The 56,585-nt window shown below is 60.9% G+C and carries 53 protein-coding genes (2 of these 53 running past the window's edge); 19 read left to right on the plus strand and 34 right to left on the minus strand.

The window, feature by feature from the left end; all coding sequences use genetic code 11:
• Together lgt and QMK47_RS02230 are read right to left on the minus strand one after the other, a co-directional pair.
• A protein-coding gene (lgt, locus tag QMK47_RS02225; RefSeq protein ID WP_320389748.1) for a prolipoprotein diacylglyceryl transferase crosses the window boundary here: on the minus strand, positions 1-15 show its start. The gene continues 795 nt to the left of window position 1, outside the view; 15 of the gene's 810 nt are visible here — the first part of the coding sequence; it begins with the start codon at positions 13-15; its stop codon lies off the left edge, out of view.
• 68 nt (positions 16-83) lie between these two features.
• Positions 84-866, minus strand: a complete 783-nt coding sequence (locus QMK47_RS02230) for a sulfite exporter TauE/SafE family protein (protein WP_253470878.1) — start codon at positions 864-866, stop codon at positions 84-86.
• Between the two features lie 351 nt (positions 867-1,217).
• On the opposite strand from QMK47_RS02230, the gene QMK47_RS02235 reads away from it, so the two are divergent.
• A complete protein-coding gene (locus QMK47_RS02235) occupies positions 1,218-1,964 on the plus strand; it encodes an NRDE family protein (protein WP_258690168.1) in 747 nt (248 codons plus the stop codon).
• Positions 1,965-2,141: 177 nt separating this feature from the next.
• Here QMK47_RS02235 and ptsP read toward each other — a convergent pair whose 3' ends face one another.
• Positions 2,142-4,421 carry a phosphoenolpyruvate--protein phosphotransferase gene (ptsP, locus tag QMK47_RS02240; RefSeq protein WP_253470882.1) on the minus strand — a complete coding sequence of 760 codons (2,280 nt, stop codon included), beginning with the start codon at positions 4,419-4,421 and terminating at the stop codon, positions 2,142-2,144.
• A 22-nt stretch (positions 4,422-4,443) separates the two neighbouring features.
• Positions 4,444-4,923, minus strand: coding sequence for an RNA pyrophosphohydrolase (locus QMK47_RS02245; protein WP_003186867.1), 480 nt, complete (start codon positions 4,921-4,923; stop codon positions 4,444-4,446).
• Between the two features lie 143 nt (positions 4,924-5,066).
• Between QMK47_RS02245 and QMK47_RS02250 the strand changes: the two genes are divergently transcribed.
• Positions 5,067-5,723: an HAD family hydrolase gene (locus QMK47_RS02250; RefSeq protein ID WP_258690169.1), complete on the plus strand. Its 657-nt coding sequence runs from the start codon at positions 5,067-5,069 to the stop codon at positions 5,721-5,723.
• A gap of 104 nt (positions 5,724-5,827) precedes the next feature.
• Here the strand turns inward: QMK47_RS02250 and QMK47_RS02255 are convergent, their stop codons facing one another.
• Together QMK47_RS02255 and ilvA are read right to left on the minus strand one after the other, a co-directional pair.
• On the minus strand, positions 5,828-6,253 hold the full coding sequence (locus tag QMK47_RS02255) for a DUF2269 family protein (protein ID WP_214511009.1): 426 nt from the start codon (positions 6,251-6,253) through the stop codon (positions 5,828-5,830).
• Positions 6,254-6,298: 45 nt separating this feature from the next.
• Complete coding sequence (ilvA, locus tag QMK47_RS02260; RefSeq protein WP_214511008.1) at positions 6,299-7,813, minus strand: threonine ammonia-lyase, biosynthetic; 1,515 nt, start codon at positions 7,811-7,813, stop codon at positions 6,299-6,301.
• Between the two features lie 137 nt (positions 7,814-7,950).
• Here ilvA and rpiA point away from each other — a divergent pair, with 137 nt between their 5' ends.
• On the plus strand, positions 7,951-8,625 hold the full coding sequence (gene rpiA / locus QMK47_RS02265; RefSeq protein WP_320389749.1) for a ribose-5-phosphate isomerase RpiA: 675 nt from the start codon (positions 7,951-7,953) through the stop codon (positions 8,623-8,625).
• Between the two features lie 157 nt (positions 8,626-8,782).
• Here the strand turns inward: rpiA and QMK47_RS02270 are convergent, their stop codons facing one another.
• The 4 genes from QMK47_RS02270 to QMK47_RS02285 all read right to left on the minus strand — a co-directional run bounded on the left by QMK47_RS02270 (position 8,783) and on the right by QMK47_RS02285 (position 13,088).
• The gene (locus QMK47_RS02270) at positions 8,783-9,697 is read right to left on the minus strand and encodes an SdiA-regulated domain-containing protein (protein WP_320389750.1); all 915 of its coding nucleotides are present in this window, start codon (positions 9,695-9,697) and stop codon (positions 8,783-8,785) included.
• Between the two features lie 121 nt (positions 9,698-9,818).
• A complete protein-coding gene (locus QMK47_RS02275; RefSeq protein WP_320389751.1) occupies positions 9,819-10,751 on the minus strand; it encodes an SdiA-regulated domain-containing protein in 933 nt (310 codons plus the stop codon).
• Between the two features lie 234 nt (positions 10,752-10,985).
• Positions 10,986-11,651, minus strand: a complete 666-nt coding sequence (locus QMK47_RS02280; RefSeq protein WP_214511005.1) for a fumarylacetoacetate hydrolase family protein — start codon at positions 11,649-11,651, stop codon at positions 10,986-10,988.
• A 42-nt stretch (positions 11,652-11,693) separates the two neighbouring features.
• On the minus strand, positions 11,694-13,088 hold the full coding sequence (locus QMK47_RS02285; RefSeq protein ID WP_214511004.1) for an FAD-binding oxidoreductase: 1,395 nt from the start codon (positions 13,086-13,088) through the stop codon (positions 11,694-11,696).
• A 205-nt stretch (positions 13,089-13,293) separates the two neighbouring features.
• Between QMK47_RS02285 and serA the strand changes: the two genes are divergently transcribed.
• Positions 13,294-14,523, plus strand: a complete 1,230-nt coding sequence (gene serA / locus QMK47_RS02290; RefSeq protein ID WP_003186856.1) for a phosphoglycerate dehydrogenase — start codon at positions 13,294-13,296, stop codon at positions 14,521-14,523.
• A gap of 110 nt (positions 14,524-14,633) precedes the next feature.
• Here the strand turns inward: serA and QMK47_RS02295 are convergent, their stop codons facing one another.
• Positions 14,634-15,059: a DUF4399 domain-containing protein gene (locus tag QMK47_RS02295; RefSeq protein WP_253470892.1), complete on the minus strand. Its 426-nt coding sequence runs from the start codon at positions 15,057-15,059 to the stop codon at positions 14,634-14,636.
• 133 nt (positions 15,060-15,192) lie between these two features.
• Between QMK47_RS02295 and QMK47_RS02300 the strand changes: the two genes are divergently transcribed.
• Complete coding sequence (locus tag QMK47_RS02300) at positions 15,193-15,753, plus strand: transporter substrate-binding domain-containing protein (RefSeq protein WP_214511002.1); 561 nt, start codon at positions 15,193-15,195, stop codon at positions 15,751-15,753.
• 104 nt (positions 15,754-15,857) lie between these two features.
• Here QMK47_RS02300 and QMK47_RS02305 read toward each other — a convergent pair whose 3' ends face one another.
• From QMK47_RS02305 to QMK47_RS02360, 12 genes are all read right to left on the minus strand, one after another.
• Positions 15,858-16,484 (minus strand): class I SAM-dependent methyltransferase, encoded by a 627-nt coding sequence (locus QMK47_RS02305; protein WP_253470894.1) that lies wholly within the window; start codon positions 16,482-16,484, stop codon positions 15,858-15,860.
• Positions 16,485-16,686: 202 nt separating this feature from the next.
• Complete coding sequence (locus QMK47_RS02310; RefSeq protein ID WP_320389752.1) at positions 16,687-17,331, minus strand: methionine ABC transporter permease; 645 nt, start codon at positions 17,329-17,331, stop codon at positions 16,687-16,689.
• Positions 17,321-18,445, minus strand: coding sequence for a methionine ABC transporter ATP-binding protein (locus tag QMK47_RS02315; protein WP_320389753.1), 1,125 nt, complete (start codon positions 18,443-18,445; stop codon positions 17,321-17,323). Before QMK47_RS02315 ends, QMK47_RS02310 begins: the two co-directional genes overlap by 11 nt.
• A gap of 1 nt (position 18,446) precedes the next feature.
• The gene (locus tag QMK47_RS02320) at positions 18,447-19,256 is read right to left on the minus strand and encodes a MetQ/NlpA family ABC transporter substrate-binding protein (RefSeq protein WP_253470898.1); all 810 of its coding nucleotides are present in this window, start codon (positions 19,254-19,256) and stop codon (positions 18,447-18,449) included.
• Between the two features lie 182 nt (positions 19,257-19,438).
• Positions 19,439-20,797, minus strand: a complete 1,359-nt coding sequence (locus QMK47_RS02325; RefSeq protein ID WP_253470900.1) for an LLM class flavin-dependent oxidoreductase — start codon at positions 20,795-20,797, stop codon at positions 19,439-19,441.
• The gene (locus QMK47_RS02330; RefSeq protein WP_320389754.1) at positions 20,797-21,990 is read right to left on the minus strand and encodes an SfnB family sulfur acquisition oxidoreductase; all 1,194 of its coding nucleotides are present in this window, start codon (positions 21,988-21,990) and stop codon (positions 20,797-20,799) included. The genes QMK47_RS02325 and QMK47_RS02330 overlap by 1 nt, the downstream gene beginning before the upstream one ends.
• 23 nt (positions 21,991-22,013) lie before the next feature.
• A complete protein-coding gene (locus tag QMK47_RS02335; RefSeq protein WP_253470904.1) occupies positions 22,014-23,255 on the minus strand; it encodes an SfnB family sulfur acquisition oxidoreductase in 1,242 nt (413 codons plus the stop codon).
• A 408-nt stretch (positions 23,256-23,663) separates the two neighbouring features.
• Complete coding sequence (locus tag QMK47_RS02340) at positions 23,664-24,431, minus strand: hypothetical protein (RefSeq protein WP_320389755.1); 768 nt, start codon at positions 24,429-24,431, stop codon at positions 23,664-23,666.
• A gap of 513 nt (positions 24,432-24,944) precedes the next feature.
• Entirely contained in the window at positions 24,945-25,706 is a 762-nt protein-coding gene (gene tcyN / locus QMK47_RS02345; protein WP_253470908.1) for an L-cystine ABC transporter ATP-binding protein TcyN, read from the minus strand.
• Between the two features lie 3 nt (positions 25,707-25,709).
• Positions 25,710-26,375, minus strand: a complete 666-nt coding sequence (tcyL, locus tag QMK47_RS02350; protein WP_003196663.1) for a cystine ABC transporter permease — start codon at positions 26,373-26,375, stop codon at positions 25,710-25,712.
• Entirely contained in the window at positions 26,375-27,175 is an 801-nt protein-coding gene (gene tcyJ / locus QMK47_RS02355) for a cystine ABC transporter substrate-binding protein (RefSeq protein ID WP_258690174.1), read from the minus strand. The genes tcyL and tcyJ overlap by 1 nt, the downstream gene beginning before the upstream one ends.
• Before the next feature lie 301 nt (positions 27,176-27,476).
• Positions 27,477-28,475, minus strand: a complete 999-nt coding sequence (locus QMK47_RS02360) for a D-cysteine desulfhydrase (RefSeq protein ID WP_320390503.1) — start codon at positions 28,473-28,475, stop codon at positions 27,477-27,479.
• 506 nt (positions 28,476-28,981) lie between these two features.
• Here QMK47_RS02360 and betT point away from each other — a divergent pair.
• A complete protein-coding gene (gene betT, locus QMK47_RS02365; RefSeq protein ID WP_253478360.1) occupies positions 28,982-30,943 on the plus strand; it encodes a choline transporter BetT in 1,962 nt (653 codons plus the stop codon).
• Between the two features lie 166 nt (positions 30,944-31,109).
• On the opposite strand, the gene QMK47_RS02370 is transcribed toward betT, so the two are convergent.
• Positions 31,110-31,850: an SDR family oxidoreductase gene (locus QMK47_RS02370; RefSeq protein ID WP_003196671.1), complete on the minus strand. Its 741-nt coding sequence runs from the start codon at positions 31,848-31,850 to the stop codon at positions 31,110-31,112.
• Between the two features lie 116 nt (positions 31,851-31,966).
• On the opposite strand from QMK47_RS02370, the gene QMK47_RS02375 reads away from it, so the two are divergent.
• From QMK47_RS02375 to mgrA, 4 genes are all read left to right on the plus strand, one after another.
• The gene (locus QMK47_RS02375) at positions 31,967-32,857 is read left to right on the plus strand and encodes a LysR family transcriptional regulator (protein ID WP_320389756.1); all 891 of its coding nucleotides are present in this window, start codon (positions 31,967-31,969) and stop codon (positions 32,855-32,857) included.
• Positions 32,858-32,986: 129 nt separating this feature from the next.
• The gene (locus QMK47_RS02380) at positions 32,987-33,169 is read left to right on the plus strand and encodes a type II toxin-antitoxin system HicA family toxin (protein WP_320389757.1); all 183 of its coding nucleotides are present in this window, start codon (positions 32,987-32,989) and stop codon (positions 33,167-33,169) included.
• A 92-nt stretch (positions 33,170-33,261) separates the two neighbouring features.
• Positions 33,262-33,663, plus strand: a complete 402-nt coding sequence (locus tag QMK47_RS02385) for a type II toxin-antitoxin system HicB family antitoxin (protein WP_024619603.1) — start codon at positions 33,262-33,264, stop codon at positions 33,661-33,663.
• Positions 33,664-33,721: 58 nt separating this feature from the next.
• Positions 33,722-34,759 carry an L-glyceraldehyde 3-phosphate reductase gene (gene mgrA / locus QMK47_RS02390; protein WP_003196675.1) on the plus strand — a complete coding sequence of 346 codons (1,038 nt, stop codon included), beginning with the start codon at positions 33,722-33,724 and terminating at the stop codon, positions 34,757-34,759.
• A 227-nt stretch (positions 34,760-34,986) separates the two neighbouring features.
• Here mgrA and tauD read toward each other — a convergent pair whose 3' ends face one another.
• The 7 genes from tauD to QMK47_RS02425 all read right to left on the minus strand — a co-directional run bounded on the left by tauD (position 34,987) and on the right by QMK47_RS02425 (position 43,398).
• Positions 34,987-35,829, minus strand: a complete 843-nt coding sequence (tauD, locus tag QMK47_RS02395) for a taurine dioxygenase (protein ID WP_258690177.1) — start codon at positions 35,827-35,829, stop codon at positions 34,987-34,989.
• A 50-nt stretch (positions 35,830-35,879) separates the two neighbouring features.
• On the minus strand, positions 35,880-36,719 hold the full coding sequence (tauC, locus tag QMK47_RS02400) for a taurine ABC transporter permease TauC (protein ID WP_214510990.1): 840 nt from the start codon (positions 36,717-36,719) through the stop codon (positions 35,880-35,882).
• Positions 36,716-37,510 carry a taurine ABC transporter ATP-binding subunit gene (gene tauB, locus QMK47_RS02405; protein ID WP_253470918.1) on the minus strand — a complete coding sequence of 265 codons (795 nt, stop codon included), beginning with the start codon at positions 37,508-37,510 and terminating at the stop codon, positions 36,716-36,718. The genes tauC and tauB overlap by 4 nt, the downstream gene beginning before the upstream one ends.
• A gap of 21 nt (positions 37,511-37,531) precedes the next feature.
• Positions 37,532-38,509 carry a taurine ABC transporter substrate-binding protein gene (gene tauA, locus QMK47_RS02410; RefSeq protein WP_253470920.1) on the minus strand — a complete coding sequence of 326 codons (978 nt, stop codon included), beginning with the start codon at positions 38,507-38,509 and terminating at the stop codon, positions 37,532-37,534.
• Between the two features lie 326 nt (positions 38,510-38,835).
• The gene (gene gshA, locus QMK47_RS02415; protein ID WP_320389758.1) at positions 38,836-40,419 is read right to left on the minus strand and encodes a glutamate--cysteine ligase; all 1,584 of its coding nucleotides are present in this window, start codon (positions 40,417-40,419) and stop codon (positions 38,836-38,838) included.
• A gap of 271 nt (positions 40,420-40,690) precedes the next feature.
• Complete coding sequence (locus QMK47_RS02420) at positions 40,691-41,074, minus strand: PaaI family thioesterase (protein ID WP_253470924.1); 384 nt, start codon at positions 41,072-41,074, stop codon at positions 40,691-40,693.
• Positions 41,074-43,398, minus strand: coding sequence for a Tex family protein (locus QMK47_RS02425; protein WP_253470926.1), 2,325 nt, complete (start codon positions 43,396-43,398; stop codon positions 41,074-41,076). Before QMK47_RS02425 ends, QMK47_RS02420 begins: the two co-directional genes overlap by 1 nt.
• A 357-nt stretch (positions 43,399-43,755) precedes the next feature.
• On the opposite strand from QMK47_RS02425, the gene ompR reads away from it, so the two are divergent.
• The gene (gene ompR / locus QMK47_RS02430; protein ID WP_003196691.1) at positions 43,756-44,496 is read left to right on the plus strand and encodes a two-component system response regulator OmpR; all 741 of its coding nucleotides are present in this window, start codon (positions 43,756-43,758) and stop codon (positions 44,494-44,496) included.
• 114 nt (positions 44,497-44,610) lie between these two features.
• Positions 44,611-45,924, plus strand: coding sequence for an ATP-binding protein (locus QMK47_RS02435; RefSeq protein ID WP_018608795.1), 1,314 nt, complete (start codon positions 44,611-44,613; stop codon positions 45,922-45,924).
• 163 nt (positions 45,925-46,087) lie between these two features.
• On the opposite strand, the gene rimK is transcribed toward QMK47_RS02435, so the two are convergent.
• Together rimK and QMK47_RS02445 are read right to left on the minus strand one after the other, a co-directional pair.
• The gene (gene rimK / locus QMK47_RS02440; protein ID WP_003196697.1) at positions 46,088-46,993 is read right to left on the minus strand and encodes a 30S ribosomal protein S6--L-glutamate ligase; all 906 of its coding nucleotides are present in this window, start codon (positions 46,991-46,993) and stop codon (positions 46,088-46,090) included.
• Positions 46,990-47,454, minus strand: coding sequence for an ATP-dependent zinc protease (locus tag QMK47_RS02445; RefSeq protein WP_170845936.1), 465 nt, complete (start codon positions 47,452-47,454; stop codon positions 46,990-46,992). Before QMK47_RS02445 ends, rimK begins: the two co-directional genes overlap by 4 nt.
• 254 nt (positions 47,455-47,708) lie before the next feature.
• Between QMK47_RS02445 and QMK47_RS02450 the strand changes: the two genes are divergently transcribed.
• The 3 genes from QMK47_RS02450 to QMK47_RS02460 all read left to right on the plus strand — a co-directional run bounded on the left by QMK47_RS02450 (position 47,709) and on the right by QMK47_RS02460 (position 51,053).
• The gene (locus QMK47_RS02450; RefSeq protein ID WP_003196700.1) at positions 47,709-48,113 is read left to right on the plus strand and encodes an RNA-binding S4 domain-containing protein; all 405 of its coding nucleotides are present in this window, start codon (positions 47,709-47,711) and stop codon (positions 48,111-48,113) included.
• Between the two features lie 314 nt (positions 48,114-48,427).
• On the plus strand, positions 48,428-49,330 hold the full coding sequence (gene hslO, locus QMK47_RS02455) for an Hsp33 family molecular chaperone HslO (RefSeq protein ID WP_018608788.1): 903 nt from the start codon (positions 48,428-48,430) through the stop codon (positions 49,328-49,330).
• 178 nt (positions 49,331-49,508) lie between these two features.
• Complete coding sequence (locus QMK47_RS02460) at positions 49,509-51,053, plus strand: phosphoenolpyruvate carboxykinase (RefSeq protein WP_214510985.1); 1,545 nt, start codon at positions 49,509-49,511, stop codon at positions 51,051-51,053.
• A gap of 77 nt (positions 51,054-51,130) precedes the next feature.
• On the opposite strand, the gene QMK47_RS02465 is transcribed toward QMK47_RS02460, so the two are convergent.
• Positions 51,131-51,484: a DUF1493 family protein gene (locus tag QMK47_RS02465; RefSeq protein WP_253470928.1), complete on the minus strand. Its 354-nt coding sequence runs from the start codon at positions 51,482-51,484 to the stop codon at positions 51,131-51,133.
• Positions 51,485-51,672: 188 nt separating this feature from the next.
• Between QMK47_RS02465 and QMK47_RS02470 the strand changes: the two genes are divergently transcribed.
• The 4 genes from QMK47_RS02470 to QMK47_RS02485 form a co-directional block, all read left to right on the plus strand.
• Entirely contained in the window at positions 51,673-52,920 is a 1,248-nt protein-coding gene (locus tag QMK47_RS02470) for a colicin E3/pyocin S6 family cytotoxin (RefSeq protein WP_320389759.1), read from the plus strand.
• Between the two features lie 7 nt (positions 52,921-52,927).
• The gene (locus QMK47_RS02475) at positions 52,928-53,182 is read left to right on the plus strand and encodes a colicin E3-like toxin immunity protein (RefSeq protein WP_320389760.1); all 255 of its coding nucleotides are present in this window, start codon (positions 52,928-52,930) and stop codon (positions 53,180-53,182) included.
• A gap of 194 nt (positions 53,183-53,376) precedes the next feature.
• Positions 53,377-55,305, plus strand: coding sequence for a RecQ family ATP-dependent DNA helicase (locus QMK47_RS02480; RefSeq protein WP_320389761.1), 1,929 nt, complete (start codon positions 53,377-53,379; stop codon positions 55,303-55,305).
• Positions 55,306-55,412: 107 nt separating this feature from the next.
• Positions 55,413-56,585, plus strand: the 5' portion of a protein-coding gene (locus QMK47_RS02485; RefSeq protein ID WP_320389762.1) for a 3-hydroxyacyl-CoA dehydrogenase. It continues 54 nt past the right edge of the window; only the first 1,173 of its 1,227 coding nucleotides appear in the window; its start codon is at positions 55,413-55,415; the stop codon falls past the right edge of the window.

Here is a 56,585-nt window from a genome sequence, read left to right on the forward strand (position 1 = left end):
CGGGTAAGGCAGCATTGATATTCCTCGTAAACGTCAAAAATACCCGGGCGACGCTGCCACCTCGGGATTAAGCCAGGATTGCGTCAGAACAGGAAACTCAAGCCGACGCAGAATAGCAGGGCGGCGAACAGCCGCTTGAGCAAGCGCGGCGACAGGCGATGGGCCAGCCGCGCACCGAAGCGGGCGAAGACCATGCTGGTCAGGGCGATGCCCAGCAGCGCCGGCAAATACACAAAACCGAGACTATGGGCCGGCAGCAGCGGATCGTGCCAGCCCAGAATCATGAAACTTAAAGCACTGGCCAGGGCGATCGGCAAACCGCAGGCCGATGAGGTCGCCACCGCTTGCTGCATCGGCACGCTGCGCCAGGTCAGGAAGGGGACGGTCAACGAACCGCCGCCAATGCCGAAAATCGCCGAGGCCCAGCCGATCACCGTGCCTGCCAAGGTCAGTCCGACTTTGCCGGGCACCGTGCGGCTGGCCTTGGGCTTGAAGTCCAGGGCCAGTTGCACGGAGACGATCATGGCGAATACACCAATGATCTTTTGCAGGTGCGGGCCGGAAATCGCTTCGGCGGTGACGGCGCCGAAACCGGCACCGATCAGGATTCCAACGGTCATCCAGGCGAAAATCGGCCAGCGCACCGCGCCTTTGCGCTGGTGCTCACGCACGGCATTGACCGAGGTAAAGATGATCGATGCCAGCGAGGTGCCGACGGCCAGGTGCGTCAACACCTGCGGGTCGAAACCCTGCAGGGTGAAACTGAACACCAGCACCGGGACGATGATCATCCCGCCCCCCACGCCGAACAACCCGGCCAACACGCCGGCGCAGGCGCCGAGCAGCAGATAGAGCAAAAATTCCACCAGCGTCTCCCCGTCCATCCCTGAAATAAGAGCGGCATGGTAACGGATCGAGGGGCTTGGGCTCTACTGACGGCGATGGATGCATGATGGAGGTATGGGTAGAGTAGGTGCAACGCGTGGTTTTTGTGGCGAGGGAGCTTGCTCCCGTTGTAGGAGCTGTGTAGGAGCTGTCGAGTGCAACGAGGCTGCGATCTCTCCACTGGCAATTGAGTCGCAAGCGAAAGATCAAGATCAAAAGATCGCAGGCTTCGCCAGCTCCTACAGAGTCCAGCGGGAGCAAGCTCTCTCGCCACAAAAGCAGTGTTCGGCTTTATTCTTTCAATGGATTGGCATTGTTAACGGGACAACCTGATGTGCCTGATCGTATTTGCCTGGCGCCCCGGCCATGCCCGGCCGCTGATCGTGGCGGCCAACCGCGACGAGTTCTATGCCCGGCCGACCTTGCCCCTGGCCCAGTGGCCTGATGCGCCCCATGTGCATGCTGGTCGCGACCTGGAGGCTGGTGGCACCTGGCTTGGCATTGGCGCCGAAGGGCGCTTTGCGGCGCTGACCAACATCCGTGACCCGGGCCAGTTGCCGGCATTCAAGTCGCGCGGCGAACTGGTGGCGCGGTTCCTGACCGGCAATCTTTCGATTGCCGAGTATTTGAGCGAAATCGTGCCCCGCGCCAGCGAGTATGGCGGGTTCAACCTGCTGCTCGGCGATGGCGTCGAGCTGTGGCACCACAACGCCCGCGATGCCCAGCCGCAGCGGTTGGGCGAGGGGCTCTATGGCTTGTCGAACGCTGGGTTGAACACGCCATGGCCCAAGTTGCTCAAGGCCCGCGCGGCGCTGGGCGAGGTGCTGGACGATCCGCAGCCCGAGGCATTGCTTACGCTGCTGAACGACCCGCAACCTGCTCCGGTGGCTGAGCTGCCGGATACCGGGGTGGGCGTGGCGACCGAGATGCTGCTATCGAGTGTGTTCATCGCCAGCCCGGCCTACGGGACGCGGGCGAGTACGGCGCTGATTGTCCATGCCGATGGGACGCGGCAGATGGTCGAGCGCAGTTTCGGGCCGCATGGGGGGCATTTGGGGGAGGTGGCGCTGCACATTTGATTCAGCCCTGTAGGAGCTTGTAGGAGCTGTGTAGGAGCTGACGAGCGAAGCGAGGCTGCGATCTTTCCCCAGACACTTGAATCTCAAGCGAAAGATCAAAAGATCAAAAGATCGCAGGCTTCGCCAGCTCCTACAGAGCCCAGCGGAAGCAAGCTCCCTCGCCACAGGTGCTCGTGCCTAGAGAGTCTTGTTCGAAGCCGGATTGATCATCCGCGCCAACCCAAGGTTCTTCAGCGCCAGTTGCAAGGAGCTGTGGATCACTTGCGGGTTGTCGATGGTCATCACCTCCGCGAGCAATTCCTGGGCCTTGCTGAGGTTGATCTGGCGCAGCATCCATTTCACTTTCGGCAGGTTGGTGGCGTTCATCGACAAGCTGTCGAACCCCATCGCCATCAGCAGTACTGCGGCGGCCGGGTCGCCGGCCATTTCGCCGCAGATGCTCACCGGCTTGCCTTCGGCATGGGCGTCACGCACCACGTTCTGCAAGGCTTGTAGCACCGCCGGGTGCAGGTAGTCGTACAGATCCGCGACCCGCGGGTTGTTGCGGTCCACGGCCAGCAGGTACTGGGTCAGGTCGTTCGAGCCCACCGACAGGAAGTCCACCTGCCGTGCCAGTTCCTTGGTCTGGTACACCGCCGCCGGAATTTCGATCATCACGCCCACTGGCGGCATCGGTACATCGGTGCCTTCGTCGCGTACTTCGCCCCAAGCCCGGTGGATCAGGTGCAGGGCTTCTTCCAGTTCATGGGTGCCAGAAATCATCGGCAGCAGGATGCGCAGGTTGTTCAGGCCTTCGCTGGCCTTGAGCATGGCGCGGGCCTGGACCAGGAAGATTTCCGGGTGGTCGAGCGTCACGCGAATACCGCGCCAGCCGAGGAACGGGTTGTCTTCCTTGATCGGGAAGTAGGACAGGGATTTGTCGCCGCCAATGTCCAGGCTGCGCATGGTCACCGGTTGCGGGTGGAACGCGGCCAGTTGTTCGCGGTAGATCGCCAGCTGTTCCTTTTCGCTGGGGAAGCGCTGGTTGATCATGAACGGCACTTCGGTGCGGTACAGGCCCACACCCTCGGCGCCACGTTTCTGCGCCCGGGCCACGTCGGCCAGCAGGCCGGTGTTGACCCACAGTGGCATGCGGTGGCCGTCGAGCGTCACGCACGGCAGGTCCCGCAGCGCATCCAGGCCCAGGGACAGTTGCTTTTCTTCCTCGACCACATCGGCAAACTGCTTGCGCAGCACGTCGCTGGGGTTGGTGTAGACCTCGCCGTGGTAGCCGTCGACGATCATCTGGATGCCGTCGACCTTGGAGTACGGCAGGTCCACCAGGCCCATCACCGTCGGGATGCCCATGGCCCGGGCCAGGATCGCCACGTGGGAGTTGCCCGAACCCAATACCGAGACCAGCCCCGCCAGCTTGCCTTCGGGCACTTCGCCGAGCATGGCCGGGGTCAGCTCTTCACTGACCAGGATGGTGTTGTCGGGGTAGACCAGGGTCTGTTGGCGCTCTTGCTGCAAGTAGGCCAGCAACCGGCGGCCCAGGTCCTTGACGTCCGAGGCCCGCTCGCGCAGGTAGGCGTCGTCCATCAGTTCGAAACGGTTGACGTGGTCGGTCACCACCTGGCGCAGCGCGCCCTGGGCCCACTGACCGGTCTTGATGACGGTGGTCACTTCGCTGCCCAGGGAGGCATCGTCGAGCATCATCAGGTAAACGTCGAACAGCGCGCGCTCTTCAGGGCGCAGCTGCGTCGCCAGCTTGGCCGACAGGGCGCGCATGTCGGCGCGTACGCCTTCGATGGCGGTCTTGAACAAGCCCAGCTCGGCGTCGATATCGGCGATGGCCTTGTCCGGCACCACGTCCAGGTCGGCGGGCGGCAACATGACCACCGCCGTGCCCACCGCCGCGCCGGGTGAACCCGGTACGCCGACGAACTTGGCTTCCTGGATGCCCTTGCCCTGGCGACCCAGGCCGCTAATCGAGCCGGTGGCCTCGGCGTGGGCGATAACCCCGGCCAGTTGCGCGCTCATGGTCACGAGGAAGGCTTCTTCACCTTCGTCGAACTGGCGGCGCTCTTTTTGCTGGATGACCAACACGCCGACGACGCGGCGGTGGTGGATGATCGGTGCCCCGAGGAACGAGGCGTAGCGTTCTTCGCCGGTTTCGGCAAAGTAGCGGTAGCGCGGGTGATCCGCGGCGTTTTCGAGGTTCAGGGGTTCTTCGCGTGTGCCGACCAGACCGACCAGGCCTTCATTGGGGGCCATGCTGACTTTGCCGATGGAGCGCTTGTTCAAGCCCTCGGTGGCCATCAACACAAAACGATTGGTCTCGGGATCCAGCAGGTAGACCGAGCAGACCTGGCTGCCCATGGCCTCTTTGACACGCAATACAATAATCCCCAACGCCGCCTTGAGATCCTTGGCGGAGTTAACTTCCTGGACGATCTTGCGCAGCGTATTGAGCATGGCTCGGGGTCGAACTCCGTCGTCAGTCGCGCGTCAGCAGGCGCGGGGCAAGCTCTTTGAGAGCGCGTCGGTACACTTCGCGCTTGAATGTCACCACCTGGCCCAACGGATACCAATAGCTGACCCAGCGCCAGCCATCGAACTCCGGTTTACCGGTCAAATCCATCCGCACCCGCTGCTCGTTGGAGATCAGGCGCAGGAGAAACCATTTCTGCTTCTGGCCGATGCACAGCGGTTGGCTGTGCGTCCTGACCAGGCGTTGCGGCAAACGATAGCGCAACCAGCCGCGGGTGCAGGCGAGTATTTCGACATCTTCTCGCTCAAGCCCCACTTCTTCGTTCAACTCGCGGTACAAGGCCTCTTCCGGCGTCTCCTGGGGGTTGATCCCGCCCTGAGGAAACTGCCAGGCGTCTTGATTGATACGGCGAGCCCATAGCACCTGCCCTGCATCATTCGTAAGAATGATCCCCACATTGGGGCGGAAACCATCGGGGTCGATCACGGCAACAACCTCGCAAACGCATGTCGCCGCATTGTTCCACAAAGGTTGTGAAAGCAGCAACGAGCCCGCCTAGCTTATGTGCACTCTTGTGAAAAGTCCGTATTCTGGACGCCTTTCTTCAGATTTTTCAGCGAGTAACTGCAATGCGGCTGGCTTTATTCGACTTGGATAACACATTGCTGGGCGGCGACAGCGACCACGCGTGGGGCGATTACCTGTGCGAGCGCGGTTTCCTGGACGCTGTCACCTACAAGGCACGCAACGACGAGTTCTACCAGGATTACCTGGCCGGCAAGCTCGACAACGCCGAGTACCTGAATTTTTGCCTGGAAATCCTCGGCCGTACCGAAATGGACGTGCTGGCCCAGTGGCACCTGGACTACATGCGCGACTGCATCGAGCCTATCGTGTTGCCCCAGGCCGTCGAATTGCTGAAAAAACACCGTGACGCTGGCGACAAGCTGGTGATCATCACCGCCACCAACCGCTTTGTCACCGGGCCGATTGCCGAGCGCCTGGGCGTCGAGACCCTGATCGCCACCGAGTGCGAGATGATCGACGGGCGCTACAGCGGACGCAGCACGGATGTCCCGTGCTTTCGCGAGGGCAAGGTGACCCGGCTGAACCGTTGGCTGGAAGAGACCGGGCATTCGCTTGACGGCAGCTATTTCTACAGCGACTCGATGAATGACCTGGCGCTGCTGGAGGTGGTGACGCATCCGGTGGCGGTGGATCCGGATCCGAATCTTCGGGCCGAGGCCCAGAAGCGGGGTTGGCCGGTGATTTCGTTGCGCGGCTGAAATAGCTATCGCGAGCAGGCTCGCTCCCACAGGGGATTTGCGTCGATCACACAATCTCTGTGGGAGCGAGCTTGCTCGCGATGGGGCCGCCGCGGTCCAAAGCCTTAAACCGGCTTGGCCCCCATCAACCCCGCAATGGCGATAAAGCAGACAACACTGAACAGCGCCAAGGCAAAGGTAAACTTCCCGCTACCTCCCGGCGTCTTGCGCAATTTGTTCAGTCGCACCACCAGCCAGAACCCCGCCAGCGCCGCCACGGTGTAGAGCACGCTGGAAGCCAGCAGCCAGGTCTGCCCCAGCGACCAGCCAACCTGATGCACCATCCACCAGCCCGTGAAGGGCAGGCTTGCCAGGGCCAGGATCATCACCAGCCAGATGAACAGCCGCGGACGTTGCAGCGTGCGTGCCGCCGCCGTGGCATCGCCGTTGCGGCGTGTGCGCCAGACCCAGGCGGCCAGCCCCAGGGCACCCGCCAGCAGCAGTACGGTGGCGACGACGTGAGCGATCTTCAGCGCAGTCAATGTTTCCATTGTTGGATTTTCCTCAAGTCTTGCTCACAGCCTAGCCCGGCTTTATCAACCCAGGAACAGTTGATAGGCCGGGTTATCGCTTTCATCCCAGTATGGGTAGCCGATTTCTTCCAGGGCAGCCGGCACCAGGTGGCGCTCGTCGTGCGGCACCTGTAGCCCGGCGACCACACGACCATCCGCCGCGCCATGGTTGCGGTAGTGGAACATCGAGATGTTCCAGCGCCCGCCCAGCTTGTTGAGGAAGTTGAACAGCGCACCCGGGCGTTCCGGGAATTCGAAACGCAGCACCACTTCGTCGATGACATGGGCCGCATGCCCGCCGACCATGTGGCGAATGTGCAACTTGGCCAGTTCATTGTCGGTCAGGTCCAGCACCGGGAAGCCTTGTTCGGTCAGGCTGGCGATCAGCGCGCTGCGCGGGTCGTTTTCCGGGTGGGTCTGCACGCCGACGAAGATGTGCGCTTCACTGCCGGTGTTGTAGCGATAGTTGAATTCGGTGATCTGGCGCTTGCCGACGGCTTCGCAGAACGCCTTGAAGCTGCCCGGCTTCTCGGGGATGGTCACGGCGATGATCGCTTCGCGGCCCTCGCCCAGTTCGGCGCGTTCGGCAACGTGGCGCAAGCGGTCGAAGTTGACGTTGGCACCGGAGTCGATGGCCACCAGGGTCTGGCCGCTGACACCCCGCGACTCGACGTATTTCTTGATCCCAGCCACGCCAAGGGCGCCGGCAGGTTCGGTGATCGAGCGGGTATCGTCGTAGATATCCTTGATCGCAGCGCAGATCTCGTCGGTGCTGACGGTGATCACTTCGTCCACGTAGTGCTTGCAGATGTCGAAGGTGTGCTGGCCGATCTGTGCCACGGCGACGCCGTCGGCGAACAGCCCAACGGTCGGCAGGACCACGCGCTCGCCAGCGGCCATGGCCGCTTGCAGGCAATTGGAATCGTCCGGCTCGACGCCGATGATCTTGATGTCCGGGCGCAGGTATTTCACGTAGGCCGCGATCCCGGCAATCAGCCCGCCACCGCCCACCGGGACGAAGATCGCATCCAGGCGCCCTGGGTGCTGGCGCAGGATTTCCATCGCCACGGTGCCCTGCCCGGCAATGGTGTGGGGATCGTCATACGGGTGGATGTAGACGTAGCCTTTTTCGTCGACCAGTTTCAGCGAATAGGCCAGGGCTTCGGGGAACGAGTCACCGTGCAGCACCACCTTGCCGCCACGCGAGCGCACGCCTTCGACCTTGATTTCCGGGGTGGTCTTGGGCATCACGATGGTGGCCTTGACGCCCAGTACCTTGGCCGCCAGGGCCAGGCCCTGGGCGTGGTTGCCCGCCGAAGCCGTGACCACGCCGCGTGCGCGCTCTTCGTCGCTGAGCTGGGTCAGCTTGTTGTAGGCCCCGCGAATCTTGAACGAGAACACCGGCTGCAAGTCTTCGCGCTTGAGCAAAATGCTGTTGCCCAGCCGCTCGGAGAGCTGGCGAGCGGTCTGCAGCGGGGTTTCTACGGCAACGTCGTAAACGCGCGAGGTGAGGATCTTTTTGACGTACTGTTCGAGCATCGGAAAGCATCACTGAGCGGGTTGGGCAGGGCCAAGGAGTCTAACCCGGCTTTTAGCTGGGCGACCACACGAATCCCAAGGTTTTGTTGGGTTATACTCGCGCCCCTCTTTACTTCCTGCCCGCTTTCGGAGCCCGCATGACCCAGGATCAACTCAAACAGGCCGTGGCCCAGGCCGCCGTCGACCTCATCCTCCCGAAGCTGGATGACAAGAGCGTCGTCGGGGTTGGCACCGGCTCTACGGCCAATTGCTTCATCGACGCGCTGGCGCAACACAAGGGCGCGTTCGACGGCGCGGTCGCCAGCTCCGAAGCAACCGCCGCGCGCCTCAAGGGCCACGGAATTGCGGTGTACGAGCTCAACACCGTGAGCGACCTGGAGTTCTACATCGACGGCGCCGATGAAAGCGACGCGCACCTGAATCTGATCAAGGGCGGCGGCGCCGCCCTGACTCGCGAGAAGATCGTCGCGGCCGTGGCCAAGACCTTCATCTGCATCGCCGACGCCAGCAAACTGGTGCCGGTGCTTGGCGCGTTCCCATTGCCAGTGGAAGTCATCCCGATGGCCCGCAGTCATGTGGCCCGCGAACTGGTGAAACTGGGCGGCGACCCGGTGTATCGCGAAGGCGTGTTGACCGATAACGGCAACATCATCCTCGATGTGCACAACCTGCAGATCACCAACCCGGTGGAACTGGAAAGCCAGATCAACGCCATCGTGGGCGTGGTCACCAACGGCTTGTTCGCGGCACGTCCGGCTGATGTGCTGCTGCTGGGGACCCCTGAAGGGGTGAAGACCCTGCGGGCTGAATAAACCGGGCGATCAGTTATTGGATTCAACACCGGACCCTGTGGGAGCGAGCTTGCTCGCGATGGCGGTATGTCAGTCGATACCTTCATGGCTGATACACCGCTATCGCGAGCAAGCTCGCTCCCACATTGGGTTTTTGTGGTAGTTCAGGGTAAGTGGATCAAGGTTGTGACTTCTTGAACACGTAGAACAGATTCGGCTCGCTCACCAGATACAGGTTGCCATCGTCGTCCATGGCGAGGCCTTCGGCCTGGGGCACGGTTTTTTGCAGGCCCTGGCGGCCCTTGCTCAACGACAGCGTGCTCAACGGCCGGCCGTCGATATCCAATTCGATAATCAGCCGCGACTCCTCGGACAGCGCCAGCAAATGGCCGCTGCGTTCGTCATATTGCAGGCTTGAGAGGTCGCGTACGAACAGCCCGGCATCGCGCTTGGGGTTGTTGATCACATGGACTGCATAGGACTTTTCCGGATTGTGATGGGGAAACCCATGCACTTCATAAATCAGCATCGGGTCGCGTTCCTTCGCCACGAACAGGCGTTTGCCCACCGAATCGTAGGCCAGCCCTTCGAAACCCTTGTTGCCGCTCATGTGCACGCCCAGGGTCATCTGTTCGGCTTCGGCGGCGTCGAGGAATTGGGTGTCGTCTTCCAGGCGAATCTTGATCAGGCGCTGCTGGCGCTCGTCGGTGATGACGTAGATGTCTTCGCTGATGAATTCCACCGCCTCCGGATCGCCAAAGCCGATCAGGGCGATGCGCCGCAAAATCTTGCCATCCAGCGACAACTCGACCAGCTCGGCATTTTTATTGGTGACGGTGAACAGGCTTTTGCGGATGGGATCGAACGTCAGCGCTGAAACGTCATCGTCCAGGCCGTCGATTACCTGCGCCTCGACCGTGACTCGGTATTGGTCCAGGGCGATGGCCTGTTCGCTGGTGGTTCGCCAGAGGGTGTTGAGGTTGAACCAGGCGCGTTCGAACAGGCGCAGATGCTGGCCGGCGGCAATCAGGAAGATCAGCACCAGCGTCAGCAGTATCAGGATCAAGGGTTTGGGGCGGGCGAGTCGACGCATGTTGGGGTGGGCTCGGATAAGAACAGGTGCGTGGAAATACCACGGCTGCCTGAACTGAAGCTTAATGGCTGTGTGCCACACCCTACAACGAAGGAGGATTTATCCTACAGAGTTAGTACTGTCAGCGCTGTTTTTCGAAACGATAGAACAGATTCGGTTCGCTGACCATGTACAGATTGCCGGCCTCATCGACGGTGACGCCTTCGGCACGAGGGATTGTGTCTTTCAAGCCGTTGAAGCCGCCCAGCAAGGTCATGAAGCTGACCTGCTCGCCTTTTTCGTCCAGTTCCAGCAGCAGATGGGAGTCGGCCGAAAGCACCAGCATGTGACCGGTGCGGGGATCGATCGCCAGTGCCGAGAGGTTGCGCAGGTCCAGTTCATTGTTGACATGGATTTGCTTGTCGCCCTTGAGCAATTGGCTACCATCGCTTTTCCAGGTGAACAGCGCCGGCGGGCGTTCCTCCCCAAGCACCAGTTGCTGGTTGCGCGGGTCCCAGACGATCGCTTCGAAGCCTTTGTTCTGGTTCTTGGATGGGCCGAGGTCATAGTGGGGGAAGTCGGCGTTGTTAAGTTCGCGGGTATCGGCACCAACGTGGACGATGGTCAACGTGTGATTGCGTTCGTCGGTGATAGCCAGCAGGCCGTTTTCCATATAAGCCACGCCCTCGGGGTTGCTCCAACCCACCAACGGCATTTTGCGCAGCGCATCGCCTTGCAGGGTCAGTTCCACCAGGAACGGGTTCTTGCCCATGACGGCGAACAGCGTCTTGGTCTGCGGGTTGTAGGTCACATCGGACGCCTCGTCCTTCTCCATGCCGGGTAGCGGCTTGGCGTCGATCACGGCTTGGTAGTCCGGCAGCCAGATGCTCGCCTGGCGCTCGGCTGGGCTCTGGAAGTGTTCCGATAGCCAAAGCAGGCCGCGGTCGTCCCAATGCATCGCAAACGCCAGGCCATAGGCGGCGGCCACCGCCAGCAGCGACCAGGCATACCAGGGCAGGGCGAAGCGGGAGCGGCGGGCGGGTTTGGCGGCAGACAGTGCTTGGGTTTTGGCCATCGGGGAATGCGTTCCAGAAAATTCGGCTAGGGGAGTGGCTGGCTCAGATGCCGCATTCCCCGGAATTATCCGGATGGCATGTGAAAAAAACGGTAAATGGCGGGACAGGCCTCCATCCGTCCCCTGTGGGAGCGAGCTTGCTCGCGATAGCGGTGTGTCAGCCAACATCAATGTTGGATGTGATGGCCTCATCGCGAGCAAGCTCGCTCCCACAGGGGAGCACAGGTTTAACCGTTAACGAACGCTGCTTTCGAAGCGGCTCGCCCCCGGCAACTCCAGTACCAGCTCATCGCCTGCATTCAGCGGCCCGACGCCTGCCGGGGTGCCGCTGAGGATCACGTCGCCGGCCTGCAGCGAGAAGCAGCCGGCCATGTACTGGATCATCGGCACGATGGGGTTGAGCATCAGGCTGCTGTTGCCGTCCTGGCGCACTTCACCGTTGATGGTCAGGCGAACGGGGATGTCGGTCAGGTCGGCAAAGGTGCCGCTCGACACGAACGGTGCGAGCACCGCCGCGCCGTCGAAGGACTTGGCCACTTCCCACGGCAGGCCCTTGGCCTTGAGCTCGGCCTGCTTGTCCCGCAGGGTCAGGTCCAGGGCCGGGGCGAAGCCGGAGATCGCGTCCAGTACTTCTTCAACGCTGGGCTTGGTGGACAGCGGCTTGCCGATCAGCACGGCGATTTCCGCCTCGTAGTGCACCGAGCCACGGTCGGCAGGAATGCTGAAACCGCCTTCCAGCGGCACCACGCAACTGCCCGGCTTGATGAACAGCAAGGGTTCGGTGGGTACCGGGTTATCCAGTTCCTTTGCATGTTCGGCGTAGTTGCGGCCAATGCACACCACTTTCCCTACCGGGAAATGAATACGCGTACCGTCGACATACTGGTGCTGATAGCTCATTACCGACTCCTGCTTCTGGGATTCATCAGGTGTTTTTAGGCGTCAAATCGCGAAAATCTTGCCCGGGTTCATGATGCCGTTCGGGTCGAATACCGCCTTCACCGCTTTCATGTACTCGATTTCCACAGGTGAACGACTATAGGTCAGGTAGTCGCGCTTGGTCATGCCCACGCCGTGTTCGGCGGAAATCGAGCCGTTGTACTTCTCGACGGTTTCAAAGACCCATTTGTTCACGGTCGCGCACTTGGCGAAGAACTCATCCTTGCTCAGGTTTTCCGGCTTGAGGATGTTCAGGTGCAGGTTGCCGTCGCCGATGTGGCCGAACCAGACGATTTCGAAGTCCGGGTAGTGTTCGCCGACGATCGCGTCGATTTCCCGCAAGAAACCCGGAACCTTGGAGACAGTCACCGAGATGTCGTTCTTGTACGGCGTCCAGTGGGAGATGGTTTCGGAGATGTATTCGCGCAGCTTCCACAGGTTCTGCAGTTGGGTTTCGCTCTGGCTCATCACGCCGTCCAGCACCCAGCCTTGCTCCACGCAATGCTCGAAGGTTTCCAGGGCGTGATTGGCGACTTCTTCAGTGGTGGCTTCGAATTCCAGCAGCGCGTAGAACGGGCACTCGGTTTCGAACGGTGCCGGCACGTCGCCGCGACCGAGGATCTTGGCCAGGGCCTTGTCGGAGAAAAATTCGAAGGCGGTCAGGTCCAGCTTGCCCTGGAAGGCGTGCAGCACCGGCATGATCGAATCGAAGTCCGGTGTGCCGAGCACCATGGCGGTGAGGTTTTTCGGCGCACGGTCCAGGCGCATGGTGGCCTCGACCACGAAGCCCAGGGTGCCCTCGGCGCCGATGAACAGCTGCCGCAAGTCGTAGCCGGTGGCGTTCTTGATCAGGTCCTTGTTCAGCTCCAGCAGGTCACCCTTGCCGGTGACAACCTTCATGCCCGCTACCCAGTTGCGGGTCATGCCGTAGCGAATGACCTTGATCCCGCCGGCATTGGTGCCGATATTGCCGCCAATCTGGCTGGAACCGGCCGAAGCGAAGTCTACCGGATAGTACAGGCCATGTTCTTCGGCCTTGTTCTGCAGTTGTTTGGTGACCACGCCAGGCTGGCAGACCGCGGTGCGGTCGGTGAGGTTCACGTCGAGCACCTGGTTCATGTAGTCGAACGACACGACCACTTCGCCGTTGGCCGCCACGGCTGCGGCGGAAAGCCCGGTACGTCCGCCCGATGGCACCAGCGCGATTTTGTGCGCGTTGGCCCAGCGCACGATGGCCTGGACTTGCTCGGTGGTCTTGGGAAAGACGATGGCCGAAGGCGCAGGGGCAAAATGCTTGGTCCAATCCTTGCCGTAAGCGTTCAGGGAGTCGGCATCGGTCAAGACCTTGCCAGGCTCAACCAGGGTCTTCAGCTCATCTATCACGGCAGGATTGGTCATCGACAGAACTCTCGAACAATTCATGGTCATCCTGAGAACGCTTCACGTCGCAGGAATGAGTGTTTAGCGGGGTGCATATGCTAGCATACCGACCCCGCAGCGTAGTGCCCAACGGCTGTTCTGCGGCGACGGCTGTCACGCCGGTCGGGCCAGCATGCGCTGTCCGATTCCCTGCCATTTTTCTCCGGGACACAGGTTTACGCAGATGAGCAAGACTTCTCTCGATAAGAGCAAGATCAAGTTCCTTCTTCTCGAAGGCGTCCACCAATCGGCTGTCGACGTCCTCAAGTCGGCGGGCTACACCAGCATCGAGTACATCACCAGTTCTCTGCCGGAAGCCCAGCTCAAGGAAAAGATCGCCGATGCTCACTTCATCGGCATTCGCTCCCGTACTCAATTGACCGAAGAGATCTTCGACCACGCCAAGAAACTGGTGGCGGTCGGCTGCTTCTGCATCGGCACCAACCAGGTTGACCTCAATGCGGCGCGCGAGCGCGGCATCGCGGTGTTCAACGCGCCGTACTCCAACACCCGTTCCGTTGCCGAACTGGTGCTGGCCGAAGCGATCCTGCTGCTGCGCGGCATCCCTGAGAAGAACGCTTCCTGCCACCGTGGCGGCTGGATCAAGAGCGCGGCCAACTCCTTCGAAATCCGCGGCAAGAAGCTGGGTATCGTCGGTTACGGCTCGATCGGCACCCAATTGTCGGTACTGGCTGAAGGCCTTGGCATGCAGGTGTTCTTCTACGACACCGTGACCAAACTGCCCCTGGGCAACGCTACCCAGGTCAACAACCTGCACGAGTTGCTGGGCATGTCCGACATCGTGACCCTTCACGTGCCGGAAACCGCTGCCACCCAGTGGATGATCGGCGAGAAGGAAATCCGTGCCATCAAGAAGGGCGGGATCCTGATCAACGCCGCGCGTGGCACCGTGGTCAAGCTCGACGCCCTGGCCGACGCGATCAAGGACAAGCACCTGATCGGCGCCGCCATCGACGTGTTCCCGGTGGAGCCACGCTCCAACGACGACATCTTCGAAAGCCCGCTGCGTGGCCTGGACAACGTGATCCTGACCCCGCACATCGGCGGTTCCACCGCTGAAGCCCAGGCCAACATCGGTCTGGAAGTGGCGGAAAAACTGGTCAAGTACAGCGACAACGGTACTTCGGTATCGTCCGTGAACTTCCCGGAAGTGGCTCTGCCGGCACACCCTGGCAAGCACCGTTTGCTGCACATCCACGAAAACATCCCGGGTGTGATGAGCGAGATCAACAAGGTCTTCGCCGAAAACGGTATCAACATTTCCGGTCAGTTCCTGCAGACCAACGAGAAAGTCGGCTACGTCGTGATCGACGTCGACGCCGAATACTCGGACCTGGCGCAAGAGAAGCTGCAGCACATCAACGGCACCATTCGTTGCCGCGTGTTGTTCTAAGCTAGCCTGGCTTGCAATAAAAAAACGGGAGCCTCGCAAGGGGCTCCCGTTTTTTTTTGCCTGACAAACATGAATTTTGTGGGTGTTTGTGTTGCGTCAGCCGGTACGTGTTATTTCACATTCACCGTGATTTTCTCGGACACGATCGACGGATCGAACGGCATGTGGCCGCTGTCACCCAGGATCAATTGCAAGGTGTGCTTGCCTGGGGCCAGTTTAATATCGGCCTGGGTTTGTGCCTTGCCGAAGTGCATGTGGTTGGCGTCGTTTGGAATCGGCGCGCCAGCGGCAGGCAGTTTGTCGACATCGATGAGCAAATGGTGATGGCCGGTATTCTTGGTCACATCGCCGGCCGGGGCCAGGGCGATATCCTTGACGCCGAACTTGACCGTGAATTCCTGGGCGACGGTGGCGCCGTCTGCGGGGGAAACGATGAACACTTCTGCACCTTCGGGCGCAGGCGTCGCGGCGCTTGCCAGCATTGAAGCGCCCAGTAACAGGCCGGCCAACGCAGCACGAGACATAAAGCTTTTCATTTTTTTCTCCAGTTTTTCCATGAAATCCGCCTGGCCATGACAACTTCATGACCAATCGTTGTCGAAGCCTGCAACAACCATAGCAAAGCGAGCCTGAAACGAGCGTCGCTTGTATAAATACAAAGGAGTGACCATGCGCTTTCTGCCTGGCCTGATTTGCCTGCTACCCCTTTTGAGTCCCCTGGCTCATGCCGAACTGATCGATGACATCAATGACCGTGGCGAACTGCGCATTGCCCTCGAGGCCAACACCGCGCCCTTCAACTTCAAGGAAGACGGCAAACTCACCGGTTTCGAAGTGGAACTGGGCGAAATGCTTGCCGGTGAGCTCGATGTACGCCCCGACTTCGTGGTCACCGATGCCGGGGACCTGATGAGCGGTGTGGAGAGCGGCAAGTACGACGTCGCCATCAACCACATAGCAATGACCCCGGAACTGGCGGAACGTTTCGACACCAGCGCCGTTTACAGCCATCCGGATGCACAACTGCTGGCGAGCAAGGATGAGACGCCACGCCCGCTGGTCATGGCGCAGTCATTCCAGCCAGAAAAAAAGAGCGAACCGGCGCCGAGCCTGGTGATTCCGTTCCAGAAGGGCAATCCGGCGTTCAAGGCCAGCCTGGACAACGCCCTGACGCGTATCAAGGATGACGGACGGTTGGAGAAGTTGTCGCAGAAGTGGTTGGGTCGGTAGGAGCTGACGAGTGCAACGAGGCTGCGATCTTTCCAAGGACGCTTGAATCTCAAGCGAAGATCAAAAGATCGCAGGCTTCGCCAGCTCCTACGAGGGATTGGTCTTCAAGGTTTACGCCAGACACTCGCCAACCAAGGCTGTTGTTCCCGCGGCAGCCCAGCCGGTCGGTAGTAATGCTCCAGTTCGACGAAGCCGGCGTCGCCAAGCAGCGTGCGCCAGGCCGCGAGGTCGTGGTAGGCGCCGAAGCGCTGGCCGTTCCAGCCCTCCTGGTTTTCGCCCCGTGGGTTTGAGCTGAACAGCACGCCGCCGGGCTTGAGCGTGGCGTGCAGTTGCTTGAGCACCCGAGGCAGTTCCTGGACAGGCACATGAAACAGCACCGCGTTGGCGAAAATCCCGTCAAAACGCTCGGCCGGCAGGTCGAGTTCCAGGAAGTCCTGTTGCCACACCTCACAGCCGCTGTCCTGGCGCGCCATCCGGGCAAACGCTTCTGAACCGTCGAGGCCGACCGCGACATGGCCCATGGCCGTGAATGTGCGCAGGTCGCGCCCCGGACCGCAGCCCAAATCCAGGATGTGCAGCGGTGCCTGGCCCTGGATATGGCGCAGCAAGGCGTCGATGTTCTGGCTGACATCGTGATCGCGGGTACCTTCGCGAAAGCTTTCTGCCACGGCGTTGTAATGGCCCAGGGTCGTGGCGGTGATGGCGTGCAGGTCTTCGGTGGTGTGTTTCATGATTGGGGGCTTGAGTGGGGAGCGTCAGGTGACTATACCGCAAGCCCGCTGATCTGCCTGTGGGAGCAAAGCTTGCTCGCGATTGCGGTCGTCCAGTTGGCATCCATGTTGGATGGAGTACTGCTATCGCGAGCAAGCTTTGCTCCCACAGATCAACTTCTCCCACAGATCAACTTCTCCCACAGGTCAACTGCTCCCCCGGTCAGCGCTTGTTCAAGCCGCGTGACAAGCGGTCGCCGCCCAACTGGATCACCGCCACCAACGCCACCAGCAGCACGATCACCGTGAGCATGATCTGGCTGTCGAATCGCTGGTAGCCGTACCGGTAGGCGATGTCGCCCAGGCCGCCGGCGCCGATCGCTCCGGCCATGGCCGAAGAGTTGATCATGGTCACCAAGGTGATGGTAAAACCGCCGACGATGCCCGGCAGCGCTTCGGGCAGCAACACATGCCAGACAATGTGCCTGCGCCGGCAACCCATGGCCTGGGCCGCTTCGATCAGGCCATGGTCGACCTCCCGCAGGCTGACTTCGGCGATGCGGGCAAAGAACGGCGTGGCGGCGATGGTCAGTGGTACTACCGCGGCCCAGACGCCATAGGTGGTGCCGACGATCAGCCGGGTGAACGGGATCAACGCCACCATCAGAATCAGGAACGGTATCGAGCGGAACAGGTTCACGAAGGCGCCCAGGGCCCGGTTCAAGACCGGCGCTTCATAGATCCCGCCCTTGCCGCTGGTCACCAGGATCACCGCCAGCGGGATGCCCGCCAACAGCGCGATCAGCGACGACACGCCGACCATCAGGAACGTGTCGATGAAACCCTGCAACAACCGATCAAACCACATAACCCAGCACCTCCACACTTTGGGCCCAATTGCCCGCCCGTTGCCGCAGCTCCTCGGCGCCCCACGACGAACCGCTCACGGCCAGTAGCAATTGCCCCAGCCCGTGGCCCTGAATTCGCTCGATGCCGCCGTGCAGCAGCCGCACCCGTCCACCGAGGGCGCTGAACAAAGCGGCGAGATCCGGCTCTTCACGATCTATGCCGGTGAATTGCAGGCGTAGCACAGTGGCGGCATCCGCCGATGCCGGCTGCACCTGCAAGCGGTTTTGCAGTTCTTCCGGTATCGCGTGTTGCAACGGTGCCAGCAGTGTTCGACTGACCTCGTGTTGCGGGTTGCCAAACACTTCCCAGACCGGCCCCTGTTCGACGATCCGCCCCTGTTCGAGCACCACCACCCGGTCGCAGACTTCGCGAATCACCGCCATTTCATGGGTGATCAACACGATGGTCAGGCCCAGGCGCTGATTGATCTCACGCAGCAAACCGAGGATCGATTGGGTGGTTTCCGGGTCCAGGGCCGAAGTGGCTTCATCGCACAACAAAATCTGCGGGTCATGCACCAGCGCCCGGGCAATCCCCACCCGCTGTTTCTGCCCGCCCGAAAGTTGCGCCGGATAGGCCTTGTGCTTGCCTTGCAGGCCCACCAGTTCCAGCAGCTCGCGAACTTTCTGCTGACGCTGCTCCTTGGGCACGCCGGCGACTTTCAGCGGCAGTTCAACGTTCTGCCACACGGTCTTGGCCGACATCAGGTTGAAGTGCTGGAAGATCATGCCGATGCGCCGGCGCAGTTCCACCAGGCGGTCTTCATCGAACTCGCCGATGTCTATCTGATCGATCAACACCCGGCCACTGGTGGGTTGTTCGAGGCGGTTGATGGTGCGGATCAGCGACGACTTGCCGGCGCCGCTGCGGCCGATGATGCCGAACACCTTGCCGCGCTGGATCGCCAGGTCGATGCCTTGCAGCGCGGCCACCGGACCCTGGGCGCCGTTGTAGGTCTTGCCCAGGCCGATGAAGCGCACATGGGCACGGTTGAGCTCCGGATGCAGTTCGGTCTGGTCGGCGCTCTGGAGCGTGGGGACTTCTTGTCGAAGTCGAGCGTTGACGGCGTTCATGTCAGCTTTCCCAGCCGGCTTGGTAGAGCTTGCCATGGGCCTTGTCCAGGGCGGCGCGCACGGCTGGCGAGTGTTGGTAGATGTCGACGAACTTGATCAGCCGTGGATCGTTCTTGCTCTTGGGCTGGATCACGAACTGAATCACGTATTCCTTGTGATCGAGGCCGTCGAACAGCAAGGCGGAGCTGGCATCGAAGGTCTTGGCCAGGCGGATGTAGGCGGGATAACCCTGCACCAGGTCGGCGTCTTCATAAGCGCGCACCAACTGCACGGCTTCGACCTGCAGGATCTTGAGCTTCTTCGGGTTGGCGACGATGTCGTCTTCGGTGGCCTTGTAGCCGACGCCTGGCTTGAGGCTGATCAGCCCGGCCTTGGCCAACAGTTGCAGGCCGCGACCGCTGTTGATCGGGTCGTTGGCAATGGCGACGCTGGCGCCTTCTGGCAGTTCGTCGAAGCTTTTGTATTTTTTCGAATAGAGGCCGACGTTGTTGATGATCCCCGGCGCAAACGGCACCAGATCGAACCCGGCGGCGGCCTTGGCATTTTCCAGGAACGGGATGTGCTGGAAGTAATTCACGTCGATATCGCCGGAGGCCAGGCTGACGTTGGGCGCGATCCAGTCGCTGAACTCTACCAACTCGACCTTCAAGCCTTGCTTGCTGGCCTCTTCCACTGCGGCCTCCAGGGGAATGGCGAACGCCGCGGTGGTGCCGATTTTCAACGGTGCGTCGGCGGCAAACAGCGCCGAGCTGAACAGGCCGAGGGCCAGGGCCAGGGTTTTGACTGGCAGAGTCAGGAAGTGCTTGGTCATGTCGGGTATTCCAGTCATTTAGGGGGAGGTGCATATTTTTTGGCGAACAGAGCTATGTGGGAGCAAGGCTTGCCCGCGATGAAATTGATGCGGTCTCTCAGAAAACGAGGTGTCTGCATCGCGAGCAAGCTTTGCTCCCACAGTGCCTTGTTCCCACAGGGACATTGTCGGTAGCCCCAGGGTCAGTGCCGGTAAGTCGAACCGGTGTGTTGCTTGGGTAGATGGGCCTCTGCGTGAAACAGTTTTTCGCGCAGGGTGCCGTTGTCGTATTCGGTCTTGTACGAGCCGCGTCGCTGCAACTCGGGGATCACCAGGTCGATGAAGTCCACGTAGCTTTGCGGCGTGACGATGCGGGTCAGGTTGAAGCCATCGAGGCCGGTTTCGCCGATCCAGGACTCCAGCTCATCGGCCACCTGTTCGGGCGAGCCGACCACCGTGATATAGCGACCGCCCAGGGCGTGTTGCTCGAGCAATTTGCGCCGGGTCCAGTCGTTGTTCTGCAAGGTCTTGGTGGCGGACTGGATGGCGTTGCTCTTGACATACTGGATCGGTTCGTCCAGTTCGTACTGGGAAAAATCGATGCCCGTCGACGCGGAGAAATGCGCCACGCCGGCCTCGGCGCTGGCATAGCTCAGGTACTCGGCATGCTTGGCCCAGGCGGCCGCCTCGGTCTCGCCGACGATCACGTTCAGGCCCATGAACACCTTGATGTCCCCGGGGTTGCGCCCGGCCTCTACGGCGCTGGCGCGGACCTTGTCCACCTGGGCCTTGGTCGCCGGTTTGTTCTGGCCGCTGATGAACACGCACTCGGCATGCCGCCCGGCGAACAGCAGGCCGCGCTCGGAACTGCCGGCCTGGAACAGCACCGGCGTGCGCTGGGGCGACGGCTCGCACAGGTGATAACCCTCGACCTGGTAGAACTCGCCCTGGTGCCGGACCTTGTGCACTTTTTCTGGCCGGGCATAGATCCGCTGCTCGCGGTCGTTGAGCACCGCGTCGTTTTCCCAACTGCCTTCCCACAGTTTGTAGAGCACTTGCAGGTATTCGTCGGCCTGGTCGTAGCGGCGGTCGTGCTCGACCTGCGCGGTCAGGCCCATGGCCTTGGCGGCGCTGTCCAGGTAGCCGGTGACGATGTTCCAGCCGACCCGACCGCGACTCAGGTGGTCGAGGGTGCTCATGCGTCGGGCGAACAGGTAGGGCGGTTCGTAGGTCAGGTTGGCGGTGAGGCCGAAGCCGAGGTTTTTCGTCACGGCGGCCATCGCGGACACCAGCAGCAACGGGTCGTTGACCGGCAGTTGGATCGACTCCTTGAGCGTGACGTCCACCGACTGTTGGTACACGTCGTAGACCCCGACGATGTCGGCGATGAACAGCCCGTCGAACAGTCCGCGTTCGAGCAATTGCGCCAGGGCGGTCCAGTATTCGATCGTGTTGAACTGGGTCGAGGTGTCCTGGGGATGGGTCCACAGGCCGTGATTGATGTGCCCGATGCAGTTCATGTTGAACGCGTTGAGCAGGATCTTTTTCTTGCCAGCCGCCATCAGATGGTCCCCCGCAGCGGCGGTTTTTCATCATTGAGGTAGAAGTTGCCTATCGCGTGGTATTTCCAGCGCACCGGGTCATGCAGGGTGTGCACCCGGGCGTTGCGCCAGTGACGGTCGAGGCCATGTTCGGCCAGGGTCGCCTGGCTGCCGGCCAATTCGAACAGCGTGCTGCTGGCGGCCAGGGAAATTTCGGTGCTGATGGCACGGGCTTCGGCCACGGCAATCGAGGCGGCGGCGACCGTGTCGGCCCGGGTGTCGGCCTGGGCCCGGTCGAGAAACTCACCGGCACGTTCCAACAGGGCTTCGGCGGCGTGCAGGCGGATGCTCAGTTGACCGAAACTCTTGATAGTGTGCGGGTCTTCGGTGGCGACGTCGCTGGTGGCGTCGATCCAGGGGCGGGTTTTATTGCGGACAAAATGCAGGGCGTCTTCATAGGCGGCGCGGGCGATGCCGGTGTCGATGGCGGCGTGAAGAATCTGCGCCAGCGGCCCAACCGGTGTGGGACGTTCGAAGGCGCTCTGGAAGGGCACGATGTCGGCGGCGGCGACATACACGTCTTCGAACACCACCGAACCACTGCCCGTGGTGCGCTGGCCAAAACCGCTCCAGTCGTCGATCACCGTCAGGCCTTGGCTGTTGCGAGGGACGAACGCCAGTTGTTGCACGCCGTTTTCGTCCACCACCGAGGTGGGGATGCGCTGGGCGTAGATCGCGCCCGTGGCGTAGAACTTGCGACCGTTGATGCGATAGCCCTCGTCGTCGCGGCGCAGTTGGGTGATGCGGTCATGGGCAGTCTTGGTGCCAAGTTCGGCCAGGGCGTTACCAAAGCGCTGGCCGGCGAGCACTTCGGCGTATAGGCGTTGTTTTTGCGCTTCAGTGCCGTTTACCCGCAGCACTTCCAGGGCGTAGAAATGATTTTGCGGGATCTGCCCCAGCGAGCCGTCGGCCTGCGAAATCAGCGCGATGACTTTGGCCAAGGTGACGTTGGAAACACCGGCACCGCCATAGGCCTTGGGCACGCTGATGCCCCACAGGCCAGAGCGGGAGAAGGCCTCCAGTTCCGGGTACGGCAAGCGTCGCTCGCGGTCGCGCAGGGCGCTGTCGCGCTTGAAGTCATCGGCCAGGTCGCTGGCCACGATCAGGGCTTGTTCATCGCTGGTGATCACCGCGACGTGTTGAGAAAACGTCATGTACTGCTCCAGAGGTCGGGTCGTCAGATCCAGGAATGGCGGGCCGGCAAGGTGCCGTTCAGGTGGTAGGCGCCTACCGCGTGATACTTCCAGCGCACCGGGTCGTGCAGGGTGTGGACCCGTGCGTTGCGCCAATGGCGATCGAGGTTGAATTCGGCGAGGGTGGCGCGGCTGCCGGCCAGCTCGAAGAGTTTTTCGCTGGCTTGCAGGGCGATCTCGGTGGTGAGCACTTTGGCCTCGGCCACGGCAATCGAGGCGCGGGCGGACGATTGCGCCGTGATGGGGGCGGCACTGACCTGGTCCAGCACCTGTCCGGCCTTGCGCAGCAAGGCTTCGGCGGCGTGCAGTTCGATTTTCAGTTTGCCAATGTCGGCGATCACGTAGAGGTCGTCACTGGCTCGGTCGACCTTGGCGTCGATCCAGGGCCGGGCCCGTTCACGCACAAAGGCGATGGCATCGTCGATGGCGCCACGGGCGATACCCGCATCGATGGCGGCCTGGATCAGTTGGGAAATCGCACCTTGCACGCCGGGTGTTTCGTTGATGCGCCAGTTATCCAGGACCAAGTCGGCCTCCACCCGGACATTGTTCAGCAGCACGGTGCCGCTGGCGGTGGTGCGCTGGCCGAACCCTGACCAGTCGTCGACGATCCGCAGGCCCGGGGTGCCGCGCCGCACGAACGCCAGCACCTGGCGGCCTTCGTCATTCAGCGCCTTGACCGCGACCCAATGGGCAAACAGTGCGCCGGTGGAATAGAACTTCTGACCATTGATGACAAAGCCGTCACCGTCAGCGGTGATCCGCGCCTTGAGCTCAAGGGTATTGCGAGTACCGCGTTCCGGCCCGGCGTTGCCGATGCGCCAGCCTTCGAGCACGCTCTGCAAGAGGATTTTTTTCTGCCGTTCGGTGCCGGTGCCGAGTATCAGCTGGAGCACGCCGAACTGGTTTTGCGGGATCTGCCCGAGGGCCGGGTCAGCGGCGGAAATGATCGCGAACACGTCGGCCAGGGTGACGAACGAAACCTGTGGGCCGCCGTATTCCCGGGGAATGGCGATGCTGCCCAGCCCGCTGCGGGTGAATTGCTCGATTTCTGCCCAGGGCAGCTTGCGTTGCTGATCACGACGCGCGGCCTGCTGACGGGCGACCTGCGCCAGTTCATGGGCGGCTTTGATGGCCTCGGCATCGTTGCGCAACACCTGTGCGGGCAACAACAACGGTGCGATGTCCAGGTCGCTCTGGACTTTTGCTTGCGCCAGATCCGACATTACAGCCACTCCGTGGCTGCAGGCAGTGCCTTGGCGTATTGCACTGGGGTGATTGTGTTTCGTTCCATACCCACCTCACATCTCAAGAAACGCCGCGATGAATGCGGCGAGCGAAAATCAAGAATGTCCGGTGGTCCGGTGTATATACCCTAAGCGTGTATAAATTATTTTTGAACTAACTTTTAGGAATATATATAGGTTGGTTTTAAATTGAAGGCAGTACGCTCACCTGGGGGGACGCAGCTTTTGGTGGCGAGGGAGCTTGCTCCCGCTTGGGCTGTGGGAGCAATGCTTGCTCGCGAAACAGGCGCCTCGATTCTGCAAGACCGCATCGCGTCCATCGCGGGCAAGCCTTGCTCCCACATAGCGGGAGCAAGCTCCCTCGCCACAAAAGCTTTTTCAGGGTGTTCACATTCGGCGGCGCGTTTCGGCGGCCATGAGCGGCGGTTTCGGTGCAGTGTTCAGATACGGATTGGCACAACCGATCTTCAACGTCCGTGGCGGTGCCCAGAGGGAGTTGTTGCCCACACGGTCGAGGATGCAGTAGGTCACTTCCAGGCGCAGGTCTTCTCCTGCCTCCAGGATGACCTGCGGCGGGACCCAGATATTGATTGGCTGGCCGACCTCGCTGGCGGTGACCGCTGGCAAGTCCATGCGTACATCACCCCAGCGCAGGGTCACGGCATCGCCGGCGGCCATGTTCAGGTAGGGTTCGATGGTCAGCGGTACGCCGCGCTTGATCTGGTTGGGATTTACCCCTTGACGTCGGATAGTGCCGGGAATGCGCACAGGCGCCAGGCCCTGGTTTTCATCGCCGCTCAGGGCTGACGGCTGCCCGCCGGGGCAATCGAGCTTCGCGTGTACCCGTTGCCTGGCGGATAGCGCCGGCCCACGCCCGACCTGCATCACCCGATAGTGGATGCGCGAGGTTCCATCGACGATGAAACTCTCCGGGACTCGCAGGGTGACGCTGTCTTGCACATCGGCCTGCGACAACAAGCGCGAGCCGACGTAGCAGTTGTCCCAGAACAGTTCGATCAGGTCACCTGCGTCCATGCCAGGGTAGGGCGCAATGGCAACCTCCAGGTGAGCGGCGTTGGCGATATTGATGCCGGTAGGGTGGGCGTTGGCCAGGGTGGGGGCGGCCAGTTCAGGACTCTTCGACTTACATGTCATGGTGTTCTCCTTGATGCTTGAAAACTAAGTCCGTTTCGGGAAGATCAACGGCGATGACTAATTGCGACATATTTTATGTGTGCAGCCATATAGGCTGGCTGCGTCTGGTCACTGTGCAGAACATAAATAATGTGCATCGCCTGTTGGTTACTAGATAAGGGCTCAATAGTTTCAGTGTCAATAGAGGCACTTGCTTAATAATTCATTGTGAAAGGCTTCAGAAATCTCCTACGCACCCATGTTAATAATGCGCGGCATCACAAGCCCTTTTCCTAGGCTCGCAGGTTTCTGAAAAATGCTCTAAAGAGTGTCTTAAGACTAAAAAGGAGGAGTGCTTGGGCTGAGGGGAAGTGTTACGAGAGGTAGATCCATGCCGCACATGAAACGGTCGAGGATGTTGAGTAGGGCGCAACTTGCAAGTTGTTTTTTTATGGCAAAGTTATGGCGGTAGTGTCTTGAGAGTGTTGCAACTGCCTCACTTCCATCCCTGGAAGTGATGACACTGCCTATAACTTACTGAGCGCCGTGCCCGGCGGAGAGGATCTTGCTGAGGAACTGTCGAGTGCGTTCTTCCTTGGGGGCTGCAAACAAGGCCTTGGCTTCACCTTGTTCGACGATCACGCCTTTGTCGAAAAACACCACGCGGTTGGCCACGTCCCGGGCGAAGCCCATTTCGTGGGTCACGATGACCATGGTGCGTTTTTCTTCGGCCAAGCCGCGAATGGTTGCCAGCACCTCGCCCACCAGTTCCGGATCGAGGGCCGAGGTCGGCTCGTCGAACAGGATCACCGCCGGTTCCATCGCCAACGCCCTGGCAATCGCCACGCGTTGTTGCTGGCCGCCGGAAAGGCGCCGTGGGTAGGCGTCCTCCTTGCCGGCCAGCCCGACCTTGGCCAAGAGCTTGCGCCCCAGGGCTTCGGCTTCTGCACGTGGCGTCTTTTTCACCACCAGCGGACCTTCGATCACGTTCTCCAGCGCGGTGCGATGGGGAAACAGATTGAAGTTCTGGAACACGAAGCCCACCTGCTGACGCAAGCGACGCACCAGATTCTGCTGCTGGTTCAACGGACGGCTGCCATCGATCTCGATGTCGCCGACCTTGATCCGGCCACTGCTAGGCTCTTCGAGGAAGTTCAAGCAGCGCAGGAACGTGGTCTTGCCCGAGCCGCTGGGGCCGATGATCGCAACCACTTCGCCTTCTTCGATCTTCAGGTCGATGCCGTTGAGCACCACCTGGCCCTTGAACTGCTTTGTCAGTTTTTCCACGACAATCATGGGTCAGGACTCCTGGTCATGCCGATTGACCCGGGCTTCCAGAACGTTCTGCAGGTGCGAGAGCACGCTGGCCAGAACCCAATAGATCAGCGCGGCGGCAAGGTACATGGTGAAGATTTCGAAGGTTCGCGCGGTGATCAACTGCGCCTGGCGGAACAGCTCCGGTACCTGGATGGTCGCCGCCAGCGCGGTGTCCTTGACCAGGGAAATGAAGCTGTTGCCCAACGGCGGCAGGGCCGTGCGTGCCGCTTGCGGCAGGATGGCCCGGCGCAGGGTCTGGGCGCGGGTCATGCCGATGCTTGCCGCCGCTTCCCACTGGCCGCGCTCGATGGAGCTGATGGCGGCCCGCAGGATTTCACACGCGTAGGCGGCCATGTTCAGCGAGAAACCGATCAGGGCCGCCGGTAGCGGATCCAGCTCGATGCCCAGTTGCGGCAACCCGTAATAGATCACGAACAACTGCACCAGCAACGGCGTGCCGCGAAAGAACGACACGTAGATGCGGGCGATCCAGTTCACCAGTTTGAAGCGCGACAGGCGCATCAGCGCCAGGCCGAACCCCAGCAGCAAGCCGAAAAACATGCCGCCCAGGCTGAGGAAAACCGTGTAATACGCGCCCTTGAGCAGGAAGGGCGCGGAGTCCAGTGCGAGTTGAAGAGCTGCTTCCATTATTGGGTAACGTCAGCGCTGAAGTATTTTTCCGAAAGCTTTTTCAGCGTACCGTCGGCGCGCAGTTTTTCGATGGCCTTGTTCACGGCTGCCAGCAGCTCAGGCTCGCCTTTGCGCAGGGCAATACCGGACTCCTGGCGCGAAAAGGCTTCGCTGGTGACGGAGGTGTCCTTGGCTTTCTTGGCGTATTCCAGCGCGGCCAGGCGGTCGATCAGGATGGTATCGATACGGCCGACGCGCAGGTCCTGGAACTTGGTTGGGTCGTCATCGTAGGTTTTGACTTGGGCGCCCGGTACTTCTGCCTTGACCCACTGTTCGTAGTTGGTGCCCAGGCCCACGCCGACTTTTTTACCGTCCAGGTCGGCGGCCTTCTTGATGTTCAGCTCGGCGGCTTTCTTGGTCAGGACCAGCGCTTGAATCCCGGAAACGGTGTACGGCTCGGAGAAATCGTACTTTTTCTTACGCTCCTCGGAGATGGTCACCTGGTTGACCACTGCGTCCAGACGCTTGGATTCCAGGGCCGCGAGAATGCCGGCCCATGGGGTCGTCTGCAGCTTGACCTTCACACCCAGCTCCTTGGCCAGGGCTTCGGAGAACTCCACTTCGAAGCCGGTCAGTTTGCCGCTCTCATCAACGAAACTGAACGGTGGATAAGTGCCTTCCAAGCCGATCTTGATTTCGCCGGCGTCCTTGATCTTCTGCAGTTGCTCACCGGCAACCGCTTGCCCCAACAAGCCGGCGCTCAATGCCAGGCCCAGCGAACCTACCAACAGGTTGCGACGTAATGCGGAAAAATTCATGACAAGCCCCTGTGTTTTCTTCTGAAGAGGTTATTTTGGCTGAGATAAGGCGTAGCCGCGATCCGAAAAGATTGCCACATCCTGCCTTAAAGCAGCTTGGGCGTCTCGCGGCAAATGCGCCTGCGGCGAGACTATAGGATGGCTTTTATAGATTGGAAAATAATATTAAATCAAGCGCATATGTCTATTTGGAATGACTGTTTGTGGGAGCGAGCTTGCTCTCGATGACGGTGTGTCAGCTAAATAAATTTGGGCTGATCTACCGCTATCGCGAGCAAGCTCGCTCCCACAGAAGTCTCCACTAAGCCTGGAACGCCGCGTCATAGGCAAACAACGCCGGTGCGCCGCCGGTGTGCAGGAAGATGATCGGGCCTTCGTCGAAACGGTCGCGACCCATGCCGTCGAGCAGGCCGGCCATGGCCTTGCCGGTGTAGACCGGATCGAGCAGCAGCCCTTCCTGGCTGGCCAGCAGCTTGACCGCCGCCAGTGTCCCGGCGTTGGGTTCGCCGTAGCGGGGGGCGAAATATTCGTCCCACAGGTTCACTTTGAACGCTTCTGGAAGGGCGACGTCGAGCAACGCTGCCGTGCGCTCGGCCAGGCCCTGGACCTTCGGAAACTGGTCCTCCTCGCTGCGCGAGACCGTGACGCCGATGACAGGCAGCGCCGGCAGGGCTTCGCTCAGCGCCAGCGCCAGGCCACTGTGGGTGCCGGCACTGCCCGAGGCCAGTACCACGGCGGCGAATTCAATCCCGGTGTCCTTGATCTGCTCGGCCAGTTCCAGGCCGGCGCGCACATAACCCAGCGCGCCCAAGGCGTTCGAACCACCAATCGGCACCAGGTAGGGTTTTTTCCCGTTGCTGCGCAGGCGACCGGCCAGGGCCTGTAGCTGCTCATCGGCGTTGTCCAGGTTGTCCACCAGCTCGACCTTGGCGTCGAACAATTCCAGCAGCAGCCGGTTGCCGTTGCCCAGGTAATTGCTGTCTTCGGTGCCGATGGGGTTTTCCAGCAAGGCCACGCAACCCAGGCCCAGCTTCGCGGCGAGGGCGGCGGTCTGGCGTACATGGTTGGACTGGATCGCCCCGGCGGTGATGAGGGTATCGGCGCCTTGGGCGATGGCATCGGCGGCCAGGTATTCGAGCTTGCGCAGTTTGTTGCCGCCCATGGCCAGGGGGGTCAGGTCGTCACGCTTGATATAGATGTCCCGGCCGAGCCAGGTGGAGAGGCGGTCGAGTTTTTCCAGCGGTGTCGGATGGCCGAGCAGGTCGAGACGGTTAAAGCGAGACAGCTGTTCTTTGATCATGGGTCCGTACTGGTTGTAGGCGATGTCTGGACTATAGGCACGCCGATATTCATGGGCAACCGGCATGTTTTTATTCGAGCTTGGATCTGGCGACACCGTCGTCGGTTTGCCCTGCACTTGACCTGTGGGAGCGAGCTTGCTCGCGATAGCGGTGTGACAGTCAATGAAGATGTTGAATGTCAGGCCGCCATCGCGAGCAAGCTCGCTCCCACAGGGTCTGTATTTGCAAGGGGATATGCCGTTGAACGCTGAACGAATGCTCTCCTGGCAACGTCATACCCTCCCGTAGGCTAGTGTAGGAAGCGTGCCGTCGAGCCCTGCGATTAGTCCTTAGCTACCTATTCATGTTTAACTTGAACGTTCATTCAAGTTAAACCGTCGGTTTGCTGCCCGCTCACAACAGGAGGCTTGCCTTTGCCGAGTCCGTTTTCGACCGTCATGTTTTTTTCTCCCGAGGCGCTTGTTTCATGAGTGCCTCGTCCCTTCCACCCAGCGGCCTGGTCCGCATGAACCCGCCGGTCTTTTACTTCGCCGCGACCTTCATCCTGCTGTTCGGCCTGGTGGTGATTGCCATGCCCGCGCAGGCCGGCGCCTGGTTGCTGGCCGCGCAGAACTGGGCGGCCAATACGGTCGGCTGGTACTACATGCTGGCGATGACGCTGTATCTGGTCTTCGTGGTGGTCACCGCTTTGTCTGGCTACGGCAAGATCAAGCTCGGTGCCGACCACGACGAGCCCGAATTCAGTTATCTGTCCTGGGCCGGCATGCTGTTCGCCGCCGGCATCAGCATCACGCTGTTTTTCTTCTGCGTGTCCGAGCCGCTGACCCATATGGTGCAGCCGCCCCAGGGCGAGGCCGGTACCGCCGAGGCGGCGCGCCAGGCCATGCAGATCCTGTTCTTGCACTGGGGGCTGCACGGCTGGGGCGTTTTCGCGTTCGTCGGCATGGCCCTGGCGTACTTCGCCTATCGGCACAATTTGCCGCTGGCCCTGCGCTCGGCGCTGTACCCGCTGATCGGCAAGCGCATCAACGGCCCCATCGGCTACGCCGTGGACGGCTTCGGCATTATCGCCACGGTGTTCGGCCTTGGCGCGGACATGGGCTTTGGTGTGCTGCACCTCAATTCCGGGCTCGACTACCTGTTCGGCATCGCCCACACCCAGTGGATTCAGGTCGGCCTGATCGTGCTGATGATGGGCGCGGCGATCATTGTGGCGGTGGCCGGTGTCGACAAGGGCGTGCGGGTCATGTCCGACATCAACATGCTGCTGGCCTGCGCATTGTTGCTGTTCGTGCTGTTTGCCGGACCCACCCAGCATCTGCTCAACACCTTGATCCAGAACATCGGCGATTACCTCGGCGCCCTGCCGATGAAGAGCTTCGACCTGTACGCCTACAACGAACCTAGCGACTGGCTGGGCGGCTGGACGGTGTTTTACTGGGCCTGGTGGATCGCGTGGTCGCCGTTCGTGGGGTTGTTCATCGCACGGATTTCCCGTGGGCGCACCATCCGTGAATTCGTGTTTGGCGTGCTGCTGATTCCCCTGGGTTTCACCCTGGCGTGGATGTCGATCTTCGGCAACAGCGCCATCGACCAAGTGCTGAACCACGGCATGAGTGCCCTGGGCATGTCCGCCCTGGAAAACCCATCGATGAGCCTTTACCTGCTGCTGGAAACCTACCCCTGGAGCAAGACCGTCATCGCCGTCACGGTGTTCATCAGCTTCGTGTTCTTCGTCACGTCCGCCGACTCCGGCACCGTGGTGCTGTCGACGTTGTCGGCCAAGGGCGGCAACCCTGATGAGGACGGGCCGAAATGGCTGCGGGTGTTCTGGGGCGCGATGACGGCCCTGGTGACCAGCGCGTTGCTGTTCTCCGGCAGCATCGATGCCTTGAAGTCGGCGGTGGTGCTGACGTCCTTGCCGTTCTCATTGATTCTACTGCTGATGATGTGGGGCCTGCACAAGGCGTTCTACCTGGAGTCGCAGAAGCAGATCGCGCAACTGCACTCCCTGGCGCCGGTGTCGGGTTCACGTCGGGGCACGGGCGGCTGGCGCCAACGCTTGAGCCAGGCGGTGCATTTTCCGTCCCGTGATGAGGTGTACCGTTTCCTCGACACCACGGTGCGCCCGGCCATTGAAGAAGTGACGGCGGTGTTCGTCGAAAAGGGCCTGACGGTGGTGACCCAGCCCGATCCGGCCAACGACAGCGTCAGCCTGGAGATCGGTCACGGCGAGCAGCATCCGTTCATCTATCAGGTGCAGATGCGCGGCTACTTCACGCCGTCCTTCGCCCGCGGCGGCATGGGCTCGAAGGAACTCAACAACCGTCGTTACTACCGTGCCGAGGTGCACCTGAGCGAAGGCAGCCAGGATTACGATCTGGTGGGCTATACCAAGGAGCAAGTCATCAACGACATCCTCGACCAGTACGAGCGGCACCTGCAGTTCCTGCATTTGGTGCGCTGATCGAGGCGCTAGGCCTTCCATCGTCACTGGCCTCATCGCGAGCAAGCTCGCTCCCATAGGGGTAAGTGGTTCCCTCCTGTAAGGTTAGTGATTTCCTTGTGGGAGCGAGCTTGCTCCGGGCGGCGATCCGACGATAGCGGTTTGGGAGGCAATGGAGCGCAACGCCTCAGACGAGTCCACCATTGGCCCGCAGGATCTGCCCGTTCACCCATCCTGCGGCCGGGCTCACCAGGAACGCGATGATGCTGGCAATGTCTTGCGGCTGGCCGAGGCGTTCCAGGGGCGGCATCTTGGCGTAGTGCTGCACCTGCTCCTCACTCTTGCCGTGCATGAACAGTTCGGTCGCGACGGGGCCGGGGGCCACGGCATTGACCGTGATCTGCCGACCGCGCAGTTCCTTGGCGAACACCTGGGTCAGGGATTCCACTGCGGCCTTGCTGGCGATGTACACCGAATAGCCGGGCAGGTTCAGGCCCACGGTGCTGCTGGAAAAATTCACGATTCGGCCACCGTCATTCAAACGGGTCGCGGCCTCGCGCAGGGTATTGAAGGTGCCACGGGTGTTGATGGCGAACGTCTGGTCGAACAGCTCGTCGCTGTGCTGCGCCAGGGGCATCACCTGGAGGATGCCAGCGTTGTTGATCAACACGTCGACCTTACCCAGTTGCGCTTCGGTTTCATCGAACATCCGGCGAACATCGGCGGCAGAGGACACGTCTGCCTTCACCGCTATGGCTTGGTGGCCGGCCTGGCGCAGTTGCACCACCAACTTGGACGCCTCGCTGGCGCTGTTGGCGTAGTTGATGACGACGGCGAAACCCTCGCTGGCCAGTTGCTTGGCGATTTCGGCGCCGATGCCGCGGGAAGCACCGGTGATAATGGCAACTTTGGACGTTTGAGTCGGCATGCTTGAGTCCTCTTGAAGTGGGTGAGGCCAGGTTCACATGTTTACTCTCGGCGATAAATGCCCGAAAGTTGCCTTGACTGTTCAACAATCACTAACAATAAAGGCGCCGGATTCAGATGGATCAAGTCAGAGCGATGAAGGTGTTCGTGCGCATCTACGAGCGAAGCAGCTTCACCCTGGCCGCTGAGGACTTGAACATGCCACGGGCCACGCTGACCCACACCCTCAATCAATTCGAAGCCTGGCTGGGCGTTCGCTTGTTGGAGCGCAGCACTCGCAAGGTGCGCCCGACCCTCGATGGCGAAGCCTATTACCCACGCTGCGTGCAATTGCTGGCGGAACTTGAAGAAGCCGAACTGGCGTTTCGCGGCGTGGCGCCCAAAGGCAAGTTGAGGGTGGACTTGCACGGAACCCAGGCACGGTATTTCGTGATTCCGGCGTTGCCGCAATTCATGGCCCGTTATCCCGAAATAGAACTGTTCATCAGCGAGGCCGATCGTTTTGTCGATCTTATCGCCGAAGGCGTCGATTGCGTGCTGCGCTCCGGTGAGCTGGCGGATTCGTCATTGATCGGTCGGCGTGTTGCCAATCTTCGGCAGATTACCTGTGCCAGTCCCGGTTACCTGCGCCAGTACGGCGAGCCGAAGTGCCTCGATGACTTGAAACATCACAAGGCGGTGAATTACGTCTCGCGGACCACCGCCAAACTGTATCCGTTTGAGTTCATGGTCGATGGCGAACTCAAGGAGGTGCCGATCGAGGGCTCGCTGTCGGTGTCCGGCGCCGAAATCTATGCCGCCTCGGCCATCGCCGGCCTGGGCCTGATCCAATGCCCGCATTACCGGATGCAAGAGCCGATCCGGCAGGGCCTGATGCAGGAAGTCCTCACCGCCACCCCACCACCGTCCATGCCGGTGTCGGTGCTCTATCCGCAGAACCGACTCATGTCGCCGCGGGTTCGTGTATTCGTGGATTGGGTGGCGGAGGTGTTTGCACAGGCGCGATGACCGAGTGGTGATGGCGGTGCATTGGCTGGAGAGTTGAGCTAAAATTTTTTCAGGGTGTGTATTGTGTGTATCGAAATCATCTTTCGCAGCTAGAGTTTTCCGGCAGAGCTGTCGAATAAGGCAAAGGTGATGCGAAGTCGGGAAATGATCAGGAAGATCGAAGAGGATGGTTGGTATCTAGTGGCAATCAAGGGTAGCCATCACCAGTACAAACACTCCTTCAAGGCTGGGAGGGTGACGATCAAACACCCTGACGCCGATCTGCCCAGAGGCACGATCAATAGCATATTGAAACAGGCGGGCCTGAAATGAAGCCCATGACCGATTACGAAATCCCCGATGGGGATGCATTGTTATCAGACCGGTTGCTGCGGTTGCCGGATCTGGAGGAAGGATTCGCCCACATGAAATTTCCGGTCGTTCTGCACAAGGATGCCGATTCCGAATACGGAGTGACGGTCCCGGATGTACCGGGTTGTTTCTCCGCCGGCAGTACCGTGAGCCAGGCATTCGAAAATGTGAAAGAAGCGCTCTCGTTGCACTATGAAGGCTTGATAGCCGACGGCGAGCCGCTGCCGCAGATCCATGAAATTGACGATCATCTCGACGATCCGCAATACGCCGGTGGGATATGGGGGGTGGTTGAGTTTGATGTCACGCCCTATTTCGGGAAATCAGTGCGGTTCAACGCCACGCTGCCCGAGCAATTGCTTGAGCGCATCGACCAAACCGTGCGACGGGATCAGCGTTATAGCTCGCGTTCGGGTTTCCTGGCAGCGGCGGCCTTGCGCGAACTTTCAGCCTGACCGATGCGTCTGTGAAGTGTTAGCTTCTGCCACCAGCGTCCGAACAGAGAGCCTTTCGATGACCTACACCGCTGCGCAAAACCGCTACGAGTCCATTCCTTATCGCCGCGTCGGTCGCAGCGGGCTGGTGCTGCCGGCGCTGTCGCTGGGGTTGTGGCACAACTTTGGCGACAGCACGCCTATCGATACCCAGCGCGCCTTGCTGCGTACGGCGTTTGACCTGGGCATCAACCACTTCGACCTGGCAAACAACTATGGCCCTCCCTACGGCAGCGCCGAGATCAATTTCGGCCGGTTGCTGCGCGAAGATTTCAAGCAGTACCGCGATGAGTTGATCATCTCCAGCAAGGCCGGTTGGGACATGTGGCCGGGTCCTTACGGCCAGGGCGGTGGCTCGCGCAAATACGTGCTCGCCAGCCTCGACCAGAGCCTGCAACGCCTGGGGCTGGACTATGTGGATATCTTTTATTCCCACCGCTTCGACCCCGACACCCCACTGGAAGAAACCGCCAGCGCACTGGCCACTGCCGTACAGCAGGGCAAGGCGCTGTACATCGGCATTTCCTCGTATTCCGGGGTGAAGACCCGGGAAATGGCGGCGCTGCTCAAAGAATGGAAAGTCCCGCTGCTGATTCACCAGCCGGCCTACAACCTGCTCAACCGCTGGGTGGAGAAAGACCTGCTGGACGCCACCGACGAACTGGGTACCGGTGTGATCGCTTTTACGCCACTGGCCCAGGGCCTGTTGACCGACAAGTACCTCAAGGGTATTCCGGCCGATGCGCGGGTGAACCGTCCGGGCGGCGGCTCGTTGCAGGCTTCGCACCTGTCGGAGGAAAACATCGCCCATGTACGCGCCCTCAATGAGATCGCCCAGCGGCGCGGCCAAAGCCTGGCGCAAATGGCCCTGGCCTGGACCCTGCGCGATCCCCGCGTGACCAGCGCGCTGATCGGCGCCAGCCGGCCGGAGCAGATTATCGAGAACGTCGGGGCGTTGAAGAACCTGAGCTTCAGCGCTGAAGAACTGGCGCAGATCGATCGGTTTGCCTTGGAGGGCGGGATCAATCTTTGGGAGAAGCCTTCGTCGGCTGAGTAACACCGAACACCCTGTGGCGAGGGAGCTTGCTCCCGCTGGGTCTATAGGAGCTGTCGAGCGAAGCGAGGCTGCGATCTTTCCCCTGACGCTTGAGTCCCAAGCGAAAGATCAAAAAATCGTCCGAACGCGGCCCGAGCCTTCGGCAGCTCCTACGGCGCAGTCGAGCGGGAGCAAGCTCCCTCGCCACGGCGATATGCGTACCCCGGAAAACCATTTAAGCAAGACACTCACCTGAAAAACGGCACATCCCCCAACACCGTCGCCCGATGCATCACCCGGCGGGCGGGGCGGTAGTCATCGACGGCAAAGTGCTGGGTGACGCGGTTGTCCCAGAACGCTACGTCGTTGACCTGCCAGCGCCAGCGAAGGGTGAACTCCGGGCGGGTGGCGTGGGCGAAGAGCAGTTTCAGGATCACCTCGCTTTCGGTTTCCGACAGCTCGTTGATCCGTGTCGTGAAGCCTTCATTGACGAACAGCGACCGTCGCCCGCTCACCGGATGAGTGCGGATCACCGGATGGGACAGTGGTGGGTTTTTCCGCCGTGCGGCTTCCCAGCGCGCCAGGTCTTCGGCGGTGTTGCCAAACCGTTCCAATGGAAAGGACCGGGTGAAATCGTGGGTCGCTGTGAGGCCTTCCAGCAAGCGTTTCAAAGGGGCTGACAGCGCTTCGTAGGCCGCGATGCCGCTGGCCCACAACGTGTCGCCGCCAAACGCCGGCAGTAGCTTGGCGCTGAGCACCGCGCCCATGGCCGGCGTCGGTAAAAAAGTCACGTCGGTGTGCCACACGGCGTTGTCGCGGACATCGGTGACGGCGGTGTCGAGCACCAATACTTCGGGCTGCTCCGGTACGTTGGGGTAGATCGGGTGAATGTGCAGGTCGCCAAAATACGCGGCGAAACGCGCTTGTTGCGTCGGCTCGATCGGCTGGTCGCGAAAGAACAGCACCTGATGCTTGAGCAAGGCCTGCTCTATGGCCTCGCGATGTTCCGGGCTCAGCGGCTGGCTGATATCGATCCCACTGATCTGCGCGCCGAGGGCTGTGCTCAAGGGAGTAATGGTCGGGCGGTTCATCGTCGTGTTCTCGGATTGGGGCGCCAAATGGTCGGCGTGGTCATTGGCTATCAATGGGCCTGGCCGTGCCATGGCACCAGTTTGCGTTGCAGGGCGCGCAGGCCCATTTCCATGGCGAAGGCGATCAGTGCGATCACCAGGATCCCCAGTACCACCACGTCGGTGACCAGGAACTGCGCCGCTGACTGCACCATGAACCCCAGGCCGCTGGTGGCGGCGATCAACTCGGCGGCCACCAGCGTCGACCAACCCACGCCCAGGCCAATGCGAATGCCGGTGAGAATGTCCGGCAGGGCACTGGGCACGATCACATGGCGAATCAACTGGGCCCGCGTGGCGCCCAACGATTGCGCCGCGCGTAGCTTGGCCCGGTCGACGGTGCGCACACCGGTGGCGGTGGCAATGGCAATCGGGGCGAAGATCGCCAGGTAGATCAACAGCACCTTCGACAACTCGCCGATGCCGCACCAGATCACGATCAACGGCAAGTACGCCAACGGCGGAATCGGCCGGTAGAACTCGATCAACGGGTCGAGCACGCCGCGAGCGATGCGGTTGGCACCAATGGCGATGCCCACCGGCACCGCCGTCAGCACCGCGAACAACAAGCCCAGGCCGATGCGTTCAAGGCTGGCGGCCAGGTGCTGCCAGAGGGTCGAGTCCATGTAGCCGCTGGTTGCCAGCAGCCAACCTTTTTGCAGCACGGCAGACGGCGAGGGCAGGAACAGCGGTTCGATCAGGCCGCTGGCGGTGACGGCCCACCAGGCCGCCAGCAGTGCGATCAGGGTCAAGCCGCTGATCCAGCGCGTACTCAGGCTGGGCCTCAAGCCGCCGGCCGGGCGCTTGCTCGTCGTTTCACTGACGACGGCTGGAATTTCGTAGCTGCTCATGCGCGCTCCTGTGGCCGAGTGGCGCTGCGTTGGGAGAACACCTTGGCGAGCACATGCTCGCGGGTTTCGATAAAGCGCGGGTCGGACTTGATCGACCGCGCCGACTCCCCGGCCCCGTAGCGCTGGCCGAAATCCAGGCTCAGGCGCTCGACGATCTGCCCAGGGTTTGGTGCCAACAGAATCAAGTCAGTGGCGAGGAACACGGCTTCTTCAATGTCATGGGTGATCAGGAACACCGGCTTGGCGGTGCGCTGCCAGACCTGCAGCAACAGTTCCTGCATCTGCTCGCGGGTGAAGGCGTCCAGCGCCCCGAAAGGTTCGTCCATCAACAGCACGCGCGGGTCGGCCGCCAGTGCCCGGGCCAGGCCGACGCGTTGCTTCTGGCCGCCGGAGAGCTGCCAGACACGGCGTTGCTCGAAACCGGCCAGGTCCACCAGGGCAAGCATTTCCCGGGCCCGGGCTTCGCGCTTTTGCTTGTCGACCCCAGCCAGTTCCAGGCCGAACCCAACGTTTGCCAGCACGTCCTGCCAAGGCAGCAGTGCATCGTCCTGGAACACCACGCCGCGCTCGGCGCTCGGGCCCTTGACCGGCGTGCCGTCGAGGGTGATCTGCCCGTCGCTGGGCTCGACGAACCCGGCAATCAGGTTCAACAGCGATGTCTTGCCACTGCCGGACGGGCCGAGGGCCACCAGCAATTGCTGGGGCCCCAGGGTCAGTGAAATATCCGCCAGCACAGGTTCCGCCGCGCCGGGGTACTGTGCGCTGATGCGCTCCAGCTGTAGCAAGGCCATCGCGTGTCTCCCTTTTTTCGCTCAACGAGTGATGTATTTGGCGCTGACGTAAGGCGCGTAGTCCGGCAGCACGGCTTCGACCTTGCCTTGCTCCTTGAGGAACGCTGCGGTGTCGGTGATGGCTTGGGTGGTCGGTGCGCCGAGGCTCACGACCTGATCGGCCGCCAGGGGAAAGACGTTGCCTTGCAGCAACAGCGGGATATCGCTGGCCTTGGCGCCAGAGAGCTTCACCAGTTTGTCGACGTTGGACGTATCGGCCAGCCAGGCTTGTGGGTCCTTGCGGTATTGGGCGTAGGCATCCAGGGTCACTTTGGCGAACGCTGTGACAATTTCAGGATGTTTCTGGGCGAAGTCCTTGCGCACGATCCAGGCGTCGAAGGTCGGGGCGCCGAACTTGGCCAGTTCCGCCGAGGTGATCAGGACCTTGCCGTTTTCCTTGGCCACGCCCAGGGCCGGGTCCCAGACGTAGGTGGCATCGATGTCTCCGCGCTTCCAGGCGGCGATGATGGCCGGTGGCGCCAGGTTGAGTACGGTGACTTTCGACGGGTCGATGTTCCAGTGCTTCAACGCGGCGAGCAGGCTGTAGTGCCCGGTGGACACGAATGGCACGGCGATCTTCTTGCCGATCAGGTCTTGTGGGGAGTGGATGCCTGAACCGTCACGAACCACCAAGGCTTCGGCGGCGCCGATCTGGGTGGCGATGAGGAAGGTTTCCACCGGGACCTTGCGGGTGATGGCCGCCGTCAACGGGCTGGAACCGAGGTAGCCGATCTGCACGTCGCCTGAGGCGATGGCGGTGATGACATCGGCGCCGTTGTCGAACTTGCGCCAGTCGATCTTGGTTTGGGTGGCCTTTTCATAGGCGCCATCGGCCTGGGCGACTTTGGCCGGGTCGACGGTGGTCTGGTAAGCGACGGTCAGGTCGGCCGCCTGGACAAAAAGACTCGTTGCAGCCAGGGAGGCGGCCGCGAGAAGGCGAAGGGGGAAACTCAAAGACATGGGAAAGCTCCTCAACAGGCCGCCGGATGTTCGGCGTTGGAGGAGACTAAATGATCTAAGAATTGGAAAATAAATAACTTTTTCGAATGAGCTTATTTTCGAAAAAATCTATAAAGCTCGACTGAGAACCCTTGTGGCGAGGGAGCTTGCTCCCGCTCGGCTTGTAGGAGCTGTCGAGCGAAGCGAGGCTGCGATCTTTCCGCTGCTACTTGAGTCTCAAGGGAAAGATCAAAAGATCAAAAGATCGCAGCCTTCGGCAGCTCCTACAGCGCAGTCCAGCGGGAGCAAGTTCCCTCGCCACAAAAAGCGTTATCGCACGCAGGGATTCAGTTACTGATCGCCAGGATGCTCGCCTGATACGAACCCACGAACACGTCGAAATCCCCGACCTCGTTCTGCTCCAGATCGGCCTGTTGGACCAGTGATTCCCGGGCGGTTTCTTCGAATGCAGCCTGTTCTTGGGCAGGCAAAGGTTCGGCGCGGAAGAACTCGGCGTGAGCCTTGCTTTGGCGCAGGGAGAACTGGGCGAAGCTTTCCTGATGTTCGGCCATGGCGGCCAGCACCTGGGCGGAGGGCGTCAGGGACGGGTCGCGGACTTTCGCCAATTGCGCGTCCAGCGCCTGGCGGTGGGCATCGCCACCTTGGCTCTGGTCGAGCAGCGAGGCCAACGGTGCGATTTTTTCCAGCAATTCGACGGCCCAGGCCTGCATGTCCACCGATTGACCCTGGCGCTGCAATTGCAGGCCAGGCTTGCGGCCTTCCTTGACCACGGTCAGGAAGTTGCTCGTGGCGTTGCCGCATTCGTTGTTTTCCAGCTGCGGGCTGTCATTGAGGCCGCAATACAGCAGGAACGCATCGAGGAATCGCGACTCGGTGAGGTCGATGCCCATTGGCAGGAACGGGTTGATGTCCAGGCAACGCACTTCGACGTACTGGATACCCCGGGCCATCAAGGCCTGGATCGGCCGCTCGCCGGTGTAGGTTACGCGCTTGGGGCGGATGTTGGAGTAGTACTCGTTTTCGATCTGCAGGATGTTGGTGTTGAGCTGCACCCACTCGCCGTTCTGGTGAGTGCCGACTTCGACGTACGGCGCATAAGGCGTCGCCACCGCTTTGCGCAGGCTGTCGGTGTAGCTGGCCAGGTCGTTGTAGCAAGGCGTGAGGCCGGCCTGGGCGTTGCTCTGGTAACCCAGGTCGCTCATGCGCAGGCTGGTGGCGTAGGGCAGGTACAGGGTGTCCGGGTCCAGTTGTTCCAACTGGTGCGGGCGACCCCGCAGGAAACCGGCGTCCAGGGCCGGCGAGGCACCGAACAGGTACATCAGCAACCAGCTGTAGCGGCGGAAATTGCGGATCAGCGCGATGTAGGCCGACGACTGGAAATCACGGTCGCTGGTCTCGACGCCTTCGGCCTGCCGAAGCAGGGGCCAGAGTTTTTCCGGCAGGGAAAAGTTGTAGTGGATCCCGGCAATGCATTGCATGGTCTTGCCGTAGCGCAGGGCCAGGCCCTTGCGATAGACGTACTTGAGACGACCGATGTTCGAGGTGCCGTAATACGCGATCGGGATGTCCTCCTCCGCCGGCAGTGGGCACGGCATCGAAGGGCTCCACAGGTACTCGTCGCCGAGTTTGCTGTAGGCAAACCGGTGGATCTTGTCGAGGCTGCGCAGGGTATCGGCCGGGTTGGCCAGGGCTGGCGTGATGAACTCCAACAGCGACTCGGAATAGTCGGTAGTGATCTGTTCGTTGGTCAACGCCGAACCCAGGGCCTTGGGATGCGCGGTCTGCGTCAAGTGCCCATCGCCAGTGACGCGCAGGCATTCGCGCTCGATGCCGTGCAGGCACTGCTCGAGCAGGGAGAGGTTGGCGCGCTCGCCGAGCAGGGCCAGGCGGCGGTTTAAAAGGTCGCTCAAGTTGAATTCCTTCACGCGTCAGTCGCCCCAATATGGGGGTGGGCAAGACGGTCTACAAGGGTGAAGTTAAAACTGGCGTTTTCGCCTGGTTTTTGTGTGGCCTAAGGCTGATCGCCGCCGCCCCCTGTGGGAGCGAGCTTGCTCGCGATAGCGGTGGATCAGCAGCGTTGATGCTGACTGACCATCCGCTATCGCGAGCAAGCTCGCTCCCACAGGAAAGCTCGACACCGCATTCATGGCATCGAAATTAACTCAAATCGATGACAGGGAGCTATAGGACAGCGAACGTGCCTTGCGCTTTTGCGACCAGTTTGTCGCCTTGCATCACCTCGGCTTCGACCACCAGCGTGCGCCGGCCGGGGTGGATGACCCGGGCGGTGCACAACACGTCGCCGTCGGACACGGCGCGAATGTAGTTGATCTTGCATTCGATGGTCGCGCTCTGCTGGTCAAAGCCATGGACACTGGAGCAGGCCAGTCCCATGGCGATGTCCACCAGGCTGAACAGCGCGCCGCCGTGCAGCTTGCCGCCGCGATTGCGCAGCGGCGGCTCAAGGCTCAGGGCGACTTGCGCCACCCCGTCTCCAAGGCTGTGCAGACGGCAGCCGAGCAGCTTGAAGAACGCGCTCTCCACCAACCCGGCTGGCACCTCCATCAGCGTTTCTTCAACTGCTTGGCGTTGGCGAACAACGAAGCCATGGCGTTGTTGGACGGAGCTGCGGTGGCGGTTTCCTTGCGCGGCGCGGTGTTTTGCGACTGGCGTGGCGTCGAGCCAGGACGCGCACCACGGGCACCGTCGACTTTCTCGCCCGGCGTGTCGCTCATGCGCATCGACAGGCCGACGCGTTTACGCGGGATGTCGACTTCCATGACCTTCACTTTCACCACATCACCGGCCTTCACCGCTTCGCGCGGGTCCTTGATGAACTTCTCGGACAAGGCCGAGATATGTACCAGACCGTCCTGGTGCACGCCGATGTCGACGAAGGCACCGAAGTTGGTGACGTTGGTCACCACGCCTTCGAGGATCATGCCCGGCTGCAGGTCCTTGAGGTCTTCGACGCCGTCCTGGAACTCGGCGGTCTTGAACTCGGGGCGCGGATCCCGGCCCGGTTTCTCCAGTTCCTGGAGGATGTCGGTGACGGTGGGCAGGCCGAAGGTTTCGTCGGTGAATTTCTTCGGATCCAGGCGCTTGAGGAACCCGGCGTCACCGATCAGCGAACGGATGTCGCGGTCGGTCTGGGCGGCGATGCGTTGCACCAGCGGGTAGGCTTCAGGGTGGACAGCGGAGGAGTCCAGCGGGTTATCGCCGTTCATCACCCGCAGGAAGCCGGCGGCCTGTTCGAAGGTCTTTTCACCCAGGCGCGGGACTTTCTTCAACGCGGCGCGGGTCTTGAACGCGCCGTGTTCGTCACGGTGGGTGACGATGTTCTGCGCCAGGGTGGCGTTCAGGCCGGAGATACGCGCCAACAGCGCCACCGAAGCGGTGTTCACGTCCACGCCCACGGCGTTCACGCAATCCTCCACCACCGCGTCCAGGCCGCGGGCCAGTTTCAGTTGGGAAACGTCGTGCTGGTACTGGCCGACACCGATGGATTTCGGGTCGATCTTGACCAGTTCCGCCAGTGGATCCTGCAGGCGACGGGCGATGGACACCGCGCCACGGATCGATACGTCCAGGTCCGGGAATTCCTTGGAGGCCAGTTCCGACGCCGAGTAAACCGAAGCGCCGGCCTCGGAGACCATGACCTTGGTCATCTTCATGGCTGGGTATTTCTTGATCAGCTCGGCGGCCAGCTTGTCGGTCTCGCGGCTGGCGGTGCCGTTGCCGATGGCGATCAGGTCCACCGAATGCTTGGCGCACAGGGCGGCGAGCACGGCGAGGGTCTGGTCCCACTTGTTGTGTGGCACGTGCGGATAGACCGTGGCGTGGTCCAGCAGTTTGCCGGTGGAATCCACCACGGCCACCTTGCAACCGGTGCGCAGGCCCGGGTCCAGGCCCAGGGTAGCGCGCGGGCCGGCCGGTGCGGCCAGCAGCAGGTCATGCAGGTTGTGGGCGAACACGTTGATCGCCTCGGTCTCGGCATTATCGCGCAACTCGCCCAGCAGGTCGGTTTCCAGGTGGGTGTAGAGCTTGACCTTCCAGGTCCAGCGCACCACCTCGGCCAGCCATTTGTCGGCGGCGCGATTCTGGTTCTGGATGCCGAACTGCTGGCCGATCATGCCTTCGCACGGGTGCATGGTGCCGGGCAATTCTTCACCGACTTTCAGTGCGGAGCTGAGGATGCCTTCGTTGCGACCACGGAAAATCGCCAGGGCGCGGTGGGACGGCATGCTCTTGAGCGGTTCGTCGTGTTCGAAGTAGTCGCGAAACTTCGCGCCTTCCTCTTCCTTGCCGGCGATCACCCGGGCGCTGAGGGTGGCTTCCTGCTTGAGGTAGCTACGCAGTTTTTCCAGCAGGTTGGCGTCTTCGGCGAAACGCTCCATGAGGATGTACTTGGCGCCTTCCAGCGCCGCTTTCACGTCCGCCACGCCTTTGTCGGCATCGACGAAACGCGCGGCTTCGGCTTCCGGGGCCAGGGTCGGGTCGTTGAACAGGCCGTCGGCCAGCTCGCCGAGGCCGGCTTCCAGGGCGATCTGGCCCTTGGTGCGGCGCTTTTGCTTGTAGGGCAGGTACAAGTCTTCGAGGCGGGTCTTGGTGTCTGCCAGCTTGATGTCGCGCTCAAGTTGCGGGGTCAGCTTGCCCTGCTCCTGGATGCTGGCCAGGATGCTGATGCGCCGTTCGTCGAGTTCTCGCAGGTAGCGCAGGCGTTCTTCCAGATGCCGCAATTGGGTGTCATCGAGGCTGCCGGTCACTTCTTTCCGGTAACGGGCGATGAAAGGCACCGTGGAGCCTTCATCGAGTAGCGCGACGGCCGCTTCGACCTGTTGTGGGCGTACACCGAGTTCCTCGGCGATGCGGCTGTTGATGCTGTCCATAAAACCACCTGACAAATTGTGAAATCAGGCTCGCCACCGCAGAAGCAGGGCTCGGCGAGACTGGTTGAGCGGCCTGGCATGCGCCGCTGCCTGGGTCAAAAGGCTGCCTGTTGACCCGCGAAATTCAAAAAGTGCTGCCTGGCCAAGGGGAAAAAAATGGCACGCCGGGTCACGATCCGGCATTCCCTGGCACAAAAGGCCGCGCATTATAACCAGCGTTCTGTCCTGAGGGGGGGACATGGTCTGTAGGCTTGATACCCGGATTTGTGGTGATAGAGGAAAAATCTGCTAACAATGCACACGGTGCGTATAACGGCAGCTAGGCCATAATGCGCGCCGAGATCAAAGGAGCTTCCTATGAGCAGCACTGCACAAACTGCTGAAGGCGAAAAAATTCTTATTGTTGACGACGATCCGGGGCTGAGCAGCTTGCTGGAACGCTTTTTCGTCAGCAAGGGCTACCGCGCCCGTACCGTACCGAACACCGAGCAAATGGATCGACTGCTGGCCCGTGAGGTTTTCAACCTGGTGGTGCTCGACCTGATGCTGCCCGGTGAAGACGGCCTGACAGCCTGCCGCCGCCTGCGCGGCGCCAACAACCAGATCCCGATCATCATGCTCACCGCCAAGGGCGACGAGCTGAGCCGTATCAAGGGCCTTGAACTGGGCGCCGACGATTACCTGGCCAAGCCGTTCAACCCCGACGAGCTGATGGCCCGCGTCAAGGCGGTGCTGCGTCGCCAGTCGGCGCCGGTACCTGGCGCGCCAGGCAGCGAAGATGAAAGCGTGACCTTCGGCGATTATGAGCTGTCCCTGGCCACTCGTGAGCTCAAGCGCGGTGATGAGGTCCATATGCTCACCACCGGCGAGTTCGCGGTGCTCAAGGCGCTGGTGATGAACGCCCGCCAGCCGCTGACCCGGGACAAACTGATGAACCTGGCCCGTGGTCGTGAATGGGATGCGCTGGAGCGCTCCATTGACGTGCAGATTTCCCGTCTGCGCCGGATGATCGAACCTGATCCTTCCAAGCCGCGGTACATCCAGACCGTCTGGGGCGTGGGTTATGTGTTCGTGCCGGATGGCGCCGCCAGCAAGTGATCGGCGATTTGTAGGAGCGGGTGGCCTGGCCGGTTGAAATGTCTTCTTCCAGGCGACTCGCGGTCTGTCATTGTGCGAGCATCGCTCGCTCCTGCAAGTGTGTAGCGGTTATTCATGAAAACCCCCGTTTGGTTCCCCCAGAGTTTCTTCTCCCGCACCCTCTGGCTGGTGCTGATCGTCGTGCTCTTCTCCAAGGCACTGACGCTGGTGTACCTGCTGATGAACGAAGACGTTCTCGTGGACCGGCAATACAGCCATGGTGTTGCCTTGACCCTGCGGGCCTATTGGGCGGCGGACGAAACCAACCGGGCGAAAATTGCCGAGGCGGCGACGCTGATCCGCGTTGTCGGTGCCGGCGTGCCGGAGGGCGAGCAGCACTGGCCCTACAGCGAGATCTATCAACGCCAGATGCAGGCCGAACTGGGCGCCGATACCGAGGTGCGATTGCGCATGCATTCGCCGCCGGCGCTGTGGGTGCGAGCCCCGAGCCTGGGGGATGGCTGGCTGAAGGTGCCGTTGTACCCGCATCCGCTGCGCGGCCAGAAAATCTGGAACGTACTCGGCTGGTTCCTGGCCATCGGCCTGCTGTCGACGGCATCGGCGTGGATCTTCGTCAGCCAGCTCAACCAACCTTTGAAACGCCTGGTCTACGCCGCCCGCCAACTGGGCCAGGGGCGCAGCGTGCGGCTGCCCATCAGCGATACGCCCAGCGAAATGACCGAGGTCTACCGTGCCTTCAACCAGATGGCCGAGGATGTCGAACAGGCCGGGCGCGAGCGTGAGTTGATGCTCGCTGGTGTCTCCCATGACCTGCGCACGCCGCTGACCCGGCTGCGGTTGTCGCTGGAGTTGATGGGTGAGCACACCGACCTGACCGACGAGATGGTCCGCGACATCGAGGACATGGACGCGATTCTCGACCAGTTCCTGGCGTTCATTCGCGACGGTCGTGACGAGTCGGTGGAAGAGGTGGACCTCAGTGAATTGGTGCGGGAGGTGGCCGCGCCCTATAACCAGAACGATGAGAAATTGCACCTGCGCCTGGAGCCGATCCAACCGTTTCCGTTGCGCCGCGTGTCGATGAAGCGCTTGCTGAACAACCTGATCGGCAATGCGCTGAACCACGCAGGCACCGGTGTCGAAGTCGCGGCCTATGTCTCCGGTGACACCAGCGCGCCTTATGTGGTGCTGAGCGTCATGGACCGTGGCGCCGGCATCGATCCCTCTGAGCTGGAAGCCATTTTCAATCCGTTCACTCGCGGTGATCGCGCTCGGGGTGGGAAGGGCACGGGGCTGGGCCTGGCCATCGTCAAGCGCATTGCCTCGATGCACGGCGGCAATGTCGAGCTGCGTAACCGTGTCGGTGGTGGGCTGGAAGCTCGGGTGCGCTTGCCGTTGGGCTTGATGCTGCCTCGGGATGCGGTGTAGCGGCTTTTCTCAAGTAAGACAGAGAACCTGTGGGAGCGAGCCCTGTGGGAGCCGAGCTTGCTCGCGATGAACGATAACAGGGTCTTCCAGTAGACCGAGGCGCCTTCATCGCGAGCAAGCTCGGCTCCCACAAAGGCTCTCTCCCAAAGGGTTTTGTGTTGAGTCAGCCCTTACCCTTGGTTCGGGTCATGTTCGGCCCGCCATTCTTTTCCAAATGCTCGATGATGATCCCGGCCACGTTCTTGCTCGTGGTGGTCTCGATCCCTTCCAGGCCTGGCGAGGAGTTGACCTCCATCACCAGCGGTCCGTGGTTGGAGCGCAGGATGTCCACGCCCGCCACGGCCAGGCCCATGACTTTCGCGGCCCGCAGGGCGGTCATGCGTTCTTCCGGGGTGATCTTGATCAGGCTGGCACTGCCGCCGCGATGCAGGTTGGAGCGGAACTCTCCGGGCTTGGCCTGGCGTTTCATCGAGGCAATCACCTTGTCGCCGACCACGAAGCAGCGAATGTCCGCGCCACCGGCTTCCTTGATGTACTCCTGGACCATGATGTTCTGCTTCAGGCCCATGAACGCCTCGATCACCGATTCCGCCGCTGTCGCGGTTTCACACAGGACCACGCCGATGCCCTGGGTGCCTTCCAGCACCTTGATCACCAGCGGTGCGCCGTTGACCATCGCAATCAGGTCGGGAATGTCGTCGGGGGAGTGGGCAAAACCGGTGACCGGCAGGCCTATTCCGCGCCGTGACAGCAACTGCAGCGAGCGCAACTTGTCCCGGGAGCGGGCGATGGCCACCGACTCGTTGAGGGGAAACACCCCCATCATTTCGAACTGACGCAACACGGCGCAGCCATAGAACGTCACCGATGCGCCGATGCGCGGGATCACCGCGTCGAACCCTTCCAGCGGTTTGCCACGGTAATGGATCTGCGGCTTGTGGCTGGCGATGTTCATGTAGGCGCGCAGGGTATCGATCACCACCATTTCATGGCCTCGTTCGGTCCCGGCTTCAACCAGGCGACGAGTGGAATACAGACGCGGATTACGCGACAGCACAGCGATCTTCATGCAACACCTGTGGCAGAGGTAGTGGACACCGGGAATGCCGGCTTGTCTTGAACGTATTTGATACCCGGATTGACCACCAGTTGGCCGTCGATCAAGGCTTTGGAACCCAGTAACAGGCGGTATCGCATGGACTTGCGGCAGGCAAGGGTGAACTCGACCCGCCAGATCCGATCACCCAGTGCCAACGTGGTGCTGATCACGTAGCGGACCTGAGCGTGGCCGTTGGAGCTTTTTATTGTCTTGCGGGCCACCAGCGGGGCTTCGCAGCGGCGATGGCGCAACTGCACCACCGTACCGAGGTGCGCAGTGAAGCGCACCCACTTTTCGCCATCGCGCTCGAATGGCTCGATGTCGGTGGCATGCAGGCTGGAGGTGCTGGCGCCGGTGTCGATTTTTGCCCGCAGGCCCACGACTCCCAGATCCGGGAGCGCCACCCACTCGCGCAGACCGACAACGGTCAAATGGTCAAAAGTCTTCAATAAAAAAACCTGCGATCAGTACATCGGATCGTGGACTCCGCGAATCGCGGTATTCACGCAGAATAATCACAAAATGGCGACAGTTATCTACGCGCTTGTTTGTGCTTGTAACCGATTTCGAGCCAAGCCATGCATGTGGAGGCGATTTGGTGGGCATTCTATCCGTCGGGCCGGATTCGTGCGCCCGACAAAAACGGTAGTACAGTTCCGGCTATTGGCAGAAAAGAGGAATGGCAGTGGCACAAAAAAAGGAAGAGGACGACAAGGTCCGTCTCGATAAATGGTTGTGGGCGGCGCGATTCTACAAGACGCGGGCCCTGGCCAAGACCGCCATCGAAAGCGGCAAGGTTCATCACCGGGGAGAGCGTTGCAAGCCCGGCAAGGAGCCACGCGTTGGCGATGAATTTGTCATCCGCACCGGCTTCGATGAAAAGACCGTGGTGGTCGAAGCCTTGTCGATCGTGCGTCGCGGCGCGCCTGAAGCGCAGGCGCTGTATCGCGAAACCGAAGCCAGTATCGCCAAGCGTGAAACCGCCGCCGCGCAACGCAAGGCCGGCGCCCTGGGGGTCAGCACCGACGGCAAGCCGAGCAAGAAGCAGCGCCGGGACCTGTTCAAGTTTCATGGCAGCAATAGCGAATAAAACATCGGTCATTCGAGGCTATCCGTGGCGAGGGAGCTTGCTCCCGCTGGGCTCTGTAGGAGCTGGCGAAGCCTGCGATCTTTTGATCTTGATCATTCGCTCGCGACTCAATTGTCTGGGGAAAGATCGCAGCCTCGTTGCACTCGACAGCTCCTACACAGCTCCTACACAGCTCCTACACAGCTCCTACGCAGCGTCTACAGGTAGGTGGGCAGTACCTTCCCGTCAGGCAAACCCAAGCCTTGCTTGGAACCCACCCTGAATGCTCATAAAATGCCTGCCATCATTTGTCATCACCTCAGATACCAGACCCTATGACTGATTTACCGGATACCGACTACACCCAACGTTTCATCTTCGATGACAGCGACGCCCGTGGCGAGCTGGTGGCGTTGGAGCGTAGCTACGCCGAAGTCCTGGCCAAGCACCCCTACCCGGAGCCGGTCGCACAAATGCTCGGCGAGTTGATGGCGGCTGCGGCGTTGTTGGTGGGCACCTTGAAGTTCGATGGCTTGCTGATTCTCCAGGCGCGTTCCGATGGTCCGGTGCCGTTGCTGATGATCGAGTGCTCCAGTGAGCGCGAAATCCGTGGCCTGGCCCGTTATGACGCCGAGCAGATCGGGCCTGACGCAACGCTGGCCGATATGATGCCCAATGGCGTGCTGGCCCTCACGGTCGATCCGACCCAAGGCCAGCGTTACCAGGGAATTGTCGATCTGGACGGGGCAACCCTGGCCGATTGCTTCACCAACTACTTTGTCATGTCCCAGCAGACCAATACCCGCTTCTGGCTCTACGCCGACGGGCGGCGGGCTCGCGGTTTACTGCTGCAGCAACTGCCTGCCGATCGCCTGCGCGACCCGGAAGAACGCGACGCCAGTTGGCAGCACGTCACCGCTCTGGCCAGCACTCTGAGCGCCGATGAGCTGTTGAGCCTGGACAACGAAACCGTGCTGCATCGCCTCTATCACGAGGAGCAGGTACGCTTGTTCGACGGACAGCCGTTGCGCTTCCAATGCAGTTGCTCTCGTGAACGTTCCGCCAATGCGCTGGTCAGTCTGGGTCTGGAAGATGCGCAGCAACTGGTGATCGAGCATGGCGGTGCCATCGAGGTCGATTGCCAGTTTTGCAACGAGCGCTACCTGTTCGACGCGGCGGACATCGCTCAATTGTTCGCGGGTGCGGGTGTCGACACACCGTCAGATACTCGTCACTAAAACGTTTCAGCGCAGGTAAATCTCCTGGCAAGTGCCGGATTTACGCCGTACTGACGGGAGGGCCCTACTCTTTTTGGGGTTTTCTGGCATAATCCGGCCCACTTTTTTCGGGTAGTAGTGCGCGACTTCCTACTACAAAACGTTTGGAGCACTCGGCCACGGGCCGACGGGGAATCTCATGACGCAAGCCAATAACGCCGTGTACACCGATCTGAGTGTCGATGATCTGGTCAAAGAAGCCCTGAATCGCGGTGAAGGCGAGCTTGCCGATACTGGCGCGCTGGTTGTTCGTACCGGTCATCGTACCGGTCGCTCGCCAGTCGACCGTTTCATCGTGGAAGAGCCAACCACCCAGGCCGCCATCGCCTGGGGCCCGATCAACCGCAAGTTCCCGGCCGACAAGTTCGATGCCCTGTGGAGCCGCGTCGAAGCCTATCTGGGCGAGCGCGAGCGTTTCGTATCCCACGTGCATGTAGGCTCCGATCCTGCGCACTACCTGCCAGTCAAGATGACCACCGAGACCGCGTGGCACAACCTGTTTGGCCGTTGCCTGTTCATCAACCCCGAGCAATACAACGCCGGTGGCAAGGACGAGTGGCAGATCCTCAACGCGCCGAACTTCGTCTGCGAGCCTGAGCGTGACGGCACCAACTCCGACGGCACCGTGATCATCAACTTCGCGGCCAAGAAAGTGCTGATCGCCGGCATGCGCTACGCCGGTGAAATGAAGAAAGCCCTGTTCTCCGTGCAGAACTTCCTGCTGCCGGCCGTTGACGTGCTGCCGATGCACTGCGCCGCGAACATGGGCGAAGAAGGCGATGTGACCCTGTTCTTCGGCCTGTCGGGCACTGGCAAGACCACCCTGTCCGCCGATGAAAGCCGTTACCTGATCGGTGACGACGAGCACGGCTGGGGCGTGGGCGTGGTCTTCAACATCGAAGGCGGCTGCTACGCCAAGTGCATCGACCTGTCCGAGAAGAACGAGCCAGTTATCTGGAAAGCCATCCAGCACGGCGCCGTACTGGAAAACGTCGTACTGGACCCGGTCACCAAGAAAGCCGACTACGCCGACGACAGCCTGACCCAGAACAGCCGCGCCGCTTACCCGCGTGAGCTGATCGAAAAACGCGCACCGAAAAACCTCGGTGGCGAGCCAAACGCCGTGATCTTCCTGACCTGCGACCTGACCGGTGTACTGCCGCCAGTGTCGATCCTCAGCGAAGAGCAAGCCGCCTACCACTTCCTGTCCGGCTACACCGCACTGGTGGGCTCGACTGAAATGGGTTCGGGCAGTGGCATCAAGTCGACCTTCTCCACCTGCTTCGGCGCCCCGTTCTTCCCGCGTCCAGCCGGTGAGTACGCTGAGCTGCTGATCAAGCGCATCCGTGGTTTCGGCTCCAAGGTCTACCTGGTCAACACCGGCTGGACCGGCGGCGGCTACGGCGTTGGCAAGCGCTTCAACATCCCGACCACCCGTGCGGTGATCGCGGCGATCCAGAGCGGCGCGCTGATCGGTGCTGAAACCGAACACCTGGACATCATCAACCTGGACGTGCCGCTGGCTGTTCCAGGCGTCGAGACTGTCCTGTTGAACCCACGCAACACCTGGGCCGACAAAGCTGCCTACGACGAAGCGGCCAAGGCATTGGCCGGTCTGTTCACCGAGAACTTCAAGAAGTTCGACGTGAGCGACGCGATCAAGGCTGCCGGTCCACAGCTGTAAAACTTGGTTAGCGAATGAAAAAGCCGCCCTTCATGGGCGGTTTTTTTATGGGCGACTATTTGAGGCGCCCCGATCCGCTAGGCCTCTTCCACTTCCCGCGTATCCCATCGTTGCGCCTTGATCGCCTTGTAAAGCATGCCGATGGTCAGTGGCATCTTGTTCCCCCGGCCCTTGGCCCTGCGCTTTTGAAACACATCGAACCCTTCAGGCTGAAAATAGCGGTAGGCGTCATAGTCGATGAGCTCGATGGCGAAGCGCTCCTCCAGTGCCTCCATCAGGTGCCGGGCATCCGCGCCATCGCAACCCAGGTCGAGATTGATCGCGGTGTCCAGCCGGATCGTCTTGCGTTCAGGCAGGCCGATTTCTTCGTGGAGCAGCTCCATGAGCTGGCGCATGGCGTGATCGTCGGGGAAGTCTGGGGCGAGGTGCATGGTGAGGTTTCCGGGGCGTTGGCGTGCGTCTGTCTGGAGGGAAAGTTTAGGGGGAATCGCTGGCCATTGGAAAAAGAAGAAAGGTCTCACAGTAGTCTCGGAACCGTCTGCTGAGTATTTCCCTGGCCGCTCGGTAAGGTTCGCCACGCCCTTTCAATGGGGTAACGGCGACCGAGCAGGGATGAAGCATGACGAAAGGAAAGACCAGTGTTCCGCAGGTCTGGGAGCATTACGGTGGCGATCGAGGCTACAGGATCCTGCGGGCCATGACCCCCAGCGAACTGGCAAAAAGAGATGCCGATCAACACGCCTATGAGGCCATGCTCGCCAGGCAGACGGCGTACATGAGGGAGCGTCTGGCCCAGGTCCGCGAGGCATCACCTTTCGACGTGAAGGGCAGCGTATTTGCCAAGTCCTGCAAGCTGCCTGATTCGGTTATCGACTATCACAACCCGAGCGGCTACATCCCGACTGAAGCCCTGAGGGAGTACGGCCAATTTACCTTGTTGGGTGGCCGTCAAGCTGACGAGTCAGGGCGCATTCAGCTTAAGAGTATCAGTGGGTCGTTACCGGCAAGCTTCGGTACGTTTGCCTTGGGTCGGACGATGCCGGCCTCCCTTGGCGTGGCGGCGGGGGCTGCTGGCGCGGTCAGCGCTCCTGTGGCGGCGGGTGTACTGATCGGTCTGGTGGGGTTGCTGATGCCCTCGAACCTGGGTGACGGTTCGTTGTACACCGAAGAGCAACTGCGCTCCCTGGAGCAGGCACGTACGCGGGTGCGGTTGCATGTCGAAACTCAGGCCGATGGCACGCTCAAGGGGTACGGCTACAACACCCAGGCACGACGTGACTGGGAAATGATTCCTGTGGTGACGTTCCAGGCCCGCGGCGAGCAGCAAGTGGCGGACTTTGGCGATGGGGTCGAGTTGATCTGGACGCCGGCGGTCGATCCATCCGCCACGCAGGGCATCCCGGCATTGGAGGCCGCGCCACAGGCCCCGCACATCTGGATTTTCCCGCCGACGCCTGCGGCGGACAGCATCATCGTCAACCCGATCTATCCGCCGGAGTACAAGGATTTCATTCTTGTGTTTCCGGCGGATTCTGGGGTTTCGCCGTTGTATGTTGTTTTCAACATTCGGCGCAAAGGCCTGCCGGAGGCTGAGCATGATTATCATCCGGCACCAAAAACATATGAAATAGCTGGTTTTGATGACTTGATCGAAGTTAAGGCCAAGACTCCACGTCAAGGCGGCGGTGGTTTTCGAGAGCGATGGACGGACGCTAAAGGGAGGAAGATTTATGAATGGGATTCCAGGCACGCGGAGTTAGAGGTATATCGATCGAGCGATGGCAGCCATCTAGGTTCATTTGATCACCTTACGGGTGAGCAGAAGAAAAAAGCCAATCCGAAACGTAATATCAAAAAATTTCTTTGAGGATGCTATGGGATTAAAAGTCAGATTGAGATGGTTTGATAAAGAGACGGAGGTTCTGGTTGAAAAAGAATATTCCAAGGATTTTGAAGATGATTTTGTGATTATTGACAATCTTGGTCGTTCGGTAAAAAACGATATCAATAACGGAAATTTTGACGTGAGTACTGAATGGGTTGGAATGTTGCAACCACATTTCAAACATGTTTTGGACTTGTCGGTGTATGACTATCAGGTGTCTTTTGATTATCGGGAGGTTTGGTAATTATCACGCTTGAGTCCAACCGCCAACGCCGTTAGGCGGTAGATCCCTTTGGATTTCCCATGGTTATTTCCTGAACCAAGTTTTTGGCACCAGGCTGTATCATCCCGTATTGTTTTTGCCCCCGACCTTTTCTCGACTCGCCGCGTTGCCGCGCTAGGCTTTGGGCTTCGCAGCAGTCAAAGGAGCGACCGCGCATGCACAGCACCCTGGAACAGGTTTTCGGTTATCCACAGTTTCGTCCCGGGCAGGAGGCGGCCATCGGCGCCGTGCTGGCCGGTCGGTCGGCGGCGGCCATTTTTCCCACCGGCTCGGGCAAGTCCCTGTGTTATCAATTGTCGGCCCTGCTAGTGCCGCACCTGACCCTGGTGGTCTCACCGTTGCTAGCGCTGATGCAGGACCAGTTGGCGTTCCTCAAGCGCCACGGCATCGCGGCGGCGAGTATCGATTCGGCCCAGGGCCGTGACGAAGCCAACGACGCCATGGCGCGGGCCCGGTCGGGCGAGTTGAAGATCCTGATGATTTCCGTGGAGCGCCTGAAGAACGAGCGCTTTCGCAATTTCCTGCAGCAGGTGCCGATCTCGTTGCTGGTGGTGGACGAGGCCCACTGTATTTCCGAATGGGGGCATAACTTTCGACCTGACTACCTCAAGCTTCCCGATTACCAGCGTGAGTTCAATATTCCTCAGGTATTGCTGCTGACGGCCACCGCTACACCCAATGTCATCGCCGATATGCAGGCGAAATTCGCCATCGCTGCCACGGATGTGGTGACGACCGGTTTCTACCGCTCGAACCTCAATCTGCTGGTCGAGCCCGTGCTGGGTGCCGACAAGCGCGCACGGCTGGTGCAATGGCTGGGCGAGCGTGCCGGGCAGCCGAGCATCGTCTACGTGACCTTGCAGCGAACCGCCGAGCAGATTGCCGAACACCTGGGCCGGCACGGTATCGAGGCCGAGGCCTATCACGCCGGTTTGCCCCATGAACAACGCGAAGATATCCAGCGGCGGTTCATGGGCGGGCAATCCAATTGCATCGTCGCGACCATCGCTTTCGGCATGGGCATCGACAAGAGCGATATCCGCAATGTCGTGCATTTCGACCTGCCCAAGTCCATCGAAAACTACAGCCAGGAGATCGGCCGGGCAGGGCGGGACGGGCAACCTTCCGATTGCCTGGTACTGGCCAACCGCGACAGCCTCAACGTGCTGGAAAACTTTGTGTATGGCGATACGCCGGAACTTGCCGGCATTCGTTGCGTGCTCGATGAGCTGAAGGCCGCTGCCGCCGATGGGCAATGGGAGTTTCTGCTGGGCCCCCTGGCTGACCAGAGCAACATCCGGCAGCTGCCACTCAAGACGCTGTTGGTCCAATTGGAGCTACGTCGGCTGATCGCGCCGCGCTATGCCTATTTCGCGGAGTACCGCTTCAAGTTTCTGACGGAGCCGCAAGAACTGCTGGAGCGCTTCGAAGGCGAGCGAAGGGACTTCGTCTCGGCCATCATCCAGACCTCCAGTCGCGCCCGGGCCTGGGCCACGGTAAATTTCGATGGGATGTACCAGCAATATCATGCTGAGCGTAATCGCGTGGTCAAGGCGCTGGATTATTTCCAGGAAAAGGGCTGGATCGAGCTGGAAAGCAAACAGATGACCGAGGTGTACAGCGTGCTGCAAACGGACCTGGATACGCAGGTCTTGAGTGCCGAGCTACACGCCTATTTCACCCGACACGAACAAGGTGAAATCGCGCGGATCCACGCCATGCTTGAATTGTTCGCCACCGACCGTTGCCTGGGTTATCGCCTGGCGCAGTATTTCGGCGATGACAATGCGCCACGCCAGTGTGGCCATTGCTCGGTGTGCCATGGTCATGTCGCTTGCCTGCCGGAGCCGCCTGCTTTGCCGGCGCTTGTGGATAAAAACTTCGAGGCGCTGTGTGGCGACTTTATCCACAAGCATGAGCAGCACAGCGGCAGCGTGCCGTCTGCCGAGCGCCTTACCCGCTTCCTGTGCGGAATCAGCGTGCCGCTGTTCACCCGATTGAAGGCGCGGAAGATCCGTGGGTATGCCGCATTGGAAGCGTATCCATACGCTGAAGTTCGTCAGTGGGCTCAAGCGCACCTGTGAGCTGTATCCATTCGCTGAATGCCCTGCATCACACGAATAAATTTCAAAAACATTCGGTGGCTGACTAAGGTGAAGGCTGTCTTTGGATCGCCAACAAGAGAGCAAACATGAGCCAGACACCTTTCGATATTCAGCGTGCCGCGGTGGTCGGTGCAGGCACCATGGGGCGGGGCATCGTGATGTGCCTGGCCAACGCGGGCGTGGCGGTACAGTGGGTCGACAACAATCCACAGATGCTCGCGCAGGCACTGGTGGCCGTGGCCGAGACCTATGCCCATGGCGTGCGTCAGGGCCGTTTCGATCAGGGCGAGGCTGACGCGCGGATCGCCCGGGTGACACGGGCGGATGATTACGCGGCGATCCGCAATGTGGACCTGGTGATCGAAGCGGTTTACGAAAACCTCGAACTCAAACAGAACATTTTTCGTGAGCTGGACGGCCTGCTCAAGCCCGAGGCCATCCTGGCGAGCAACACTTCGGCGCTGGACATCGATGCCATTGCCGCTGCCACCCGCAGGCCGGCCCAGGTCCTGGGCCTGCATTTCTTCAGCCCGGCGCACATCATGAAGTTGCTGGAAATCGTTCGCGGTGCACACACCTCCACAGCGGTTCTGGACGCGGCGTTGATGCTGGGCAAGCGCATGGGCAAGGTCAGCGTTGTATCAGGCAATTGCCATGGATTCATTGGCAACCGGATGCTTCATCCGTATGTGCTGGAAGCGCGCAAGATGCTGCTGGAGGGGGCATTCCCCTATCAGGTGGATGCGGCGTTGCAAGGCTTTGGCTTCGCCATGGGGCCGTTCCGTATGTACGACGTCGTTGGCATCGATCTGGAGTGGCGCGCCCGTGAGCTGGCGGGCAAGGGCCAGGATGCGCCCGAGGTGCAGGTGGATAACCGGTTGTGCGAGCTGGGACGGTTCGGCCAGAAAAGCGGCAATGGGTATTATCACTACGAGCCGGGCAGTCGACAGGCCGAGCATGATGTCGAGGTCGATGCGCTGGTGCTACAGGTCAGTGAAGCGCTGGGTTTTCAACGGCGCGAGATTGGCCCGGAGGAAATCCTCGAGCGGTGCTTGCTGGCGCTGGTCAACGAGGGGGCGAAAATCCTGGAGGAGGGCATTGCCGAGTCTGCCCACGACATCGACCTGGTCTATCTCAACGGCTATGGCTTCCCTGCGGACAAAGGCGGGCCTATGGCCTGGGCCGACGGGCAGGGGTTGGAAGATATTCACGCACGCCTGCTGGAGCTCGAAACGAAGCAGGGCGACCAATGGAAACCT

The organism is Pseudomonas sp. P9_35 (assembly GCF_034008205.1).
Lineage (GTDB): Bacteria > Pseudomonadota > Gammaproteobacteria > Pseudomonadales > Pseudomonadaceae > Aquipseudomonas > Aquipseudomonas kilonensis.

Coding starts and splice junctions, on each gene's coding strand:
- tcyL (WP_003196663.1), bottom strand. CDS start 26,375: ATGGAAGCAGCTCTTCAACTCGCACTGGACTCCGCGCCCTTCCTGCTC.
- QMK47_RS02465 (WP_253470928.1), bottom strand. CDS start 51,484: ATGCACCTCGCCCCAGACTTCCCCGACGATCACGCCATGCGCCAGCTC.
- ilvA (WP_214511008.1), bottom strand. CDS start 7,813: ATGCTCGAACAGTACGTCAAAAAGATCCTCACCTCGCGCGTTTACGAC.
- tauB (WP_253470918.1), bottom strand. CDS start 37,510: ATGGCCTTGCTACAGCTGGAGCGCATCAGCGCACAGTACCCCGGCGCG.
- QMK47_RS02370 (WP_003196671.1), bottom strand. CDS start 31,850: ATGCCGACTCAAACGTCCAAAGTTGCCATTATCACCGGTGCTTCCCGC.
- QMK47_RS02295 (WP_253470892.1), bottom strand. CDS start 15,059: ATGAAAAGCTTTATGTCTCGTGCTGCGTTGGCCGGCCTGTTACTGGGC.
- serA (WP_003186856.1), top strand. CDS start 13,294: ATGAGCAAGACTTCTCTCGATAAGAGCAAGATCAAGTTCCTTCTTCTC.
- QMK47_RS02375 (WP_320389756.1), top strand. CDS start 31,967: ATGGATCAAGTCAGAGCGATGAAGGTGTTCGTGCGCATCTACGAGCGA.
- rpiA (WP_320389749.1), top strand. CDS start 7,951: ATGACCCAGGATCAACTCAAACAGGCCGTGGCCCAGGCCGCCGTCGAC.
- QMK47_RS02335 (WP_253470904.1), bottom strand. CDS start 23,255: ATGTCGGATCTGGCGCAAGCAAAAGTCCAGAGCGACCTGGACATCGCA.
- tauD (WP_258690177.1), bottom strand. CDS start 35,829: ATGAACCGCCCGACCATTACTCCCTTGAGCACAGCCCTCGGCGCGCAG.
- QMK47_RS02435 (WP_018608795.1), top strand. CDS start 44,611: ATGAAAACCCCCGTTTGGTTCCCCCAGAGTTTCTTCTCCCGCACCCTC.
- QMK47_RS02480 (WP_320389761.1), top strand. CDS start 53,377: ATGCACAGCACCCTGGAACAGGTTTTCGGTTATCCACAGTTTCGTCCC.
- ptsP (WP_253470882.1), bottom strand. CDS start 4,421: ATGCTCAATACGCTGCGCAAGATCGTCCAGGAAGTTAACTCCGCCAAG.
- hslO (WP_018608788.1), top strand. CDS start 48,428: ATGACTGATTTACCGGATACCGACTACACCCAACGTTTCATCTTCGAT.
- QMK47_RS02425 (WP_253470926.1), bottom strand. CDS start 43,398: ATGGACAGCATCAACAGCCGCATCGCCGAGGAACTCGGTGTACGCCCA.
- tcyN (WP_253470908.1), bottom strand. CDS start 25,706: ATGATTGTCGTGGAAAAACTGACAAAGCAGTTCAAGGGCCAGGTGGTG.
- QMK47_RS02470 (WP_320389759.1), top strand. CDS start 51,673: ATGACGAAAGGAAAGACCAGTGTTCCGCAGGTCTGGGAGCATTACGGT.
- QMK47_RS02320 (WP_253470898.1), bottom strand. CDS start 19,256: ATGACCAAGCACTTCCTGACTCTGCCAGTCAAAACCCTGGCCCTGGCC.
- tauC (WP_214510990.1), bottom strand. CDS start 36,719: ATGAGCAGCTACGAAATTCCAGCCGTCGTCAGTGAAACGACGAGCAAG.
- QMK47_RS02460 (WP_214510985.1), top strand. CDS start 49,509: ATGACGCAAGCCAATAACGCCGTGTACACCGATCTGAGTGTCGATGAT.
- QMK47_RS02255 (WP_214511009.1), bottom strand. CDS start 6,253: ATGGAAACATTGACTGCGCTGAAGATCGCTCACGTCGTCGCCACCGTA.
- QMK47_RS02385 (WP_024619603.1), top strand. CDS start 33,262: ATGAAATTTCCGGTCGTTCTGCACAAGGATGCCGATTCCGAATACGGA.
- QMK47_RS02330 (WP_320389754.1), bottom strand. CDS start 21,990: ATGACGTTTTCTCAACACGTCGCGGTGATCACCAGCGATGAACAAGCC.
- QMK47_RS02325 (WP_253470900.1), bottom strand. CDS start 20,797: ATGGCGGCTGGCAAGAAAAAGATCCTGCTCAACGCGTTCAACATGAAC.
- tcyJ (WP_258690174.1), bottom strand. CDS start 27,175: ATGAATTTTTCCGCATTACGTCGCAACCTGTTGGTAGGTTCGCTGGGC.
- QMK47_RS02280 (WP_214511005.1), bottom strand. CDS start 11,651: ATGAGCTATCAGCACCAGTATGTCGACGGTACGCGTATTCATTTCCCG.
- QMK47_RS02315 (WP_320389753.1), bottom strand. CDS start 18,445: ATGAACGCCGTCAACGCTCGACTTCGACAAGAAGTCCCCACGCTCCAG.
- betT (WP_253478360.1), top strand. CDS start 28,982: ATGAACCCGCCGGTCTTTTACTTCGCCGCGACCTTCATCCTGCTGTTC.
- tauA (WP_253470920.1), bottom strand. CDS start 38,509: ATGTCTTTGAGTTTCCCCCTTCGCCTTCTCGCGGCCGCCTCCCTGGCT.
- QMK47_RS02285 (WP_214511004.1), bottom strand. CDS start 13,088: ATGACCAATCCTGCCGTGATAGATGAGCTGAAGACCCTGGTTGAGCCT.
- QMK47_RS02275 (WP_320389751.1), bottom strand. CDS start 10,751: ATGGCCAAAACCCAAGCACTGTCTGCCGCCAAACCCGCCCGCCGCTCC.
- QMK47_RS02310 (WP_320389752.1), bottom strand. CDS start 17,331: ATGTGGTTTGATCGGTTGTTGCAGGGTTTCATCGACACGTTCCTGATG.
- QMK47_RS02250 (WP_258690169.1), top strand. CDS start 5,067: ATGCGGCTGGCTTTATTCGACTTGGATAACACATTGCTGGGCGGCGAC.
- ompR (WP_003196691.1), top strand. CDS start 43,756: ATGAGCAGCACTGCACAAACTGCTGAAGGCGAAAAAATTCTTATTGTT.
- mgrA (WP_003196675.1), top strand. CDS start 33,722: ATGACCTACACCGCTGCGCAAAACCGCTACGAGTCCATTCCTTATCGC.
- QMK47_RS02360 (WP_320390503.1), bottom strand. CDS start 28,475: ATGATCAAAGAACAGCTGTCTCGCTTTAACCGTCTCGACCTGCTCGGC.
- QMK47_RS02380 (WP_320389757.1), top strand. CDS start 32,987: ATGCGAAGTCGGGAAATGATCAGGAAGATCGAAGAGGATGGTTGGTAT.
- QMK47_RS02475 (WP_320389760.1), top strand. CDS start 52,928: ATGGGATTAAAAGTCAGATTGAGATGGTTTGATAAAGAGACGGAGGTT.
- QMK47_RS02270 (WP_320389750.1), bottom strand. CDS start 9,697: ATGCGTCGACTCGCCCGCCCCAAACCCTTGATCCTGATACTGCTGACG.
- QMK47_RS02340 (WP_320389755.1), bottom strand. CDS start 24,431: ATGACATGTAAGTCGAAGAGTCCTGAACTGGCCGCCCCCACCCTGGCC.
- QMK47_RS02305 (WP_253470894.1), bottom strand. CDS start 16,484: ATGAAACACACCACCGAAGACCTGCACGCCATCACCGCCACGACCCTG.
- QMK47_RS02300 (WP_214511002.1), top strand. CDS start 15,193: ATGCGCTTTCTGCCTGGCCTGATTTGCCTGCTACCCCTTTTGAGTCCC.
- QMK47_RS02420 (WP_253470924.1), bottom strand. CDS start 41,074: ATGGAGGTGCCAGCCGGGTTGGTGGAGAGCGCGTTCTTCAAGCTGCTC.
- QMK47_RS02235 (WP_258690168.1), top strand. CDS start 1,218: ATGTGCCTGATCGTATTTGCCTGGCGCCCCGGCCATGCCCGGCCGCTG.
- rimK (WP_003196697.1), bottom strand. CDS start 46,993: ATGAAGATCGCTGTGCTGTCGCGTAATCCGCGTCTGTATTCCACTCGT.